The 56,637-nt window shown below is 46.0% G+C and carries 62 protein-coding genes and 1 other annotated feature (2 of these 63 only partly in view); of the genes, 24 read left to right on the forward strand and 38 right to left on the reverse strand.

Features of this window, described 5'->3' with window-relative positions:
• From AC58QC_RS18215 to AC58QC_RS18225, 3 genes are all read right to left on the reverse strand, one after another.
• A protein-coding gene (locus AC58QC_RS18215) for a replication initiation and membrane attachment family protein (protein WP_497416542.1) crosses the window boundary here: on the reverse strand, window positions 1-1,360 show its 5' portion. Its footprint begins 134 nt before the window's first position; only the first 1,360 of its 1,494 coding nucleotides appear in the window; it begins with the start codon at window positions 1,358-1,360; its stop codon lies off the left edge, out of view.
• A 215-nt stretch (window positions 1,361-1,575) separates the two neighbouring features.
• The gene (locus AC58QC_RS18220; protein WP_497416543.1) at window positions 1,576-2,466 is read right to left on the reverse strand and encodes an alpha/beta fold hydrolase; all 891 of its coding nucleotides are present in this window, start codon (window positions 2,464-2,466) and stop codon (window positions 1,576-1,578) included.
• Between the two features lie 77 nt (window positions 2,467-2,543).
• Window positions 2,544-2,828 carry a YuiB family protein gene (locus AC58QC_RS18225; RefSeq protein ID WP_497269905.1) on the reverse strand — a complete coding sequence of 95 codons (285 nt, stop codon included), beginning with the start codon at window positions 2,826-2,828 and terminating at the stop codon, window positions 2,544-2,546.
• 208 nt (window positions 2,829-3,036) lie between these two features.
• Between AC58QC_RS18225 and hemQ the strand changes: the two genes are divergently transcribed.
• Window positions 3,037-3,783: a hydrogen peroxide-dependent heme synthase gene (hemQ, locus tag AC58QC_RS18230; protein ID WP_497416544.1), complete on the forward strand. Its 747-nt coding sequence runs from the start codon at window positions 3,037-3,039 to the stop codon at window positions 3,781-3,783.
• A 100-nt stretch (window positions 3,784-3,883) separates the two neighbouring features.
• On the opposite strand, the gene AC58QC_RS18235 is transcribed toward hemQ, so the two are convergent.
• Complete coding sequence (locus AC58QC_RS18235; protein WP_497269901.1) at window positions 3,884-4,165, reverse strand: hypothetical protein; 282 nt, start codon at window positions 4,163-4,165, stop codon at window positions 3,884-3,886.
• 27 nt (window positions 4,166-4,192) lie between these two features.
• Window positions 4,193-5,383 (reverse strand): NAD(P)/FAD-dependent oxidoreductase, encoded by a 1,191-nt coding sequence (locus tag AC58QC_RS18240; protein WP_497416545.1) that lies wholly within the window; start codon window positions 5,381-5,383, stop codon window positions 4,193-4,195.
• Window positions 5,384-5,800: 417 nt separating this feature from the next.
• On the opposite strand from AC58QC_RS18240, the gene AC58QC_RS18245 reads away from it, so the two are divergent.
• Window positions 5,801-6,802, forward strand: a complete 1,002-nt coding sequence (locus AC58QC_RS18245) for an NAD(P)/FAD-dependent oxidoreductase (protein WP_497416546.1) — start codon at window positions 5,801-5,803, stop codon at window positions 6,800-6,802.
• 59 nt (window positions 6,803-6,861) lie between these two features.
• A complete protein-coding gene (locus tag AC58QC_RS18250; RefSeq protein ID WP_497416547.1) occupies window positions 6,862-7,110 on the forward strand; it encodes a hypothetical protein in 249 nt (82 codons plus the stop codon).
• Here AC58QC_RS18250 and sda read toward each other — a convergent pair.
• Entirely contained in the window at window positions 7,107-7,271 is a 165-nt protein-coding gene (gene sda / locus AC58QC_RS18255; RefSeq protein ID WP_497416548.1) for a sporulation histidine kinase inhibitor Sda, read from the reverse strand. The genes AC58QC_RS18250 and sda overlap by 4 nt on opposite strands.
• Window positions 7,272-7,605: 334 nt before the next feature.
• Here sda and AC58QC_RS18260 point away from each other — a divergent pair, with 334 nt between their 5' ends.
• Window positions 7,606-7,767, forward strand: a complete 162-nt coding sequence (locus AC58QC_RS18260) for a mechanosensitive ion channel protein MscL (protein WP_497416549.1) — start codon at window positions 7,606-7,608, stop codon at window positions 7,765-7,767.
• A 41-nt stretch (window positions 7,768-7,808) separates the two neighbouring features.
• On the opposite strand, the gene AC58QC_RS18265 is transcribed toward AC58QC_RS18260, so the two are convergent.
• The 3 genes from AC58QC_RS18265 to AC58QC_RS18275 form a co-directional block, all read right to left on the reverse strand.
• Window positions 7,809-8,489, reverse strand: a complete 681-nt coding sequence (locus AC58QC_RS18265; protein WP_497416550.1) for a glycoside hydrolase family 73 protein — start codon at window positions 8,487-8,489, stop codon at window positions 7,809-7,811.
• Window positions 8,490-8,852: 363 nt separating this feature from the next.
• Entirely contained in the window at window positions 8,853-9,224 is a 372-nt protein-coding gene (locus AC58QC_RS18270; RefSeq protein WP_497269887.1) for a HesB/IscA family protein, read from the reverse strand.
• A gap of 112 nt (window positions 9,225-9,336) precedes the next feature.
• On the reverse strand, window positions 9,337-9,519 hold the full coding sequence (locus tag AC58QC_RS18275; protein WP_497416551.1) for a Spo0E family sporulation regulatory protein-aspartic acid phosphatase: 183 nt from the start codon (window positions 9,517-9,519) through the stop codon (window positions 9,337-9,339).
• A 340-nt stretch (window positions 9,520-9,859) separates the two neighbouring features.
• Between AC58QC_RS18275 and mqnE the strand changes: the two genes are divergently transcribed.
• Together mqnE and AC58QC_RS18285 are read left to right on the forward strand one after the other, a co-directional pair.
• On the forward strand, window positions 9,860-10,966 hold the full coding sequence (mqnE, locus tag AC58QC_RS18280; protein WP_497416552.1) for an aminofutalosine synthase MqnE: 1,107 nt from the start codon (window positions 9,860-9,862) through the stop codon (window positions 10,964-10,966).
• Between the two features lie 40 nt (window positions 10,967-11,006).
• Entirely contained in the window at window positions 11,007-12,071 is a 1,065-nt protein-coding gene (locus tag AC58QC_RS18285; RefSeq protein ID WP_497416691.1) for an NAD(P)/FAD-dependent oxidoreductase, read from the forward strand.
• 15 nt (window positions 12,072-12,086) lie between these two features.
• Here the strand turns inward: AC58QC_RS18285 and AC58QC_RS18290 are convergent, their stop codons facing one another.
• A complete protein-coding gene (locus AC58QC_RS18290) occupies window positions 12,087-12,341 on the reverse strand; it encodes a YuzB family protein (RefSeq protein ID WP_497416553.1) in 255 nt (84 codons plus the stop codon).
• Between the two features lie 96 nt (window positions 12,342-12,437).
• Between AC58QC_RS18290 and AC58QC_RS18295 the strand changes: the two genes are divergently transcribed.
• Together AC58QC_RS18295 and AC58QC_RS18300 are read left to right on the forward strand one after the other, a co-directional pair.
• Window positions 12,438-12,683: a NifU family protein gene (locus AC58QC_RS18295; RefSeq protein WP_028558591.1), complete on the forward strand. Its 246-nt coding sequence runs from the start codon at window positions 12,438-12,440 to the stop codon at window positions 12,681-12,683.
• Between the two features lie 421 nt (window positions 12,684-13,104).
• Window positions 13,105-14,259 (forward strand): sulfite reductase subunit alpha, encoded by a 1,155-nt coding sequence (locus AC58QC_RS18300; protein WP_497416554.1) that lies wholly within the window; start codon window positions 13,105-13,107, stop codon window positions 14,257-14,259.
• Between the two features lie 154 nt (window positions 14,260-14,413).
• Here AC58QC_RS18300 and AC58QC_RS18305 read toward each other — a convergent pair whose 3' ends face one another.
• The 7 genes from AC58QC_RS18305 to AC58QC_RS18335 all read right to left on the reverse strand — a co-directional run bounded on the left by AC58QC_RS18305 (window position 14,414) and on the right by AC58QC_RS18335 (window position 21,138).
• Window positions 14,414-15,208, reverse strand: coding sequence for an SDR family oxidoreductase (locus AC58QC_RS18305; protein WP_497416555.1), 795 nt, complete (start codon window positions 15,206-15,208; stop codon window positions 14,414-14,416).
• A gap of 6 nt (window positions 15,209-15,214) precedes the next feature.
• Window positions 15,215-15,922, reverse strand: a complete 708-nt coding sequence (locus tag AC58QC_RS18310) for a Cthe_2314 family HEPN domain-containing protein (RefSeq protein ID WP_497416556.1) — start codon at window positions 15,920-15,922, stop codon at window positions 15,215-15,217.
• Between the two features lie 40 nt (window positions 15,923-15,962).
• Window positions 15,963-16,544: a DMT family transporter gene (locus AC58QC_RS18315; RefSeq protein ID WP_497416557.1), complete on the reverse strand. Its 582-nt coding sequence runs from the start codon at window positions 16,542-16,544 to the stop codon at window positions 15,963-15,965.
• Window positions 16,545-16,546: 2 nt separating this feature from the next.
• Window positions 16,547-16,927, reverse strand: coding sequence for an EamA family transporter (locus tag AC58QC_RS18320; RefSeq protein ID WP_497416558.1), 381 nt, complete (start codon window positions 16,925-16,927; stop codon window positions 16,547-16,549).
• Window positions 16,927-18,690: a UbiD family decarboxylase gene (locus AC58QC_RS18325; RefSeq protein ID WP_497416559.1), complete on the reverse strand. Its 1,764-nt coding sequence runs from the start codon at window positions 18,688-18,690 to the stop codon at window positions 16,927-16,929. The genes AC58QC_RS18320 and AC58QC_RS18325 overlap by 1 nt, the downstream gene beginning before the upstream one ends.
• 99 nt (window positions 18,691-18,789) lie before the next feature.
• A complete protein-coding gene (locus AC58QC_RS18330) occupies window positions 18,790-19,689 on the reverse strand; it encodes a COX15/CtaA family protein (protein WP_497416560.1) in 900 nt (299 codons plus the stop codon).
• Between the two features lie 1,104 nt (window positions 19,690-20,793).
• Window positions 20,794-21,138: a thioredoxin family protein gene (locus AC58QC_RS18335; protein WP_497416561.1), complete on the reverse strand. Its 345-nt coding sequence runs from the start codon at window positions 21,136-21,138 to the stop codon at window positions 20,794-20,796.
• Window positions 21,139-21,308: 170 nt separating this feature from the next.
• Here AC58QC_RS18335 and AC58QC_RS18340 point away from each other — a divergent pair, with 170 nt between their 5' ends.
• The 3 genes from AC58QC_RS18340 (at window position 21,309) to AC58QC_RS18350 (ending at window position 23,852) form a co-directional block, all read left to right on the forward strand.
• Window positions 21,309-22,148, forward strand: a complete 840-nt coding sequence (locus tag AC58QC_RS18340; protein WP_497416562.1) for an SPFH domain-containing protein — start codon at window positions 21,309-21,311, stop codon at window positions 22,146-22,148.
• Window positions 22,149-22,160: 12 nt separating this feature from the next.
• Complete coding sequence (locus AC58QC_RS18345; protein ID WP_497416563.1) at window positions 22,161-22,352, forward strand: type II toxin-antitoxin system antitoxin; 192 nt, start codon at window positions 22,161-22,163, stop codon at window positions 22,350-22,352.
• 198 nt (window positions 22,353-22,550) lie between these two features.
• Window positions 22,551-23,852 carry a DUF2515 family protein gene (locus tag AC58QC_RS18350; RefSeq protein ID WP_497416564.1) on the forward strand — a complete coding sequence of 434 codons (1,302 nt, stop codon included), beginning with the start codon at window positions 22,551-22,553 and terminating at the stop codon, window positions 23,850-23,852.
• 12 nt (window positions 23,853-23,864) lie between these two features.
• Here AC58QC_RS18350 and AC58QC_RS18355 read toward each other — a convergent pair whose 3' ends face one another.
• The 9 genes from AC58QC_RS18355 to AC58QC_RS18395 all read right to left on the reverse strand — a co-directional run bounded on the left by AC58QC_RS18355 (window position 23,865) and on the right by AC58QC_RS18395 (window position 34,085).
• Entirely contained in the window at window positions 23,865-25,559 is a 1,695-nt protein-coding gene (locus tag AC58QC_RS18355) for a putative polysaccharide biosynthesis protein (protein WP_497416565.1), read from the reverse strand.
• A gap of 46 nt (window positions 25,560-25,605) precedes the next feature.
• A complete protein-coding gene (locus tag AC58QC_RS18360) occupies window positions 25,606-26,085 on the reverse strand; it encodes a DUF456 domain-containing protein (RefSeq protein ID WP_497416566.1) in 480 nt (159 codons plus the stop codon).
• A gap of 19 nt (window positions 26,086-26,104) precedes the next feature.
• Window positions 26,105-26,842 (reverse strand): Cof-type HAD-IIB family hydrolase, encoded by a 738-nt coding sequence (locus AC58QC_RS18365; protein WP_497416567.1) that lies wholly within the window; start codon window positions 26,840-26,842, stop codon window positions 26,105-26,107.
• 43 nt (window positions 26,843-26,885) lie between these two features.
• On the reverse strand, window positions 26,886-28,760 hold the full coding sequence (asnB, locus tag AC58QC_RS18370; RefSeq protein WP_497416568.1) for an asparagine synthase (glutamine-hydrolyzing): 1,875 nt from the start codon (window positions 28,758-28,760) through the stop codon (window positions 26,886-26,888).
• Window positions 28,761-29,400: 640 nt separating this feature from the next.
• Complete coding sequence (locus AC58QC_RS18375; RefSeq protein WP_497416569.1) at window positions 29,401-31,464, reverse strand: peptidoglycan D,D-transpeptidase FtsI family protein; 2,064 nt, start codon at window positions 31,462-31,464, stop codon at window positions 29,401-29,403.
• Between the two features lie 18 nt (window positions 31,465-31,482).
• Window positions 31,483-32,217 carry an HAD-IA family hydrolase gene (locus AC58QC_RS18380; RefSeq protein ID WP_497416570.1) on the reverse strand — a complete coding sequence of 245 codons (735 nt, stop codon included), beginning with the start codon at window positions 32,215-32,217 and terminating at the stop codon, window positions 31,483-31,485.
• Window positions 32,218-32,256: 39 nt separating this feature from the next.
• Window positions 32,257-33,405 (reverse strand): transglutaminase domain-containing protein, encoded by a 1,149-nt coding sequence (locus AC58QC_RS18385; protein WP_497416571.1) that lies wholly within the window; start codon window positions 33,403-33,405, stop codon window positions 32,257-32,259.
• A gap of 40 nt (window positions 33,406-33,445) precedes the next feature.
• The gene (locus AC58QC_RS18390) at window positions 33,446-33,874 is read right to left on the reverse strand and encodes a hypothetical protein (protein WP_497416572.1); all 429 of its coding nucleotides are present in this window, start codon (window positions 33,872-33,874) and stop codon (window positions 33,446-33,448) included.
• A 55-nt stretch (window positions 33,875-33,929) separates the two neighbouring features.
• Window positions 33,930-34,085, reverse strand: coding sequence for a hypothetical protein (locus AC58QC_RS18395; RefSeq protein WP_497416573.1), 156 nt, complete (start codon window positions 34,083-34,085; stop codon window positions 33,930-33,932).
• 109 nt (window positions 34,086-34,194) lie between these two features.
• On the opposite strand from AC58QC_RS18395, the gene AC58QC_RS18400 reads away from it, so the two are divergent.
• Both AC58QC_RS18400 and AC58QC_RS18405 read left to right on the forward strand, forming a co-directional pair.
• Window positions 34,195-35,373 (forward strand): MFS transporter, encoded by a 1,179-nt coding sequence (locus AC58QC_RS18400; RefSeq protein ID WP_497416574.1) that lies wholly within the window; start codon window positions 34,195-34,197, stop codon window positions 35,371-35,373.
• Window positions 35,374-35,643: 270 nt separating this feature from the next.
• Window positions 35,644-35,997 (forward strand): toprim domain-containing protein, encoded by a 354-nt coding sequence (locus AC58QC_RS18405; protein WP_497416575.1) that lies wholly within the window; start codon window positions 35,644-35,646, stop codon window positions 35,995-35,997.
• Window positions 35,998-36,008: 11 nt separating this feature from the next.
• Here the strand turns inward: AC58QC_RS18405 and AC58QC_RS18410 are convergent, their stop codons facing one another.
• From AC58QC_RS18410 to AC58QC_RS18445, 8 genes are all read right to left on the reverse strand, one after another.
• Complete coding sequence (locus tag AC58QC_RS18410; RefSeq protein ID WP_497416576.1) at window positions 36,009-36,641, reverse strand: SCO family protein; 633 nt, start codon at window positions 36,639-36,641, stop codon at window positions 36,009-36,011.
• Between the two features lie 21 nt (window positions 36,642-36,662).
• Window positions 36,663-37,640, reverse strand: coding sequence for a heme o synthase (gene cyoE / locus AC58QC_RS18415; protein WP_497416577.1), 978 nt, complete (start codon window positions 37,638-37,640; stop codon window positions 36,663-36,665).
• A gap of 377 nt (window positions 37,641-38,017) precedes the next feature.
• Entirely contained in the window at window positions 38,018-38,872 is an 855-nt protein-coding gene (locus AC58QC_RS18420) for an urease accessory protein UreD (protein WP_497416578.1), read from the reverse strand.
• Window positions 38,865-39,524 (reverse strand): urease accessory protein UreG, encoded by a 660-nt coding sequence (gene ureG, locus AC58QC_RS18425; RefSeq protein ID WP_497416579.1) that lies wholly within the window; start codon window positions 39,522-39,524, stop codon window positions 38,865-38,867. The genes AC58QC_RS18420 and ureG overlap by 8 nt, the downstream gene beginning before the upstream one ends.
• A 39-nt stretch (window positions 39,525-39,563) precedes the next feature.
• Window positions 39,564-40,268 (reverse strand): urease accessory protein UreF, encoded by a 705-nt coding sequence (locus AC58QC_RS18430; RefSeq protein WP_497416580.1) that lies wholly within the window; start codon window positions 40,266-40,268, stop codon window positions 39,564-39,566.
• Between the two features lie 36 nt (window positions 40,269-40,304).
• Window positions 40,305-42,020 carry an urease subunit alpha gene (gene ureC, locus AC58QC_RS18435; RefSeq protein WP_497416581.1) on the reverse strand — a complete coding sequence of 572 codons (1,716 nt, stop codon included), beginning with the start codon at window positions 42,018-42,020 and terminating at the stop codon, window positions 40,305-40,307.
• A complete protein-coding gene (gene ureB, locus AC58QC_RS18440) occupies window positions 42,001-42,384 on the reverse strand; it encodes an urease subunit beta (protein WP_497416582.1) in 384 nt (127 codons plus the stop codon). Before ureB ends, ureC begins: the two co-directional genes overlap by 20 nt.
• A 23-nt stretch (window positions 42,385-42,407) precedes the next feature.
• Entirely contained in the window at window positions 42,408-42,710 is a 303-nt protein-coding gene (locus tag AC58QC_RS18445) for an urease subunit gamma (RefSeq protein ID WP_056613424.1), read from the reverse strand.
• A gap of 282 nt (window positions 42,711-42,992) precedes the next feature.
• Here AC58QC_RS18445 and urtA point away from each other — a divergent pair, with 282 nt between their 5' ends.
• The 8 genes from urtA (at window position 42,993) to gerQ (ending at window position 49,948) form a co-directional block, all read left to right on the forward strand.
• Window positions 42,993-44,243 (forward strand): urea ABC transporter substrate-binding protein, encoded by a 1,251-nt coding sequence (urtA, locus tag AC58QC_RS18450; protein ID WP_497416583.1) that lies wholly within the window; start codon window positions 42,993-42,995, stop codon window positions 44,241-44,243.
• 162 nt (window positions 44,244-44,405) lie between these two features.
• A complete protein-coding gene (gene urtB / locus AC58QC_RS18455; protein ID WP_497416584.1) occupies window positions 44,406-45,311 on the forward strand; it encodes an urea ABC transporter permease subunit UrtB in 906 nt (301 codons plus the stop codon).
• 21 nt (window positions 45,312-45,332) lie between these two features.
• Window positions 45,333-46,415, forward strand: coding sequence for an urea ABC transporter permease subunit UrtC (urtC, locus tag AC58QC_RS18460; protein ID WP_497416585.1), 1,083 nt, complete (start codon window positions 45,333-45,335; stop codon window positions 46,413-46,415).
• Window positions 46,416-46,451: 36 nt separating this feature from the next.
• Complete coding sequence (urtD, locus tag AC58QC_RS18465; RefSeq protein WP_497416586.1) at window positions 46,452-47,243, forward strand: urea ABC transporter ATP-binding protein UrtD; 792 nt, start codon at window positions 46,452-46,454, stop codon at window positions 47,241-47,243.
• 34 nt (window positions 47,244-47,277) lie between these two features.
• Window positions 47,278-47,931 carry an urea ABC transporter ATP-binding subunit UrtE gene (urtE, locus tag AC58QC_RS18470; protein ID WP_497416692.1) on the forward strand — a complete coding sequence of 218 codons (654 nt, stop codon included), beginning with the start codon at window positions 47,278-47,280 and terminating at the stop codon, window positions 47,929-47,931.
• A 219-nt stretch (window positions 47,932-48,150) separates the two neighbouring features.
• Window positions 48,151-48,843, forward strand: a complete 693-nt coding sequence (locus AC58QC_RS18475) for a response regulator transcription factor (protein ID WP_497416587.1) — start codon at window positions 48,151-48,153, stop codon at window positions 48,841-48,843.
• A gap of 130 nt (window positions 48,844-48,973) precedes the next feature.
• A complete protein-coding gene (locus tag AC58QC_RS18480) occupies window positions 48,974-49,405 on the forward strand; it encodes a cell wall hydrolase (protein WP_497416588.1) in 432 nt (143 codons plus the stop codon).
• A gap of 93 nt (window positions 49,406-49,498) precedes the next feature.
• Window positions 49,499-49,948 carry a spore coat protein GerQ gene (gene gerQ / locus AC58QC_RS18485; protein WP_497416589.1) on the forward strand — a complete coding sequence of 150 codons (450 nt, stop codon included), beginning with the start codon at window positions 49,499-49,501 and terminating at the stop codon, window positions 49,946-49,948.
• Window positions 49,949-49,997: 49 nt separating this feature from the next.
• Here gerQ and AC58QC_RS18490 read toward each other — a convergent pair whose 3' ends face one another.
• Window positions 49,998-50,300 (reverse strand): hypothetical protein, encoded by a 303-nt coding sequence (locus tag AC58QC_RS18490; RefSeq protein ID WP_497416590.1) that lies wholly within the window; start codon window positions 50,298-50,300, stop codon window positions 49,998-50,000.
• Between the two features lie 124 nt (window positions 50,301-50,424).
• Between AC58QC_RS18490 and AC58QC_RS18495 the strand changes: the two genes are divergently transcribed.
• Window positions 50,425-51,408, forward strand: a complete 984-nt coding sequence (locus AC58QC_RS18495; RefSeq protein WP_497416591.1) for a metal-dependent hydrolase — start codon at window positions 50,425-50,427, stop codon at window positions 51,406-51,408.
• A gap of 162 nt (window positions 51,409-51,570) precedes the next feature.
• Here AC58QC_RS18495 and AC58QC_RS18500 read toward each other — a convergent pair whose 3' ends face one another.
• A complete protein-coding gene (locus AC58QC_RS18500) occupies window positions 51,571-51,801 on the reverse strand; it encodes an alpha/beta-type small acid-soluble spore protein (RefSeq protein WP_497258137.1) in 231 nt (76 codons plus the stop codon).
• 168 nt (window positions 51,802-51,969) lie between these two features.
• On the opposite strand from AC58QC_RS18500, the gene AC58QC_RS18505 reads away from it, so the two are divergent.
• A complete protein-coding gene (locus tag AC58QC_RS18505) occupies window positions 51,970-52,155 on the forward strand; it encodes a DUF5325 family protein (RefSeq protein ID WP_497416592.1) in 186 nt (61 codons plus the stop codon).
• Window positions 52,156-52,216: 61 nt separating this feature from the next.
• Here the strand turns inward: AC58QC_RS18505 and trpS are convergent, their stop codons facing one another.
• The gene (trpS, locus tag AC58QC_RS18510; RefSeq protein ID WP_497416593.1) at window positions 52,217-53,200 is read right to left on the reverse strand and encodes a tryptophan--tRNA ligase; all 984 of its coding nucleotides are present in this window, start codon (window positions 53,198-53,200) and stop codon (window positions 52,217-52,219) included.
• Between the two features lie 74 nt (window positions 53,201-53,274).
• Window positions 53,275-53,547, reverse strand: a binding site (T-box leader).
• A 226-nt stretch (window positions 53,548-53,773) separates the two neighbouring features.
• Between trpS and AC58QC_RS18515 the strand changes: the two genes are divergently transcribed.
• On the forward strand, window positions 53,774-54,772 hold the full coding sequence (locus AC58QC_RS18515; protein ID WP_497416594.1) for a permease: 999 nt from the start codon (window positions 53,774-53,776) through the stop codon (window positions 54,770-54,772).
• Between the two features lie 308 nt (window positions 54,773-55,080).
• Here AC58QC_RS18515 and ilvD read toward each other — a convergent pair whose 3' ends face one another.
• Window positions 55,081-56,637, reverse strand: the 3' portion of a protein-coding gene (gene ilvD / locus AC58QC_RS18520; protein WP_497416595.1) for a dihydroxy-acid dehydratase. The gene runs 129 nt beyond the window's last position; only the last 1,557 of its 1,686 coding nucleotides appear in the window; its start codon lies off the right edge, out of view; the stop codon is at window positions 55,081-55,083.

Genomic DNA, 56,637 nt, shown 5'->3' on the forward strand with positions numbered 1-56,637 from the left:
TCTTACCCTGACGTCCACGCGTAGCAGAGCCGCCACCCGCTTTCGCAGACTCGACTTTAGAAGCAGCCTTCTGTTTATAATTGATTTTCTCACGCACATATTCAACAGCTTGTTCGTACGTATTAATTTGCTTGCCTAGCATATCAGAAGCCACAGCCTCGATTGAGGATTTGGCCCAAGAGCGACGATCAATATGCAGGAAGTGAATCAGAACATTGATAACTTCCTCTTTTAATTTATAGTTCAAATCGATTTTCTCGAAAATATTAAGTACGCCATCAGGTATCGAGCCCTGTGTGAAAAACATTTTCAGCACGGCCGTGTATGGCTCATTGCGCATAATGTAATTGTACTGATGATCCGTGCATTCGCCGCGCAGCTGTTGAGGAACTTCTAAATAAAACGCCATCTCAACAGACTGTTCCTCCGTCGTTTCAACGCCATCTTCGGATTTCGTTGTCGTCCGTTCCCGCTCCTCATCCCGCTTCTTACTCTGTCTGTAGAACAGGTTCGCATTATACTGCATGAGATCCATGACAAGCTCACCTTCTTCCGTGAACACGCCATCTTCATCTAGCAAGCGGCACGTTTCTTGAAGGGAGAGGTTGTATTTCTTCGCCACAATATTAATAGCTACCATGTGCTCAGGCTTATGCTTCAGCGCTTCAACGAACATGCGGTTACTCGCACCACGCGGGAACCTCATAATAATATCCGCGTACTTGAAGCCCTTGGTCGTCACATCCATCCGAGCGTCCCCTTGCTTGCTTGCAGAGGCCTCATAGAGCGCTTGTTCCAGCTCATAATCCACGACTTGTGTATTCAAGCGGAATAGCTCATAGAAAGGAACTGACAAGTTCTCCTCAGTCGCCTCACGACACTCCTCTGGTTCTGGTGAAAGAAGATCTTCTCGCAGCGACAAGAGCATGAATTTGCCCACCTTGTCGCGCAGAAGCAGCGTTAAATGCTGATTTCTGAAAAACTCATTCGGCCCTAGCGGCGCGAATAGCGTATAGACGAAAACATAATCCTCTTCTTCTGGTATAAACTTGCGCGTTGTCTGAAGGAGACCAATCGCTTCCAGCTTGGAGGATTGCTCAATTAAGTACTTGCGGCCGCGCTCGCCATGCTCAAGATCCAGCAGCAGGAACAGTTTGCGTTGCTGCTCCATCGGCGAATAGCCTACCTTCTCTGCACTCATCTGCTGATAGAGCGCTTGATAGAGACTAACCGCCAAACCACCGATCATCGGCTGATACATCATCGCCAACATTTTATAGTCTAAACTGCTCAAAGAAAACTCACGGTTCACACAAAACCTGTGATTCTCGGTGAAATGCAGCATATTCGTCATTCTCATCCCGTTACAGCACCATCCTGCCTCAGCTCAACTGAGTCACAGCTACTAATCTAGCTGCTCCATGCCTCAGTCTCTCTCTATTAGTCTACCACAAAAATCGACAATCTTGGTATCTACAAGAGAAAAGATAATTTTACCTTTTGGGCAAGAAAAAGATTCCATCGCAACTTCTCACTAGCAATGGAATCTCAGTTTAGTCTCAATTTTTCTGAAGTCTACAACATGTTTTCTCGTGCAAGATCATCACTTACGTCGGTTCCATACATCTCAGGATGCAGCTTCTGTGCAATGGCAAGATCTAACTTCCATCGATCTGTCTGCTCTTGCTCTTCAAGGCTATCCACCCATAAATGAATAAGATCATTCATGCGCGTTGCGCTTTGGATCGGTACAGGATGCTTAGCATCTTTGATGAAAAAAAGTGAGCTATGTGGCAGCCTCTTATGAAGAATTTCGGCGTATGGATGGAATCCTTTGTCCTTTTGACCATAGATCAATAAAACAGGCTGCTGAATTCTAGGAAGGCGACTTGTGCAGGTGTAGCATAGTGATTGTTTGAAATACGATTTTACATTGTCTGCTGTATCGTGTATAGCATGCTTGTTCAACTCATGATAGGTTGTCGATTTATCCGCATTGCCATACGTAATCGCTCCGATCAATAGTTTCATAATCCGACTAGGATTAGCCATCCGAACTGCAAGCCAAGCTCTGAACCTATTGTAGGTATCCGTCAATTCAGACATCCCGCTAACGATGATTCCCCCCACAAACCGATTGGGGTACGAAAGCAGGGCATCCAGTGCAACGGTCCCTCCTGTTGAATAGCCGCACAGAAAGGCTTGCTCGATACCTAAGTAATCAAGAAGCCTTATCATGTCTTCGGAAATAAGTTCATAACTTAGCGTACGCTCCGAGCAGGCACTAGCACCATGTCCCCTAATATCAAAGGTAATCACTCGGAAATGTTCGCTTAATTGTTCTTTCTGGTACTTAAAAGCTTCTAGTGTAAGCAACGGAGGGTGAATAAACATAATGGGTGTACCCATTTCCGGCCCCGTTAACTCATAGTGCAATGTTGTTCCATTCACATTCGCCCAAGGCACTGGTCGTGTCTCCCCCGTAAGTGAAGTTTAGGTAACTCCCTCTTAGCTTGACCCGATTGGCCTTTCAATATGACGAACTAGAACATTTTGAAGCCTCGAATGCGCAGCGCTTTGATCGCAGAGCCACTCAAAATCGCGCCAACTAAGCCACCAATCGCAGGAATGATGTCAACAATGGTAAAACTCTCATCACTGGATAGAAAGGATGAAGATCCCGTGTAACCATAGATGATAATCCCAATCACCAAGGCGATGAATGCGTATAACGGGAACCACGTTGTTTTCATAAGCATATTCAAAATAAATCCGATCCCAAAGAATAACACCATCATTAAGACAGTGGCTATAACCATTTGCAGCACGGTATTTCCCCCTTAATCATATAAGAAGCACTTCAAATCTTTGGCTCCTGTAGCTCTTATTATTGTAATCTACGAAAAGGTACAGGTAAAGTGTACACAAATTGAACAATTGAATCATTTCCTATACTTCACCCCTCCATGCATTTGCCCTTTCTCCATGAATTGGATACAATGTAGGGGATATTAGCCCTTGAATGGAGGAAAAACAATGAGTGAAGCTGTACAAACGCTGGAAGGCTGGTATGCGCTCCATGATTTCCGTCTGATGGATTGGAATGCATGGCATGCCGCAACCCCGCAAGAACGTAAGCATGCAGCGGACGAGCTGCAAACATTCTTGTCCCAGTGGCAGCAAGTTGAGAACGATAAACTAGGCAGTACTGCCGTTTATAGCATCGTAGGTCAAAAAGCTGATTTCGTTTTCATGCAAATGCGTGAAACACTTGAAGAATTGAATGAGCTTGAAACTGCTTTTAACAAGTCTAGCTTTGCTGCTTTTACCATTCCCGTTTACTCCTATGTCTCGATCGTAGAATTGAGCAGCTACCTTGCGAAGCCAGGTGTTGATCCTGCACAGGATCCTGAGCTGCAAGCACGCTTGAAGCCTATTCTTCCAAAATCCAAGCATATTTGCTTCTATCCGATGAACAAGCGTCGTGATGGCAATGACAACTGGTACATGCTGCCTGCGGAAGATCGTAAAACGATGATGCGCAGCCATGGTATGATCGGTCGTACGTATGCTGGTAAAGTAAAACAAATCATTACAGGCTCCGTTGGATTAGATGATTGGGAATGGGGCGTTACATTATTCTCCGATGATCCGCTTCATTTCAAAAAGCTCGTGTACGAAATGCGCTTTGATGAAGTCAGCGCACGCTTTGGCGAGTTCGGAGATTTCTACGTTGGCAACGTCATGCTTCCTGAGAAATTCGCTTCATTCATTCAAATATGAGATAGCTTAAGAGCAAAGGACCCGGTCCTTTGCTCTTTTTGCGACTTCCAATATAAAAAGAAGCACTGCCCTTATACAGAGCAATGCTTCTTTGGATCATTTATTCATCGTCTTCGTCGTCTCGCAAAGCAGCTTCCAATTCAGCTTCCATCTGTGCTTTACGTGCCAGATACGCTTCCGTATCGCGGTCACGCTGACGACCTTTTTCCTTCAGACGCTCAATCGCAGGAAGAATGAGAATGTCAATTTCCTTTTGCACAACAGCGACATGATCGTAACGTTTCTCAGTCTCTAAGAAGTGACCAACCTCGATCAAGGCATTGTAACGATCCAGTTCATCCCGGGTAAGAAGTCCTCGTACTTGGACACTGCAGTGCCGCATGGCAATTCCCCCGTAAGCGAGATTTGACTAGAAACGCCCTTTACGTATAACTAATGGAATTCCGCCAATAATGTAAAGGTATCTCATATCAACCACTTTTTTCATCATAGCAGCTACATTACCTTTCAATTTACGGGAACCAACGATACCAATTGCTTGACCTTTACCAAGGGAAGCTACTGTACCTTTGTTCGAGTATTTGAAAGTTTTCATTTGTGATCCACGGATCGATGCGATCAAGTTGTGTGCAACAGCTTCACCTTGCTGCATAGCAATTTGTGCTGTCGGCGGGTATGGTCTGCCTTCATCGTTCATAACGATTGAACAGTCGCCCACTACATAGATGTTATCGAATCCAGGTGCATGAAGGTGCTCATTTACTTTGATTCTGCCGCGCATCGTCTCGAAGCCAGCTTCGTCTAGCATATGATTACCGCGGATACCGCCAGTCCATACTACAGTCGCTGCTTTGATAAACTCATCGCCAGCAATCAATACACCTTCTGGTGTACACTCTTTAATCGCCGTACCAATTTTGAATGTGATACCTTTATCAGTAAGTACTTTCATCGCATACTCAACAAGCTCAGGATCAAAACCAGGCAATGCTGTTGGAGCAGCTTCAATATTATAAATCTTCACAAGGGAAGGATCCACATCGAACTCTTTGCATAGCAATGGAATACGATCAGCAAGCTCACCTATGAACTCAATACCGGTAAAACCAGCGCCACCGATAACGAATGTCAGGTAATCTTTGCGATCTGGTTCACGCTTGTACTTCGCAAATTGGTACTCAATATGCTCACGAATGAATCGTACGCTGTTGATACTGCGAATGTTCAAAGCATTTTCTTTAAGGCCAGGAATACCGAAAGTTTCCGCTTCGCCGCCAAGTCCGATAACCAAGTAGTCATAGGAAAGCGTTCCGTCTTCCAAAATAACCTTTTTCTCATGCGGACGAATTTGTGTTACTGTCGATTTCACGAAATCAACTTTAAATTCATCAATCAATTTCAAAATGTTCACGCGTGCATTTTCAGGATTATCTGTCCCTGCAGCAGGCATGTGAAGATGTGTTGTGATGTAGTGATAGTCATGCTTGTTTACAAGCGTGACATCGGCTTCGTTGTAGTTCAATTCCTTCTGCAAACGAATTGCAGCAAGAATTCCGCCGTAACCGGCTCCTAATATAACGATTCTTGGTATTCTACTCATGTCTCTCTCACTTCCATATCCGTATTTTTTCCCATGGTCTCTCTATCTTGTGAAAAATTACACAAACAGCTTCAAAAGTAGTATACTGCTACTAGTTTGCACGTCTTCGCAGTGAATTATGATGAAACGGGCTGAAATTCGTCACAACATGCGTAAACCGATTCTCATGATATGATATAATTTTCATAAGTAAATATCAAGTGCTATTTTGCTTTAAAATCAGGCAAAAACGCCATTCTAGCCAGTCCAGGTAATGTAAGCATTACTTATCATATCTATAAGCGAAATATATAAGCTAAATGTATGAAGAATTTGAATTTTTCTGTTTCCTTCAATAAAAGAGACGTTTATAATGATATTGATTATCGATTTATTCAGAATACTTACACATATCCGGACCAAATCGGAGGTTCTATTATGAACGTGAGAGAAATAAATCAAGAAATCGTTGACATTATTGTAATCGGCGGTGGTCCCGCTGGCATGTTCGCTTCCTTCTATGCGGGAATGCGTCAAGCATCTGTGAAAATTATTGAAAGTATGCCGCAGCTAGGCGGCCAACTTGCCGCGTTATATCCTGAAAAATATATTTATGACGTCGCTGGCTTTCCAAAAGTAACTGCGCAAGAGCTAGTAAATAATCTGTCTGCACAGATGAAACACTTCCCTATCGGCATTTGCTTGGAAGAGAAAGTACATCAGGTTGTGAAGAAAGAAGAACGTCTTTTCGAAATCACGACGGACAAAGGTGTTCATTTGAGCCATGCCGTCATTATTACAGCTGGCGTTGGGGCATTTGAGCCGCGTCGTCTTGAATTACCGGAAGCGGCTCAATTCGAGAAAAAAAACCTTCATTACTTTGTAAGTGACTTGAATGCTTTTGCTGGTCAAAAAGTAGTGATTAGCGGCGGCGGTGATTCCGCGGTTGATTGGGCTTTGATGCTTGAGCCAATTGCTGAGAAAGTAACCTTGATACACCGTAGAGATAAATTCCGTGCTCATGAGCATAGTGTAGAGAACCTCATGAACTCCAAAGTAAATGTTGTAACACCAACGGAAATTACGAAACTTCACGGTACAGACCATATTGAGCAAATCACGCTCAAAAATATTAAATCAGGCGAAGAAAGCATCCATGATGTCGATGCCGTTATCATTAACTTCGGCTTCGTATCTTCTCTTGGACCGATTTCGGAATGGGGCCTTGAAATCGAAAATGGCTCAATCGTGGTTGATTCCCGCATGGAGACGAATATCCCCGGTATCTTCGCTGCTGGTGATATTACAACATACCCAGGCAAATTGAAATTGATTGCTGTTGGCTTCGGTGAAGCACCCACTGCGATTAATAACGCGAAAGTTTACATTGATCCTAGTGCGAAGCTTTCACCAGGACACAGCTCGAACTTGAAATTTTAATTAGCAAAAAATAAATGGGGTATTCTATACCTAATCTACGGATTAGGAGGAATACCCCTTTGTCATCTATATGTCCAGTATGTAATGGCCTGCAAGAATTGCAAACCAACTGTCCTGTATGCTCGCAGCGTATGTGTGACCACGGTAAGCTGAGTGACTTGCTCGGTCCTTATTCGCCTTACGAGATGAACGACATGTCTTCGACAAACGACGATGGCCGTGATCACCAGGATCAATGCTTACATCTCTTGAATTGTCCCGATTGCCATTCCAGCTTTACCCTGCAAATACCTGCTGGTGAGCTTTAATTAAGTGGTGTCTCGTCCCTGACTAGCACAGCTAGCTTTAACTTTCGTCTCTGAATTTCTGCGAGCAAAAGTTCAAGAAAATCGGATTCTAATCTTAAATCTAGTGCTTTGTAATAAGAGTCGATCAATGTCTCATCGCTAATTTGTCTCACTGAAATCACCCATATTCTATAATTTAAACTAATAGTATCATGGGGTTTTTAATAGAACAAGCGTTCCGTTATCCACAGATAACTGTGCATATCCTGTGGGTAAATTGTTAATATGTACCATGGAGGCAGGCATCATATAGGGGGATAATGTGCATAAACTTATGCACATCCAAAACCTTCCAACTACTGATAAAAAAAATTGATCGCTTTTTTAGGCATTTTTCACATTCTCTTAACATAACCTTCATCTTTTTCACAAAATTGAAAAGAAATTTTAATCGTCTCTTAATAAACATCGTTTAAAATGATATTAGAAAGACAATCCAAAAGGAGTTGAATTAGTATGATCGTATACGATATCGTATTAAATGGCGTAGTTAAAGAAACAATTAAACCACGTAAGAACCGATTGAAAGAAATTTATGCTTTTATGCAAGAGCAAACGAAGTTGATGCAAGCCAAATATGGTGAAAACGTACGAATTAAAGGCCGAATGATTTATTAAAACAGCCATTTTCCTCTTCGGCCCCACTTATTCTGCCACAACTAAATAATCCCTTTCCGATGTAAAACGGTTAATAATCGATAGAAATCATAGCTCCCTTTTTCGGGTGTGTCGATGAGTCCCGCCTTTACTGCCGCATCAATGCCTGGTTTTGCCCAAGCCGGTATGACTGTAAGTGCCGACTGCTCTTCAAGTGAATGAACTTTATTCGTTAACTCTGCGATTTGTGCCTGTAGTTTCTCTAACATCCGTATAACCTCCCCATCAAAGAAAGTTAACCCTTCTGTTGCTATGATCGCATTCAATTTATTTGTATAGGCAGGGTCAGTTGCGTAACCACTGTTCTGTAAAGCTGATGTTTGAGCCTGTGGACTACTCGCTGACCGTACTGCCGTATAACGAGCTATTTGGAATAGCAGATCTTGATCACGAAATCCATCCTCGATGGAGGCGTAGGCACGAAAATCCCCAATGACATTAGATACTCGCTCACCCTTGATGAATTCCCAAGTTCTTGCTGACACACGATCTCCCTGCCAGTAAGGCGTCAGCACGCCACTGCCTACTTTATACCCCACTACATTGTTCCACGCATTGATTTGACCACCAGTCTCCAGCAACGCTTGAGCAATTCGGACCGATGGGAAAATCGGTGAACCTTCCAATCGAAGCTTCACAGCAATCGGTGCAACGAGCTCGATGAAATCCTTCCTAGAAGCCATATAACTCCCTCCCCCTCTACCAACTACACGTACTAGCTGTATATCTTATAGTATTCCATAAATTAGTAGATAGAGACGGCTAGTTGATTTTAATCTATTGAAGTAAAATGCAACAACTCATAGAATAGACGAGTCACATGACTTAATAGGACCACCGTGCTAAATGAAAAACTAACCCATACATATTTATTCTTTGTGTTGCTAAGACTGAAAAGCATACCATGCAATAAAACCAGGTGGCGGCGGAGATCACCGCCATTTGTTAAATAAAATGAGAAAAACCGTCCAAACTCGTGTGATTTTGACATCACTTCCAGTCTGGACGGTTTCTTAGTACATTCATTTATTTCAATCTTATTGCAATTAAGCCTCAACCTTATCATCACAAGGTTCAGGTGTTCCTTCATAATCCGCTGGTTTGAAGGAAGATCCACAACCACACGATGCTACTGCATTCGGGTTATTGATGGTGAAACCGCCACCCATACCTTTGTCTTCAAAGTCGATTTGGACGCCATATAAATACTTGGCGCTTTCCTCGTCTACAACGACCTTCAAGCCGTGAATGGTAAATTCTTTATCGTCAGACTTTTGATCATCATCAAAGCCCATTCCATAAGAAAAGCCGCTACAACCACCAGCTTTTACGCCAAGACGCAAGAATAGCTTAGTTGATTCTTCAGAAGCCAAAAGCTCTTTAATTTTATCACTTGCTGATTCACTTATGTTAATCATAATGGAAATCCCTCCTTGGTTTTTCCCTACATATGAAGGAAACCTGGCATTGGTATACGAAGTGCTTGCTTTAAGTATACTCCTAATCCATTCGATGCTCAAGGGCAGCTGTTCACTTTTTAGGACGTCTTATGGCATAATACTGCAATAGCAGCTGGTCTAGATCTCGACTGCACTTCTGCACGTCAGGATGTAGGAAACCATAAGAGGTTCCCAAACTAACCATTTTACCTCGAAGCTGTTCAATTTTGATATGAAGTCGTTCCTGCGGTTCGGTCACGAATAATGGTAGCACGATTATTATCACCTTTTACCCTTACGTAATCACATTGCAATAGTATACAGGAATTTGTTAATATTGGGAATATCATTTTGCCAATTTCATTGAAAAAAAATAAGGTATAAATCAGATTGTCGATTTATCTTCAACGTTCGGATGTTGCCCCTCCCATGTAGGAGGTTTATAATAAAAAGGATGGATAGCTTGTCTCGTTATACAACTAGGTGTGAATTCCTTAACCGAACTGGCTGACAGGTACGCGAGCAACTCACACCACCTAACGCACCTGGTTTTAGCTTCTGGCTGCGTCGTTTCATTATGCGGTTTATTATATTTTCATAGGAGGCATGGGAACATGAGTATTACGACTACGGACCCGGTCAAACGGATGGCTGAGATTGCTGACAAGGTTGAGAATGGCGAACGTCTGACCATGGAAGATGGCCTATTCTTGTATGAATCCGACGACCTTCTAACCATTGGTCAATTAGCGAATAAAGTGAATACGCGATTAAACGGAAACAAGGTGTATTTTGTACAAAATATGAGCTTGTATTTCACGAATGTATGTGAGGAACATTGCTCTTTTTGCCATTTCCGCCGAGATGAAGGTGAAGAAGGTTCTTATACCCTAACACCTGATCAAATGTTGGACTATATTGCTGAGAATTTTAACCCGGAAATTAAAGAGTTCCATATCTCACAAGGGCATAACCCTCATCTACCTTTCGAGTATTATGTCGATTGCATTCGTCAATTGAAGGCGGCCTATCCTGACGTTACGATTAAAGCTCATACGGCTGCTGAAATCGAATTTTTCTCCCGTATTAGCGGCTTAAGTTACCGTGATGTGCTCAAAACGCTGATGGATGCTGGACTTTCCACGCTTCCTGGCGGTGGAGCGGAAATTCTGACAGAACGTTACCGTGCCAAAATGAAGGTTGAAAAAGCGTCCACGGAAGAGTGGCTGGATGTTCATCGCCAAGCACATTTGCTTGGTATGAAAACACATGCAACTATGCTCTACGGTTCCATTGAAACGAAGGAAGAACGGATTCGCCATATGATGCTCCTTCGTGAGCTGCAAGACGAAACTGGCGGTTTCCTTGTATTCATTCCGAATTCTGTACAGCCCGCAAGTAAGAATGCAGGTCTCAAACGACGCGTTCCTGCATGGGACGAGCTCAAAACCATTGCGATCAGCCGCTTAATGCTGGATAACTTTCCACATATTAAGGCTTATTTTATTAATATCGGAACCAAACTTACACAGCTATCCTTTACCTTCGGTGCATCCGATGCACACGGTACGATCGTGAAAGAGAAAATTTCACATGCAGCTGGCGCACTTTCACCTGAAGGTCTTACGCGAGACGAGCTTGTATGGCTCATTCAAGGTGCCGGCCGCGTCGCGGTTGAACGCGACACCTTTTATAATGAAATCAAAGTGTATGAGAGATAATAGAGAATAGATCATCGTTCAGAAGGGATATTGGTTGGCTATGAAAAAGTTTGTCATTCTCGGAGGAGGCTATGGCGGTCTGACCATAGCTTTAAATTTGCTCGAAAAGGATCTACCAGACGACACAGAACTTATTATGATTGATCGCAGTCCATTTCAAGGCCTGAAAACCGAATATTATGCACTCGCTTCTGGTACCATTGCTGAAACGCATATTCGTGTTGCCTATCCCGATGATTCACGCCTTCAGTTGGTGTACGGAGAGGTATCTGGCGTTGACCTTGGGACGAAACAAATCAACTTCCACGACAAAGAACCAATTTCCTACGACTGGCTAGTCATTGGACTTGGTTGTGTAGACAGTTATCATGGCATTGTCGGTGCTCCGGAGTTTTCCTCCAGTATCCAATCGCTGGCTCAAACCCGTGCAACTTATCAGAAAATTAACAATATCGCCCCATATGGGCAAGTGTCCATTATTGGCGGAGGGCTTAGCGGTGTTGAAATGGCTTCAGAGCTTCGCGAAAGCCGCCCTGACCTGAATATCCGATTAATTGATCGTGGTCCAAGCCTACTCTCTGCTTTCCCAACAAATCTACAGCAGTACGTACGTGAATGGATGATTGAGCATCATATCGAGCTGCGAACACAAGTAACCTTAGTTCGGCTGGATGGCGGCGATCTGTACAATCAGGAAGAAATTATTCGCACGGATGCTACGATCTGGACGGCTGGGATTCAGCCTACACCAATTGTCGAAGCTTTGAATGTACCAAAGGATCGTCAGGGACGTATTCTGTTAAATGAATACCATCAAATTCCTGACTTCGAAGAAGTATTCGTTGTGGGCGACTGTGCGTCATTGCCTTTCTCACCAAGCGCTCAAGCCGCACAAGCGCAAGGCAAGCAAATTGCAGAAGCGATTCAAGCAATTTGGAAAGGCGACACACCGCGGCTTGGCAAAATCAAACTGAGAGGCACGCTCGGTTCACTTGGTAAAAAGAGCGGCTTCGGCATTATGGGTAAACGTACATTAATGACAGGGAAAATTGCGCGTATGTTGAAAAGCGGTGTGCTTTGGAAATCCAAACGCCACTTCGGATAGGATCCCGTTATCTGCTTATTCACTAAGCAAGTCGTACATGTCTTCAATCTCTTTAATTTTCTCTAAAATGCGAATATGGAGGCTCTCAGCGCTTTCCGCGGCAATGATTTCACCGTTGACTAGCGCGTAAGGTTCCATGTAGCACTGGCCGCAGTTGCCGAGACAGCCGTATTCCATGACGTCAAATTCCGGATTTTGTTCTAGGTCTTTCATCACTTTATCAGTGCCTGTGTGCATATTGCTGGCACAAAATTCAATAATTGGTCTCATGTATTAATTCCACCCCATGCTGATAGTTTCAGGTTGAAAACCATTTTCATTTAATGCGTATTGTACTATAATAGATAAAGAAAGGAGATGAATCAAATGACAGAAAAAACCAAAGAAGCGATTTACGATGAAGTTCTTGAGGTTTTAGATAAACTTCGTCCTTTCCTACAACGCGATGGCGGTGACGTCGATCTAGTTGATGTGGAAGACGGAATCGTAAAGCTGAAACTTATGGGTGCCTGCGGTAGCTGCCCGAGCTCAACCATCACATTGAAAGCTGGTATTGAGCGCGCATTGGTTGAAGAGGTAGAGGGCATAACAGAAGTCGTACAGGTATTCTAATTACGACTATAACATGAGATAAACTTTTATCGAAGTCTTTCGAGGATGATCGACCGCGTTTAGAAGTTGTTAATATCGAGCTAAGCGCTTATAAGCCGCTTAGCTCTTTGTCATTCAACGATAGAATCTGTCTCGATGCCTAGTACTCTTTGCCGATCTAGCGCTCCCTAGTGATTTCCAGATAATTCTCCGTGTTTCAATATCGAGCAGTATTAAGTGAATAGTAAAATAAAAATGAGGGGCTCCATTGCTGGAGCTCCTTTAATATTGCTTTTAAATGACAATAGGCCTCTAAATTAAGACAAATTGTTTAATTTTTTCGAATAAGTTAAAAATTCATAATACGGTCAATTAAAAAACATTTCTAAGTTGAGTAGCATGTGCTATTCTAAATAAAAAATAATTTCTGGAGTGAAGAGAAATGCAAGTTACTGATGTCGAAAAAGTACCGTCCTTGTTTTCCAGAACCAATCCGTTTCAAGCGAAAGTATTGAAAAATATCAATTTAAACGGGGAAGGCTCCAGCAAAGAAACACGCCATATTGAACTTTTGCTCGAAGGCTCTGGCCTGTCCTATGTGCCTGGCGATTGCTTAGGCGTAGTTCCTGACAACGATCCTGAGTTGGTCGCTTCTATCCTTGAGGTTATGAAGTGGGATGCAGACACGGCGGTTGTCATTAATAAACAGAACGAAACGCTCCCGTTGAAAGAAGCGCTTTTGAAGCATTTTGAGCTTACTCTGTTGTCCAAGAAGATCGTTCAGCAAGCAGTTGAATTTTCCGAAAATGAAGCGTTGAAGCAGCTTGTGGCGGATGCGGAGCATCTGAAGGCTTATACTGACGGCCGCGATGTGCTTGACTTACTAAGTGAATTTGGACCTTGGAAAGCTTCTGCGCACGAAATCGTCACTTTACTAAGAAAAATGCCGCCACGCTTATATTCCATTGCAAGCAGCTTTGCAGCCAATCCGGGAGAAGTTCACCTTACGATCGGCGCTGTTCGCTACATGGCGCACGGCCGCGAACGTAAAGGCGTATGTTCCGTGATGTGCTCAGAGCGCCTGAACGAAGGAGATACCGTTCCAGTCTTTGTTCAAGTAAACAAACATTTTAACCTGCCGGAGTCCTCGGAGCAGGATATCATCATGGTAGGTCCTGGTACAGGTATTGCGCCATTCCGTTCCTTTATTCAAGAGCGTGCGGTGAGCAAAGCGACAGGCAAAGCATGGCTATTCTTTGGCGACCAGCGTTCCGCGACAGATTACCTGTATCAGGACGAGCTGGAGCAATATCAACAGGCGGGCGCACTGACCAAAATCGACGTAGCCTTCTCCCGCGATACGGCGCAGAAAGTGTATGTGCAGAATAAAATGCAAGAGAATAGCCAGGAGCTATTCGCATGGTTAGAGCGCGGAGCTTACTTTTACGTATGCGGCGATAAACAAAACATGGCGAAGGATGTTCACAACACCCTGATTGACATTATTGAAAAAGAAGGCAAATTGAGCCGCGAAAATGCTGAAGCGTATTTGAATGGCTTGCAAGAGCAAGGACGTTACCAACGCGACGTTTATTAATTGGAATTAGGTAAGAGGGTGTACCAAAAGTCATGAAAATGACTGTGGGGCACCCTCTTCTGTTTTTGCAAACAAAAAGAAACTGATCTTTGTTAAAATGGAAGTACCACCCAATAATAGCCACTTATGAGACAGCCTTTTGCTGTGCGGCGATCTAGTCTGACTTCCGTTGATTGAGAACTGGCAAAGGCTGAATTGGATCTAGCGCACCGGAGATATCCATAATATTGCCTGTTATAAAATCTGAGTTTGGCGAGCAGAGGAAATCAATGACACGCGCCACATCCTCCCCTGTTCCCGATCTTCCCACCGGCGTTTCCCCATCCGCTTCTAATCGCGCTTCTTCCATGGTACGTTCTTTGTTCTTCCCGCGAATATCACCTGGACAGATCATATTTACCGTGATGCCATGCGCGGCTTCTTCCTCGGCTAATGTTTTGGTAAAGGAGACTAATCCTACCTTCGCGGCCGCGTAAGCAGCACGATGCGTCCAACCTCTCGCTTCAGCAGCTTTGCCGAAGCCGAAATGAATAATGCGACCCCATCGATTCGCCCTCATCATAGGCAGTACGAGATGATCAAGCTCCATCACACCTAGCAGATTTCCCCGCATTAAGTAGTCAATTTCATCCATGCTATAGTCAGCGAAAAAGCGACGTTCACGTACAAATGGCCCTGCATTGTTCACAAGTATATCTATCGTTCCCAGCTTTGAGACGGTTTCTTCAACCATACGGAGTATATCCTCGCGTTTAGCTACATCACCTTGAACGGCGATACTGCGAACACCCATTTCAGTTAATTGATGAACGAGTTCTTCAGCTTCCTTCACACTAGTTACATAATTAATAGCGACCTGGCAGCCCTTCTTGGCTAAGGTCAATGCCGTCATTTTGCCCAAACCCTTGGCACTGCCTGTAACAAGCACTGTTCGACCTCTTAATGGCATGGTCCCCTACCCCTTTGTCACATATGCCGTAATGTAAGTAAATGCTATTGTTAAGGTTCGGCAAACCATGTCAAATCCCTGCTGCAAATCGGACAAATTCAGCTTCACATTCTCAATATGAATGCGTTCTCCAAGCAGCGGTTCTTTCTGCAAAAGATCATCCAGCATTTCCGCATTAATATAATGAATTTCCATGTTACGTAAGTTACGAAGTCGATCAAGCGGCGCTTTATACTCCATTTTGAGCGTATACAATTGCAGCTCTAACGAGCCATGAATATGCTTCTCATGCATATATCGGAGCACCGTGAAATACGAGAATCGCGATTTCAATGTTTCTGTTTTCAACCCGAAGAGATCATTCATGAAGGTTCCTAGTTTATCTAAAATGGAAAATAACCGGATGAACGCATTTTTATAGAAATAAACAAATCGTTGATAAGCCTCTGTTTCTTGCGAATTCATTTCCTCCAAAAAAGCTTTAACAATACGCTCGCCATATCGCTCACAGCAATATTTGCTCTGTTCGAGCTCATCTAACGCATCAATAAAGCCCTTACTCCAAATCGCTTGACGATGGAAGATCGAATATTTCGTGGAGAGGTAACTCTGCTCGGTTTCGATGTGTTTCATATAGGCTCTTACCGCGTCACCTGCTTCTAGCAGGAGCCCGCTGTCGATTCGTTTCGGCTCATTAAATAACACACGCAGCATAAGATCACCTCCCTTATTAGCTCATACTCTGATCACCTTGTTATTTCGTTAACGTTTTGGCCATTGTCGCAGGCAGTGCTGATCTCTTGACCCCAGATGTTCGATCACGCTGCACGAAATACATCGCAGCCAATACACCAGCGCCTCCCAAATACTGACTTAACGAGATCGATTCACCGAGGAGAAAAAAGCCTCCTAGCGCAGCTGTAACCGGGAGTAAGTAGCCGTATGCGGATGATTTGAAAGGTCCTAGCTTGGCCAAGCTCCAGTTGTGTAATGAGAAACCAACCGCTGTTGCCAGCAATGAAGTATAAATTAAGCTCATCCACCCCGTCTGAGAGATGGCAGCGAAATAGGCACCATCCGCTCGCAATAACACAAACGGAAGTAAGGATAGGGCACCTGCTGTCATTTCAAATGAGATTAGGATCGGAAGTGGATATTTCATCACTAATCGATTCATCCCAATAAGATAAATGGCTCCCATGAAACTGCGCATAAGCAGCAGGATATCGCCTCGAAATGTTTCACTGCCCAAGTGAAAGCCTTCTGATCCCCCTGAGACAATGAGAATCACACTGCCAAGCGCTAAAGGAATCCCGATTAAGATTCGCCATGACACCCTCACCTGGCCTCAATGACGGCAATGAGCACCGTAATAACTGGCATAAAGCCTCGCCCCAGCACGGCACCATTAGCAGCGTTGGAAAACTGTAAAGCATACTGCAGCAGAGCTTCCATCCCTACGGCATTGAGGATCCCTAACCCACAGATGAGCAGCAGATCTCGACCCGCAATTTGGAAGCGAAGCGACCGTGAACGATAATAAAAGTAAGTATAGACCCACAGGATTGGAATCATACTCGCGAAGCGTAGACCATTGAAGACTAGACTGTCCCATTCTCTGCCCCCAATTTTGAGAGAGGCTAAATTAATCCCCCACAGCAGGTACACAAGAACAAATCCCAAATGCGGATAGAGGGCTCTTAATCGTCCCGCGCTCATCACGCGAAGTATTCCTTCCATCTGCGGTCAACGAGTTGGGCAATATCTTCCCTTGGGAACAGCTCATCTGGGTAGCCTGGCTTCATACGAGCGTCGATCACAATCGGAACTTCATAAGCAATATGATGACGGTTCACACTTGACTGCGCGTACATATCACTTGCAGGGTTAAAGCGCGTGAACACCGTCCATAGGAATTTCGTTTGGTCATTCGCAATGCCGCTTGCATCATCTACTAAGATGACCATTGGCCATTGTTTCAGTCGGCTAGCCGTATTGGCAAGCAATCGCTGTGGCAGTTCTGGCTCCGCTGCATAGGATGCACCAGAGACGAGCAGACAGCCGCCACAGTACACAGCGATATCCTGGATCTCAGGCAGCTCGCCTTCGGTGTATGCCCTTGGCAGCTCGCGTACAGGGTCGCCTGTGCCGAGCAGTACGGCTTTCGAACCATGGTTGAGCTGACCGCCGGTATAATCCAACGTATCATGCGATGTTTTATTAAAAATAAACAGATCCCGAGCCGGATCGAAACGTTCCAGTACGGTTTCTAATAGCTGTGAGAAGTTCGCTAAGGTCGTCGGACGGTCCGTCACGATCAAGAATTTCGTGAGGGACAGCTGTCCCTCACCGAGGATGCGGAACGCCGTGCCGAGCGCTTCACGGCTGTAGCTTTCGCGGACGACAGCAGCTGCGAGCGGGTGGAACCCGGTCTCAGCATACGTCCACAGGTCTTTCACCCCTGGCATCGCCATCGGGAACGCGGGCTCCAGCAGTCTTTGCAAGAACTCGCCAAGGAAGTAATCCTCTTGGCGGGGTTTGCCAACGATCGTCGCCGGATAGATCGCGTCTTTGCGGTGCCACACATGATTCACGTTGAACACGGGGAAATCATGGGTGAGTGAGTAATACCCGAAGTGGTCGCCGAACGGCCCTTCGGGGCGTCTCAGATGCGGCGGAACGGAGCCGCATATCGCGAACTCCGCCTCGGCCACGAGGCGGTGCCCCCCATGGGGATTCTCCACCATGGGCAGCTTCTGCCCGAGGATGAGCGATGCGAGCATCAGCTCGGGCAGGTGCTCGGGCACCGGCGCAATCGCCGAGGCGATGAGCGCGGGCGGGCCGCCCAGGAACACGGTGACGGCTAGCGCTTGGTTGCGCTTCTCGGCTTCATGGTAGTGGAAGCCGCCGCCTTTGTGGATCTGCCAGTGCATCCCGGTTGTGAAGTCATCATACACCTGCATGCGATACATGCCCAGGTTATGATGACCACCGTCGGGATGCTCGGTGTACACGAGCGGCAGCGTGACGAACGGGCCGCCGTCTTCTTGCCAGCTCGTCAGGACAGGCAGTCCTGCGAGCGGGTTGTCCTGCTTCAAGCCGCCGAGAATCGGCGCTTGATTCGGTTGAATCTTCTTCGTCCCGACCTTCATCAGGTCAAGGATGAGTCCCCTTTCACCCCACAGTGCTTTGGGCGTGGGGGGCAACAATGTGCTTGTTGCGTTGATAACCGCTTTCATGAATTGCTCCGGCTTTGGACCGAAAGCTAGATCAACTCTTCTAGTTGTACCGAACAGATTCGTCACAACAGGGAAGCTGCTGCCTTTTACATTCGTGAAAAGTAAAGCTGGCCCTTGCTCCTCGATTACACGACGATGTATTTCTGCAAGCTCAAGATTCGGGTCCACGGGAGCGGATATTTCAATTAATTCATTTTCGCTGCGCAAAATCTCTAGAAACGCTCGTAAATTTGTTGGTACCACAGGAACTTCCACCTTTAACTGAAAGATATTTAGTCATTCATGAGGTTGAAAAAGGAAATGGCCTTCCGTCAGAAGGCCTTCTTGTGCCGCAGTCAGCTGCTAGGCTTTGCGGTCATATAGGGTAAGCACACACAAATAACATAGGAATCCAAACATACAAGCCACAATCATGGCATGAATCATAGCTGTAAATAAATAAGCGACTTCATTTCCTAATGACGCGGTTACCACAGCGCCGCTAATGACTTGAAGTGAAACGAGAATAAGGGCCCATTTGCTCCCAAACCAAAGCTTGTCTGTACTCTGATAATGGCGTCGCGCCTGAAGATACAGAAATAAAATACAGATAAACAGCAGCAAGGCGGCAATCCGATGGGTAAAAACAATCCCCGTTGCACCGCTGAGCTCTGGAATCACTTCTCCATTGCATAAAGGCCAACCCGAGCAACCACCTGAGGAAACGGTATGTCGCACGAATGCTCCTAGATAAACAACTACATAGCTGTAAATGGCGGTAAACCAGACGATCACTTTAAAGGTTTTGTGAATCGGTGTCGTCCGCACAAATTGTCCCCATGGTGTAAACACGAGGGCAAGCAGCAAGGAAAAAGCAAAAGCAAGTAAGGATAAACCGAAATGAAGTGCCAACACAAGGGAAGATTGCGGCCAAACAACGGCCAGAGCACCCATGGCTGCTTGAATGAGCGTCATCACCACGGTTGCAGTGATAAAGAATTTAGCATCTTTACGTTTCACATAGCGAAAAACTAAGAAGAATGTTGCTACAAGAATAAGCGTTACAACACCTACAACTAAGCGATGACTGTACTCAATAAAAGAAGAAATGGTATGCGCCGGAATGAATTTACCATGACACAACGGCCATTCATCTCCACAGCCTCGACCTGCGTCAGCTTTGGTTACTAAGGCACCCATAGCAAGAATTAGAAACATGCCGATGGCGGATAAATTAGCTAATCTTTGGATCCATTTTTGCACGATTGCACCTACTTTATGTCATATCTACTGAGGATCTGTCGAATACTGTTGTTCCGCTTTCAATTATAGCTGTAATATGAAGGCATTTCCATTCGCAAATGTTACAAAGCTCCGAAACCACAGGGAATCTGCTATTCGCTGACTGCATAGGCTCCCCAACACATGGAAAAAACATTATAGTGTGTGCAGTTCGGAAGCATTTATTCGGGAAATACGTTGCGAAGCAAAAAAGGCACGGTTTCCGTGCCTTTTTTGCTTCGCGTAAGAGTTACTCGATTTTTTCGACTAACCCCACTCATTGCGCCTCTGTTTCGCACGAGTTACTCAATTTTTCGACTAACTCCATTCATTGCGCCTCTGCTTCAAACGAGTTACTCGATTTTCTCGACTAACTCCACTCATTTCGTCTATGTCTCACACGAGTTACTCGATTTTTTCGACTAACTCCACTCATTTCGTCTATGTCTCATACGAGTTACTCGATTTTTTCGACTAACTCCACTCATTTCGTCTCTGTTTCATACGAGTTACTCGATTTTTTCGACTAACTCCATTCATTGCGCCTCTGTCTCGCACCAGTTACTCGATTTTTTCGACTAACTCCATTCATTGCGCCTCTGTCTCGCACGAGTTACTCGATTTTTTCGACTAACTCCATTCATTGCGCCTCTGTTTCGCACGAGTTACTCGATTTTTTCGACTAACTCTATTCATTACGCCTCTGCCTAAACAACTCGCACGTAAGGAAAATGGGTAGATAATTCGGCAGAATCGGACTATTTGTCTATTTTAGAAAGGAATCCACGTTTTAATTCGGAAATATCGGAATATCGCAGATTTCGGCAGGGGCTAAAGTGAGCAGCAGTGATGTAGTGATGATAAGAAGCTAGTGTAGTCTCTTTCAGTTCAGTCTCCAGCTTCTGCTTCTTCTTCTTCTTCTGCTTCTGCTCCTGCTCCTGCTCCAGCTTCTTCTTCTTCTTCTGCTTCTGCTTCTGCTCCTACTCCAGCTCCAGCTTCTGCTTTTGCTTCTGCTCCTGCTTCTGCTCCTAGCTAACAAAAACACCGCCTTCAGATTTCATCCGACGACGGTGTCCATAGGCCATTCTAAGGCGCTAACGCATTTGATACTTCAATCGCACGATCAAGGAACTGCTCAATTTCTTCGCGTGTTTTACGCAGCTTGCTGACGAAACGAACAAGCTCTTGGCCGCCGCGGAAAGCAATGAAACTCGGGATGCCTAAGATGTTCAATTGCTCACAAAGGTCTGGGAATTCATCGCGATCCAGTTCAATGAACGTGAGACGACCTTCGTAGGCTTGTTCAACTGCAGGCATAAAAGGATCAATATAATGGCAATCCTTACACCATGTCGCCTTGAAAATGGCAATCGTCACGCCTTCTTGTGAAATTTGTTCTTGAAATTGTTGTTCGGTTGAAACTTTACGCATGAAGACACCTCTTACTTCTGGAATTTACTCTCTTATAGCATGTGTGAAAATGAGTGTCAAGCGTTGTACCATTTTCTGTATTCCTGATCATTTCATTTTACAATTAAAGTAAAAAGTGATATCATATAAATATCAAAATAATATTCAAAACCCGGGGAGGTATTACATCTATGAAAGAAACTAACGTATGGTCATTCAATGGCTTTATTGGCTTACTCTTATTTTTCGCCGCTCTCGGGCTAGGCATTTACAGTTTCACTCAAGAGAGCATTTTGATTGGTTTTATTTTGATCATAATTGGCATCATTTCCCTGTCGACAATTACTGTCGTTCAGCCGAATCAAGCCGCGGTCATTACATTTTTCGGGAGCTATCTAGGCACGATTCGCAAGAGTGGATTTTGGCTCGTGGTTCCCTTTTCTTCACGCAAGAAGATTTCGCTGCGGGTTCGCAATTTTAACAGTGTTAAATTAAAAGTTAATGATATCGATGGGAATCCGATTGAAATTGCTGCTGTGATCGTGTTTAAAGTCGTTGATACGTACAAGGCCTTGTTCGATGTAGATAGTTATGAGAAATTCGTTGAAATTCAAAGTGAGACAGCACTACGTCATGTGGCTAGCAAGTATCCTTATGATCGTTACGAAACAGAAGGCTATTCGTTAAGAGGAAATGCCGATGAGGTTGCGGCTGAACTCAGCACAGAGCTTCAGCATCGTCTTTCCGTTGCAGGTGTTGAGGTGATTGAGTCCCGTCTGACTCACCTGGCCTACTCCACCGAAATTGCCAGCGCCATGCTGCAGCGTCAACAAGCATCAGCGATTTTATCAGCACGCTCCATTATTGTAGAAGGCGCCGTTGGCATGGTTCAAATGGCTGTCGAACAATTGGAAGCCAAGGGTCTGCAGCTTGACGAGGAGCGTAAAGCTGCCATGATCAACAATCTCCTAGTTGCGATTGTATCTGATCGTTCAGCAACTCCGGTCATTAATACCGGATCGTTGTACTAACGGAGCCATGTTATGGCTGCCAAGAAAAATTTCCCGCTTCGACTAGATCCGAAGCTGCACCAAGCTTTAGAGCAGTGGGCTGAGGATGAGTTCCGAAGTGTTAACGGACACATTGAATATTTACTCCGAGAAGCGCTCCTCCGTTCGGGAAGGCTCCCCAAATCTAGTGCCGCGCAGCAAGCGAATGAAAATTTGGATAACTAACGAAAAACATCTTACATGGCATTCGCCTGTAAGATGTTTTTACATTTTCATAAGTTGTAATCGTAATCATTGGTGCAGAAATGGTCTGTGGTACAGTAAATTCCGCTCACTACACATTTATTCCCTCCTTTTGACATACCCCTAAGCTAACATGCAAATAATAGAAAGATGGATTTCGCTCTAGTAAGGAGGCCCATGATGAGAGTAAATCTTCCACCCGAAAACGAGGACGATAAGGGATTTTATTACAAAATCAGAGGACTCCCGGGCGCTATTGTCCAGCTTGTTAAACAGCAAGCCGCTAAGTTAACAAGCTCTTCTGATCAAATTCACGGATTGCCATTGCGAATCGATATCTCCCCCACCGCGATTGCAAGAATAGAAAAGGGGTTAGATCAGCAGCTAGCTTTGCAGCAAGGAGGCGTCGATGCCCCCTCACCCACCGTTGTTGAACAACATATTCTTCAACAGATCATCGCCAAAACGCAGACAGATAATCGCAATAATGTGACACGTACACAAGCGTATTGGGCGTGCTATCGCGACTTTCCAGAGCTTCACTGGGCATTGTTAGCTCACATGGTATCACGCAATGGGGGGTGGTGTATGACGGATTTACGCGGGGAACTGCTGCCTCACTTGATGAGCAATAAAGCCACAGATCACTTATTTTCCTTTCTGGAACGCGCGAATGCCCTAATCTTCCAAGATGCCTACCCGCAAATGCTGCTATATGCCGAAAGTAAACGGAGAAAGGTTAGTTTATTTCATCTTCTCCCTCATTTGCATATATCAGCTTGGATGCTTCCGATCTGGCGGGATTTCTGGCATTTCCAAGATACCGCCCTTCTTACCCTAGGGCTAATTGTCAATGAGCAGAGTTACGTTGAAGAACGTATTGTTCACAATCCTATATACCGACAAACCGTATTAGACACGCCTCTATTCAAAACACAAGCTTGGCTGCAGCTTAATCAAGTTGGATTCCCCTTTCGATCCACCATGGCGGATGCACCACTACCTCAGCCACATCTTGCTGGTCTTATTCTTGAGAATTTCAAGAATCTCACTGAACGCATTGAATTCGGCAAAACCTTGTATGCGATCCTCTTCGGAGTGCCAAGCGTGCTGCATGGCGTCCTTGCTTTTGCTTCTTCAACTCCCCATACGGGGTCACGCTCAGACTACTGGCCGCATCTGTTCGCGCCCATACGAAAAACCCCTCCTGATCTTAAGTATCAGGAGAGGCTCGATGGCTACAGCCTTAAGAAAGGAGCAGCGCCGTTCTATAGTCCACCTCTTCGCTCAGCGTGGCCTGATAGGCCGCTAGCGCCGGTAGAACGAGGAGATTGGTTTACCAGTGTGGAGGAACCGCTTAAGCATCTGCGATCCATTTCTGTTCCGGAAGCTTACGACTTGACACAAGATATGTGCCTTGGTCTGAGCAAGATTGAATTAGCTGTCGTTGGCGCTCAAACGATTAAGAAATTCATCCCCTGAGGCCGTTATAACCTAAGAACGTTTCAACACACGACTCGCTTTCGCAATGAGCTTCTGAACAGGTGAAGGAAAGCTTTTCACATCATCCTTCGTCACCACACGGGTTACCATGAGCATGATCGGATACAAAGCCACTGTAAATCCGCAAATCAGCACCGCTTGGATACCTTGATTCAAGCGGAACCAAGGAGATGGCAGCACATACGTGTGCGTCAGCCCTTCCGCTGCAAAGCCAAGTCCGCTGATGACAAGGATCGTTACGATAAGCCCGACGAAGCGACGTCCTAGAATGGTGAACGATATCTCCTTACGAAGGGAACGAAGGTTCAGCCACGACATTGCGATGAAGCATAGCCCCGTTGAGATTATGATGCCATAGATACCGAACAACTGCCCCAGCACGAAGCTGCCAAGCAGTTTGATAGCGATGCCGACAGCCACATGGACCATCAAGGGCTTCATCCGCCCCATACCCATGAGAACCGCTCCTGAGGTCTGCATCACGATTTGGAACATTGCACCAGCCGTCAGCAAAGAAATCATGGCAGGTCCATGCGCAATTCCGTAGGCGGAATCCTCAAGGCCAAATAAGAAGAAGTCGAGCGGTCTAGCTGCAATGCTGATCATGAGTACGGCAGGAAGACCTGAAAGAATAGCAAGCTGAAGCACACGTGTCGTCTGTTGTCCGACCTGCTTCAAATCCTTGCGCGAATAAGCAGCCGAAATAATAGGTACAACAGATTGACTCAACGCGATGGCCAAAATAATAGGAATCCCCGCAAGCGATTGTGCACGCCCACCGATTATCCCCACTAAGCCTAAGGCTTCAATGGCTCCAATAGAATCTTCAAGCAATGGGATAATCATCGAGGTATCGATGGCGTACACGAGCGTAACCGTGACTGAGAAAACGACGATCGGGATCGAAAGCTTCAGCAAGCTTCGATAAATATCCCGGTATCTGAACATTTCCGCAGGTAGATCTCCTACCCGTGTCGCCCCGATCTGCTCTGCCGCGGCTTGCGAAGCGGCTGAGATTGGTTGACTCGTCAAGGCATCATTTCGCTTGAGCTTCATCGCATAATACAACATCACTGCAAGTGCGGCTATGCCCCCAGCAACACCTCCAAAGGAAGCGCCCGCTACACCCCATCCCAGTGAGATATTGAGCAAGAAATACGCCAGAGCAATCGATGTGATCAATCGGAATATTTGTTCCACAACTTGCGAAATACCGTTCGGCATCATATGTTGTCTGCCTTGAAAGTAGCCCCGCATGATGGCGATAAGCGGGAAGAACAGCATCGCCGGTGCGATCGCTCTCGTAGCTAACGTAGCATCGGGTCCACCATGCGAAATTTTTTCCGCATAAATGGGTGCGAAGACATACAACAGTACTGTCATTCCGACCCCAGCAATGACAGCGAACCAAATCGCAGCCCGATAAATCCTTTGCGCTTCATGCGGTCGACCGATGGCGTTCTTCTCGGCAACCATTTTACTTAATGCACTCGGAATACCCGCGGTTGCGATAACAAGCAGGATCGAATATAGATTAAAAGCAATGGAATAACTGCCCATTCCTTTCTCGTGAAGCAGATGCACCAGCGGTATACGCTGGAAAACGCCGAGAAACCGCGCTACAAGCGCGGCCACGGTGAGAATGAGCGTCCCTTTTACAAGGGAATCTTTGGTTACCTTCGTCAAGTCCGTTCCTTCTCTCTCTTACAGTTTTCGTACGACCTTCTATGCCTCAAAAGACCCAGAGGAAGAAAATGATAATCATGCCAAGCTGCAGTACGATTTTTACCACAGAGCTGGCAAAAAAACCGAGCACAGACCCAATTCCTGTGCGTACTGCATTTTGCCAAGATGATCCGGCAATTAATTCACCCACTACGGCACCAATGAATGGGCCCAAGATGATCCCGAAAGCTGGAATCACGAAAGGACCAATAATCAGTCCAATCGCGCTGCCCCAGACTGCCGCTTTGGAGCCGCCGAACTTTTTGACACCTAACGCACTAACCGCATAATCCGCCACGATAATAATGATGACGATCAGGGTTTGAATCAACCAGAACCAAAAGCCGAAGGGCTCCCAGCTGATCAGCCAGCCGTAAATGAAAAAAGCAGCATAAATGGCTAGTACACCTGGGAGTATCGGATACACGCTACCTACCATGCCAACGACAAATAAAAGAATAACGACAATCCAACCTAAGGTAATCATGCTCAGTTACTTCCTCCATTCAAGCGAGCATATAGGTGCGAATGACATGAGCGACAGCATGCTCATTGTTGGTCACGGTCGTGATATCAGCGATTCGCTTTACTTCATCCTGCGCATTCCCCATGGCTACTCCAAGTCCTGCTTCGCGTATCATGGCGATATCGTTTTCGCTGTCCCCCATAGCTATAACCTCAGACATCGAGATGCCCAGAAGGTCACACACCGCTTCAACACCCGTTGCTTTACTAATGCCTAGCGGATTCATCTCCAGGTTAGACGGATGCGAATTGGTGATTTCAAGTGTCCCCCAGCTCGACACCACCTCACGAATTCTTTGCAATTTCTCTGCATTGTCTGTGAAGTAGCCGAATTTAAGCCATTCATGCTTGTCTATATCTAATCCTTCACTTTCACGGTTAAACACACCTTGTACCGAATAAGCCCACCACCAGCAGTCATTCTTCACTGCTAGCTTATGCAATTCGCGTATCGTTTCAATGGGTACTAGGGTTCGTTTCAGCAAAGTATCCGGCGACGCCCACACTTCACTGCCGTTTACCACAACAAGGGGCGTTGAAAGCCCCAACTCTTTAATGAAAGGCATGGCACTAATGGCACCGCGACCAGTGGACATGATAACGACTTTCCCCTGTGAAGTGGCTTCTCGAATCGCTGCTTGATTCTCGGCAGATATTTTTTTGTCCTCGTTCAACAAGGTCCCATCCATGTCGAGCGCAATTAATTTATAGTTTCCCAAACTCATCAACTCCTGTCTCTATGCCGTCATTTGTTCTGTCGACCTAGTAAGCAGTGAGTACTTTCTTAGGCAGCTCTTCCATAAATGTTTTGTGCCAAAGCGCAAAGATATAGAGGGTCCATAAGCGTCTTGCGTAATCACCTTGACCAATACGATGCTTATGCAGCATTTTCTCAACTGCCGCAATATCAATATAATCTTCGATGCCGCTGGATTTGATTTGCTCCATGACCATATCGCCCATGGCACCTTTCATCCAATCACGTAGTGGTACTGGGAAGCCCAGCTTCGGACGGTTCAGAATTGGATCTGGAATAATCCCTTCCATCGCTTTACGGAAAATGTACTTCGTTGTGCCGTTCGCAATGCGATATTTTGCTGGAATGCGGCGAGCCACTTCAAACAACTCTTTATCTAAGAAAGGAACACGCAGCTCTAGCGAGTGCGCCATCGTCATTTTGTCGGCTTTCATCAAAATGTCGCCTGGCATCCACAAATTCATGTCGATGTATTGCATCCGGCTTACCGGATCCAGATGCTTCGTTTTGTTATAGTAATCGCCGGCAATTTGCACGGGATTCTTGTAGGCGCGCAGCATCTCGCTATCGAGACGGAGTACTTCCGCCTTCATATCCTCGGAGAAGATTTTGGCATTCCCGAGGAAGCGTTGCTCTAGCGGAGTCGTCCCCCGCAACACATAGTTGCGGCCCTTCACTCCGCTTGGCAGTATGCGTGCGAAGCGGTTCAGCATGCGCTTTACCGATGACGGCAGCTGATCCAGCGGTTTGAGCGACTGCGGCTCGCGATAGATGCGATAGCCGCCGAACAGCTCGTCCGCGCCTTCGCCGGACAGCACAACCGTTACGTGCTCGCGCGCAAGCTGCGCCACGTGGTAGAGGGCAATTGCCGAAGGATCGGCGACAGGCTCGTCCTGGTGCCAGATCGCCTTCGGCAAGGTCGCGAAGAAATCATCCTGCGTGATGATTTTGTCGTAGTGATCTGTCCCGAGCGTCGCAGCGGTCTGAGCGGCAATCGGCGTCTCGTTGTTGGCGCCTTCGAAGCCAACTGAGAACGTGCGGATCGGTTCAATATTCCGCATATGCGTTGCAATTGCCGTCGAGTCGATACCGCTCGACAAGAAGCATCCGCGTTCCACGTCACTGACCATATGGAGCTTGACGGACTCTTTTAACCCCTCACGGATTTGCTCCACATAATAATCGAAGGGTTTCTCTTCCGGTTCGAACATGGGATCCCAATACTTATGTAGGGTCATTTTGCCGTCGAAAGTGATTGTAACCGAATGCGCAGGTGGCAGCTTATAGATGCCTTGGAACATGGTATTCGGCTCTGGCACATATTGAAAGGTCAAATAATTCAGCAAGCTGTCCGTATGGATCAACCGATTCATGCCTTCCGCCGCCAACAAGCTCTTAATTTCTGAGCCGAACAAAAATTGACGGTCACTCACATGATAGTAAAATGGCTTAATGCCAAAGTGGTCTCTCGCGCCGAACAGCTGCTTTTTCTTGCGATCCCAAATGACAAAACCGAACATCCCGCGCATGTGCTTCACGCAATCCTCGCCGAATTCCTCGTACAAATGGACGATGACCTCTGTGTCACTCTGGGTGCGGAAAATATGACCGCGCTCCTTCAACATCGTGCGCAATTCTTTGTAGTTATAAATTTCACCGTTGAATATAATCCAAACGGTTTCATCTTCATTCGTTAATGGCTGATGGCCTTCTTGAATATCAATAATGGACAATCGTCTAAAGCCCAAACCAATCCGATTCTCTGTCCAGAAGCCGACATCATTTGGCCCCCGGTGCACAATCAAATCTGTCATTTGCTGAAGCATCGCCTCAGTTGGTTCTCTATCTTCAAAATACATTACACCCGCAATACCACACATGGTGAGACTCACTCCTCCGTACTCTCATCATTCTTTCTCTTTGACAACCGATATATTAGTATACCATATCAGCCCGTCATTCTGGAAATACCATGAGTGTACGAGAATAACGGTATTCTATAGAAAAATGATGGAAATGAGAAGTCGCTTTAAAGAAGCAGATAACCGGCTTTTTTTCATGAGGTTCGACCACCTTTCCTTCGCGCACAAAAGTTGACTTAAGGCAACATTTAGGGTGAAGCAAGTTCTTCCCCTTAAAATAAGGTATGCTGCCATTGTGTAACTGGTGCTTACAGCTTAAAAAGCTGCTAGAAGCGACCAGATTCTTCTTTCGTTGTCAAGGGAGTTGCTTTAGGGCGCTAGGATGTGCTGTTGGTGCTGTTGGTGCTTACCGATGGCTGCTATTGCTGCAGATGCAGGGCTTTTGGGCTTTCCACGTTATCGCTGGGGTTCTGATTGCAGTAGTCCTGAATTCTCTGCCTCTGCTACAGTAGCTGCTGTCCATCTAATTGCTCCCCTTTCCATTCTCCACACACCCATCCCCCAGTCGAGGCCATTCAAGGATTAGCAGCCTCGCTTATGAAGCGAGTTCTAACCACGCAAAAAAAAAGAGCCTGCCGCAGCAAGCTCTTCTCCTTAATTACCACGGCCTCTTCCCGCCGCCAAGCTTCGTTAAAATACCATCATTCGCCGCGTCATACGCTTGGAAAATTTTCGCTGCAATCGGGGATGCCCCGTAGCGTCCGAACCCACCTTCTGGGACAACGACCGCAACAGCCAGCTTCGGATTCTCGACGGGAGCGAAGGCGATAAGCACCGCATTCTCTACAGATCCGCCAGCGACTACCTGTGTCGAAGTACCTGTCTTACGAGCGACATTAAACGGCAGCTCTTCGATGCCTTCGGCGCCACTTTTCATGCCATGAATAATGGTATTCCAATCGGCTTGAGCGAATTCCTTTGAGAAATCCTCAATAACCTCTGGCTCAACCTTTTTCACTAATTCACCTTGAAAATCTCTGATTTCATCGACAAACAATGGCTTCATACGTTTACCACGACTGGCAAGTGTTGCTGTATATTGCGCAAGCTGTAACGTTGTCGTTTTCTCATTCTGACCCCAAGATGCGTAAACCATCGCCGATTGATAACTGTCTTTCTCGGCATTTTTAATAAAGTCATTAGATCCTGCGAATTCGCCTGGCAACCCGCTTCCTGTTTTCACACCCATGCCGAATTTGGCCAGATACTCTGCCCATTTGGCGGTTACTTTCGCGTTCTCTCTTCCGTACTTGCTCCAGAAAGGGATTCCAACCATCGCAGACATATACGTATTCGAGGAATGCTCGATCGCTCCCGCTGCATTTAAGGCGCCGTAAGCGGTTTTGCCTGAGTTCGAGATGGTACTATTACCATCCTTACCGAAGCTGAATGAACCAGAATCATAGTACGTCTGACCCGCTGTAAAGAACTTTTCCTTCAATCCAATTAACACCGATAGTGGCTTAATCGTAGAACCCATGAAAACGATGGAGGAAGGATGCTTCGCATTTTCTTTCTCATCCGGAAACTTCGATTTTGCAGTCATAATCGTACCATTGGAAATAAAGGTACTGATGTCCTTATAAATACTCGGCGAAATACCACCCGTCCACACATTGGCATCATAGTCCGGATAGTTAGCCATTGTGACGATACGACCTGTATCCACTTCCATGGCAACCGCAAAGCCAGAAGAAGCCTTCATTCCCGTTTTCATATAGAGATCATTGGCATGAGAAGGATCACGTAAATATTGAATATGATCCTGGATGAATTTCTCCGTCGCCTTCTGAATGTCCTTGTTGATTGACAGGTACAGATTATTCCCCTTAATAGGGGCTGTGACTTCTGCTCTCCCAATGATTTTCATTGCGGCATTTACCGGATATTTCTTACTGCCGTTCCTGCCGCGCAGCTCATCCTGATACATCCGCTCGATGCCATCGAACCCGACATTCTCGTTGCTTAAATATTCTTCACTATTCGGATTATCCTTATAGATTTCTTTCGCTGTTTGGGTTGAAAAAGCATTCGTATAACCGACCAATTGCGTGGCAATTGTCGTCTTGTTGTCATCGTCCATTTCATAGGTACGGATACTTTCTTCCGTCACTTCCAACCACTTGAATTCATCGCGATGCTCGAGTAAATAAGCAATTTCACCATTAGATAAATCCGCTTTTATACGGCGTGGCACATAGTAGTAGCTCGGATCCTTCACTTTATTCTTATTAATGTCGTAGCCTAGATCCATCGCAAGGACGATCTCTTCAGGGGTCGGACTGACTGTATTCGGTTTGGCAAATTTGTCAAAAACATCGGTTTTGAGGCGATGAGCTAAATTAATGATGGCATCTTTATCCTGCTGGCCTGGTTCAATACGGAAAAATAAGGACTGTACGGGAATCGTATACGCCAGCGGGGATTTCGTTGAATCATAAATATTGCCGCGAATCGGGGCGATCTTGTTGGTTTGATTCGTATTGGTATTCTCTGCAGCCTTCAGATCCTTGGCTTGAACAAATTGAAGAATCGCTAACCTGACAATTAGCACGGAAAACAGTAAAAAGGTAACGAAGAAAAATATATTGATCCGAAACGAAAAGTGCCGTTTTTTTGTGATTTCTTTTTTCTTCGGATCATCCATAATGGATGATTTCATGCGGGTTCATATCCTTTCTCACTTAGGTCGTACATCGTCGGCAGGCGCCTGAATCAGTTCGAGCAGTGAACGAATCCCATCTCCCGAGTGATAAGGGTACCGAATTATACGAACAGCATCTATTCCTACTTGATTAGGGGCCCAAATATCATTCGTCTCATGATCCCCGACATACAGCACATCCTCTGCCTCTACGCCCGCCATCTGTAAAGCGAGCTGAAAAATAGCAGGGTCAGGCTTCTCCAAGCCAACTTCTGTGGATACGAGTACCGGGTCAAAATAATGTAATACCCCTTTGTCCGCCAGAATGGCTTTCAGCGTGGGAGCAAAATTAGAAATAATACCGATTCTAAAGCCTCGTGCTCGCAGTTCTTCCAGAAATGGCTTCACATCATCAAATAAATCATAATACTCAGGTGCTGTGTAAATGTCATATAGCTCGTGACAGCAGTTGAAAATCTCTTCCTCTGTCCATTCCTCATGAATGCCTAGTTTATTCAGCACATAGTGATATAGGTTAACCCAGAATTCACGATCTGACTCTGGACTGCACACCACGAAGTTATCTTTTTTCTCAACATAATAAAATAGACGAAATGCCTCTGTAAAAAGTTCATGAATATGAGCTTCATCTCGGTCAACGGAGCGCAATTGCAAATACTGCTTTAGAATCGTTTGTGCTGCAGGAATGGTTACTAAAGTATCACCCGCATCTAAGTATATCATCTTGTATGACGTTAAATCTTTTTGCATATCGTCTCCTGCATAATAAATTTGATGAAGCTGATTATTCTAAACGTCCCTCACGTGTGTTTGATCAAAATTCGGCGGATTGAACCAATTCGCTCCGCTTGCTACCCAAGTAGAATCCAGAGGCACCCACTTATTGGTTTCCTTGAGATACACTTCGTTCCAAGCGTGAGGACCATATCCACCTTGTCCATCATACCCTAGACCCGTGACAACCTTGACATCAAGTCCAATGGATCTCGCCATTTGTGCATATAACCTAGAATAATCAATACAAACGCCCTCTTTGGTATTGAATGTATCCTCCGGTGTTTGCTCCTTCCAAATCCGCTGCTCTTCGTATAATTTCACTTTGTCCCAATCATACTGGACTCGGGTTCCCACCCAGCTGTACAGCAACTTGGCCTTCTCTTCATCCGACTTCGCATTCGCCGTAATTTCTTTGGCGGCATCTGAAATATTGCCTGGGATTTTCGCATCGAGCACTTCATATTTCCGTTGTAAAATATTCGTGAATTCCTGCTCAACCGCACGGGTGAAAACAGGTGCCTTCTCCGCAATAAAATCACCCGTAAATGGTGAAATGACTTCTTTAGCACCTTTTTGATACATTTGTGAGGATTCAATATAAGGAGTGACCATCGAGTGCGGGAACAGGGAGACATAGATGAATAAAATAGCGATTAGCATGAGCGCTCTGACAAATCCTGCTATGGATCCAATCGCTCCGCCCGAAACGGAGCTCAATATGGAATGACTCCGATTATCCGTGGCATATCGTTCTGCCAGCCAACGCCCAAGCAAAACATCAACCAAGTGATTCATAATTTGTTTGATAATGACATAACCAAGGATAAATAAAACTCCGAAACGGAGCAATGGAAAGTCTCTCAGGCTAGTAATGACGGTATAGTAAGCTTGTTTAAGCGCGCTTATTTCGACCGGCGGAATTTGCAAATCCTGTCCCTTCAACCACGTTTGAATCCAGGGTGATACCAGTTGCACACCTTTCCACGCAATAAACATGGATATGATGGCGAGCACGGCTTCCACCAGCATAGCAACGAAATGCCTTGCGGAACCGGAGCCGCCACGGAAGAAGCCTTGCAGCACCGAAGCTGCAATCGTGAGCACAATCAAGATGGATATGAGATTAATTGAAGAGGTTGAAAACCACGAGTTATCCGTCATGCGTGCTCACCTTCCTTTGTTAGGCTAAACCAGCTACTGGCTAAGTATTTTTCTTTGCTTGCTCAATAAAAGCATTCACGGCGGAATTCGCATTCATTTTGAATGTCTTTCCGAGAAAGGTGACCTGAACCTCGTCCGATCCTGTCTTCCCTTCCACTTTCAAGCTTTTCGTTGTTATCAAAAAGGAACCATCTGCATTGGCCTTAAATTTGGCTTCTTTGGCCTCAGATGTCAACGCACTAACCGCTTTATCCTTGATCTCATCGCTGACTTGGGAAACAACACTTGCCCCAATATCCTTTATTTTATCCTTATAGTTAGCTCCATAAACAATAAGTGCCCCTACAATGGCAAGGACTAATACCCATTTTATTACGGTTTTGACAATCCCAATCACGATAAAAAGAACAATAATAGCCCCTACAATTAAATACCAACGATCCTGTGCAAACGAAATCCACTGATCCATCTTTAACCCCTCCTCATTATCCAAAAGTCCCTTCCTATCATACTACATGGACTCCTTAATCTTCATCTCTTTTTTTCCTTAACTCTGCAAGCTTCTTCTCAATTTCTTTGGTTTTATCGATGCTTTTCCCTGTTCTACGAAAGGATTGTCTTAAACGAAAAATAAGGAAAATGCCGACTGCTGCCAAAAGTATAAAAACAATAGGGTCCATGCTTCCTCCTGCCTAAGAAATTGTGTCATTTGCCCCGAAAGGTCATATCCGTGGGACGAGCGGCGTAAAACTTAAGAAGACAAGACTAAATGATCGAGGTGGTGAGACCGTGCGAACAGCCATATGGTTGTATTTATTTATGTTTGTTGCTTTCTTTGATTTACACGCGCAATATCCCATTCTATCCCCTTTTGCCTTATCACTGGGAGCTGCTCCCTCATTCATAGGGCTCATCATGGGCGTATACTCGCTTACGCATCTACCTGGCAATCTGATCGCAGGGTACGGTGTAGACAAATACGGCAGCAAGATGTTCATCGTCTTTAGTTTAATTGTAGCAGGGATCATCTTATTATTTCAATCGAACGTCAAAGATCCCTGGCATCTGCTTTACATTCGTTCCATCAGTGGTTTTGTACTTGCCTTCTTATCGCCAGCTTGTCTAACCTTACTTGCTCGCATAGCGCGCGATCGCATCCATCAAAGTAAACTCATGGCAGGCAATGGCCTCGTTCACACTCTTGCATCTGTTGTCTCTCCTGCGGCAGGGGCCATTCTAGTGGCCAAAATCGGCTTTACCACCGCCTTTTCCGTGTTGGGCTGGATCCTTATTATTACAGGAGTTCTTGCGATCTTCGGCGTCAAGGAGAGGGAACTACTAGCTAACCAAGGGAAGCAGGCGGGTTCAACAGCTATCTTAGACCCGCATGGTCACCATGTATCACAGGATATCAATGATAGTTCGAATGGTGTCTCTATCCCCTGGCTTTTCTTCCTCATCCCCATGGCACTTTCATGCTCGCAAGGGATTTTGTTCTTTGAGCTTCCTCTGATGAAGTCAGCACGAGAGTCCATCCTTACATCTGGCGTTTTTTTCACGTTGGTCAGCTTAGGTGCGCTGCTAAGTATCTCTTTCTGGTTTTTGAATAAAATATCTCCTTTTCTTCGGACCATAGGCGGAAGCATCGGGCTTGCAGCCATTTTCTTTGGTTTAGCCATCCAGTGGCCGGTTCCGCTCTCGGTTTCCCTCTTCTTAATCGGTATGGCAAAAGGTGTCATTTACCCTGCTCTAGCAGCTTTACTTGCCAGTATAACAAGTAGTTCTCGATACGGTCGCGTGTTTTCCTTGCTATCCATTTCATACTCCGTTGGCGCCTTTATCGGCCCAATGATGGCCGGACAGCTTCGAGATCATATTTCCTCGTACTTCATCGCGTTCTTCATTCTCATGTTAGCTCTTTCGCTATTGCCGCTTCGCACGTTCAAATCTCCTGTCATTACTTCATGAGAAACCTCTATCGTGGCCATTCAAAGATGAGCGACCGCGTTTAGATGTAGGTTTTATCGCCAATTAGAAAGATGTTTTCGGGAACCGAAAACTTATACTTTCTAATGTGGTAATAAGGCTTCACGAAAAGGCTTGATGTCGTCAGGCCTTTTCCCATGTGTCATACGCTGTAAATCCTTGTCATTTCCCAGGAAATAACGCTGTTTCGAGACACTTGGATCACTGCTCCAAACGGGGTATACTACTCTAAAAAGGAGTGAAGGTGAGCCCATGTCCATTGCCATTATTGTTGAGGGGAAAAATGATAAAAGTCGCTTAAAACGCGTGGTTGACGATACCGTCAGCATCCATTGCACGTTTGGAACTCCCAGTTCCATCACCCTGGATGCATTGCGAAAAAAAGTGGGTGATCTGCCCGTTTATATATTCACCGATAATGATGCATCCGGCAAAAAAATCCGTTATTTGCTGCGTGATACGTTTCCAGACGCTGAACAGCTCTACACACGTAAGGGCTATGCTGGCGTAGAAGGTACACCTGAAGAATATATCATCCAACAATTAGAAAAAGCAGGACTGGACGCGTATATTATCTACCCTGCGCCCAACCCTGCTTATGAATAACGAATTGCGAATTATTTCCCTTTTGAAAGAGTCACGACATCCTTGACGATATGATCCGCATCCAGCTCTGGATTGCTTGCATCATAGTAATTTCGCAGCTGACCTTTCGGATCCACTAGCAAAATCGCATTGGAATGCGAGAAATTTCCGTCCTTCTCTTTGATCACCATGATACCGAAGTCCTCAGCAAGCTTATGAACCTTCGGTTCTTCTCCCCGAAGGAACGTCCATCCGCCTGGAATCGGCTTCGATTCGAAGCGATTTCCGAATGCTTTTAAAACCTCAGGCGTATCTCTCGTCGGATCTACGGTAATAGATAAGATCTCAGCTTTGGTACCCAGTAAATTCTTTTCTTTCAATTCATCCTGTACCCTTGAAAGTATGGCGCTTGTCGGCAGACACACATCCGGGCAGTAGGAGAAGAAGAAATACACAAGTCGCACTTTACCTTCCATATCTTGGGAGGTGACGGTTTTACCATCCAGATCCTGAAGTGTAAACGAAGGCGCTGCCTTCATCGCTGTTAATCTTTCATCAGGCTTACTGCCGTTCGCCCACAATTTATATGCAAAGGAAGCAATCATCGCAATTAATATCGCGCCTAGTGCTAGCTTAAACCAGTTTTTCTCGAAAAACGTCCCCATCGTTTTTGTCCCCCAGACTAACTAGATTTTCGCTGTTGTATCAATGACCATCAAGATCGATAACAGCGTTAAATAGAGAAGGGAGAACAAGAACATACGCTTAGCCCATACAATTTCCGCTTCCCCATTTGCTTTGAACCCTTTGACGCTCATGAATACCCACGTTAACCCTAGAATCGTAGATACGATCAAGAAGATAGTTCCTACATAACCATAAGCCGTTAGCATAACAGTAACAGGTACTAATAGAACCACATAGCGCACCATACTAATTTTCGTTACGAACGTCCCTTTGACTACTGGCAGAAGTGGAAAGCCCGCTGCACGGTACTCTTCCATACGACGAATGCCAAGCGCCCAGAAATGCGGCGGCTGCCACAGAAATAGGAATAGGAAGATCAGAATCGCTCCTAAATCTACCGTCCCGCTAACTGCACAATATCCAATAACAGGTGGTGTCGCACCTGAAAACGCGCCAACGAACGTGCTCCAGACAGAAGTCCTTTTGAACCAAGCCGTATAGAGCCAAACATATAAAAACAATCCAAGTAAACCGATCAATGTTGCTAAAGGTGACTGGGCTCCAAAGTATAGAACTCCTAAACCGATTGTGCCTAAAATAATACCGTACCAGAGCACGAAATTAGCGCTTAGTCTTCCGCTTGGAAGTGCTCTATTCTGCGTACGCTCCATCTTCGCATCCATCTCACGGTCCAGATAGTTGTTCAGCACCGTACCTCCAGCCATCACCAATGCCGTACCCAGCATCGTCATAATGAGATGAATCCAGTCCACATCCCACTGAGCCGCTACCCAATAACCAGCAAAAGCCGTCATGAGATTCGAATAAATAATACCTGGCTTCACCAGGCGGTAAAATTCTTTCAGGGTCACAGGTTCTGCCGCACCTTGGATAAGGCTAGCTTGTATAGAATCGTTTCCAACGGACTCTTGGGACGAGCCTTTCGAAACGGTTTCGTAAGTGACTTGATTTTCCATGTATATTGACCTCCTCTATGTTGAATTTCCGATCCTACATCTTAATGAACATTCCCATCATACCAACCCCTACATCATTTGACAATGAAGCGCAGGCAGTTGTCATCATATTGTCGATTCTCCCTTCCAGTATGCGTGAAAAATGAACTTACCATTCGATTCCAGTTGGGGAATACGTGAAAAAGTTGCGGAGAGCTCTAATTGACGCTCTCATAAAGGTACCTATCACCACTATCCCCTTCGCTCAGTTAAGCAAGATTCCATCCATATTCTGAGCCAATGGGATAGTGCCCACAATCTTAGACATTAAACATGTTCCCCCGCCCGGTGCCACATAAATAGGAAGAGGAGGCAGGTTATATCCCTGCCTCCTCTTCCTATTTATTCACCAACAAAGGCGTTAACTCGAATAAGCTGCGGCGAATTTGATGCCATGCCTTCGTCAGGACATCTTGCAGCTCCCAAGCGTGCCTTCCCATGACATTCACAACGAGTCCGTGCTTATACGTAAGACTCGCTCCCATGCGAACCTTGCCGCCTTCCAGTTGGCTCAGTTTCTCCACAATCGCCTCTAGATGTCGATGCTTGAGGCGATCAGAGAAAACAAACAAATTCCCCATGTGCGTCTCTTCTTCCCAACAACCCGGGGAAGTAAGCAGCATGGTGGCGGGCTCAATTCGCTGATTCTGATAGAAAATCAGCTCCCCCTCATACCATACCTTCATCCGATTCACATACCGCGAATACTGAAATATTTCCCCCCGCTGTGTTCGTCCAGGACAAATGACATCGGAGAAAATCAAAGCTGATCCCTTTGATAGATGCGCCTCCGTTTCCGCGAACATTTCGGCATCCTTATACAGCATCAAAGGCTCGGGGATATACTCCAACAGCGCGTCTGCCGCCAATCGAAGCGTCTGATGTTGTGTACTTCCTTGCCCCCCTACGGAAGGATGAACCTTCGTGAACGATTGGTTCGTTAGATAAACACGTGCGCCCTCTTCAAGGCGCACGTCAATTGCGTAATGATCGCCGGACATGAGTCCAGGTGAGCAATCCATCATATAGACGCCCAGTTGATCCATGGGGGCGGCATCATCCATGAACGTTTCGTTCTCATAACGGAACGTTTTGGCGATTTTGAGCGGGGAGGCGTGATATTTGTGAACGAGCCGCGTAAAACAACTGCGCACAGCAAATTGTGCGGATATCTCCCCCGTCAGTTTAGGCATGGCTAAACTCCGTCTCCACCCAGCTCACAATGTCATCCAGTCCTGTACCGCCCATCAGATTAGAGAATATATACGGGCGTTCGCCGCGCATCTTTTTCGTATCGGAATCCATCACTTCTAAGCTAGCGCCTACATAAGGGGCGAGATCGATTTTGTTAATGATCAGCATATCTGAACGCATGATGCCAGGCCCGCCTTTACGCGGGATTTTCTCCCCTTGCGCCACATCTATAATATAGATGAAGCGATCCACAAGCTCCGGGCTGAATGCAGCCGCCAAATTATCTCCGCCACTCTCAATGAAAATGATATCGAGATTCTCAAACCGCTTCTCCAGCTCTTCAATCGCTTCAAAATTCATCGAAGCATCCTCACGGATCGCTGTATGCGGGCAGCCGCCTGTCTCTACTCCGATGATTCGCTCCTCTGGCAGCGCTTCAGAGCTAATCAGAATACGTGCATCTTCCTTCGTATAGATGTCATTGGTGATAACCGCTATGCTGTAGCGGCTATTCAGCCTCCGTGCCAAGCGTTCAACAAGCGCTGTTTTACCTGAACCTACAGGACCTCCAATGCCAATTCGCATCGGGCGATTGCGATCTGCTGATGGTTTCTCCCACTCGTGATGATGATGACCATTACCTTGGCACATTGTCATTCCTCCTCAGATCTATGATTGAGCTTCTTCCTATTAAGACATGAATAAACGAGAGTATAAGGTTTCATGCTGCATCATAGCTAAATCCGCCGCTGGTGAATTTGTGTATGCCTCCATCGGATCCATGTGCGAAACTCGCTGCCATTCGCTTCCAGTCAAAGGAACCAGCTTTGCTAGCAGCATCTGACCTTGCGTTTGTCCAATGGACATCAGCCTCAGCGCGCTATTAATGCTAGTCATGATGCATGTGTATAAATAGCCTTCTACTGCCTGATCCAGAGGAACTCCCAAATGGTAGCTCACCCAACCGTGAACAACAGGATGGTTGGAACTGCATCTCCCAGCGCTCACAGCATCATCGAAAGGCTGCCAATTCAGCTCTGGATATAGCGAACGTGATAATTGTAGCAGTCTCCGTCCTATTTTCTGAACACCGATCCGCGTCTCACTCCCTACCCGCTGCACATGCAGCATATGGTCGAGATCCCAAAGCGGCCCTAGCTCCCCGCCAGGAATGTGCATATAAGCTGCCTTTATGACCATGGCATCCGAAGATGCCCAACTGCCCGCTAACATAGATCGAATGTAAGCTTCTAACTCAGAGATCGATGCTAATCTCCCTTGCTGAACGAGTGTTTCTAAACCAAATGAGTGCGAAAACCCGCCAATCGGAAGCGCCGAATCCAACAGTTGCTGATAGGCTAACCAATGGAACGGTGGATGTTCTGCTGCTTTCATTGTTGTCACCTCAATCGCGACTGTCTTCCATTCTTTTTAAAATAAGAAATACAACTGAGCCATCGGCAGCTCTGTCGCCGGTTCGCAGGTCACAGCCTCGCCATCAACCTTCACCTCGTAAGTTTCAGGATTCACTTCTATAGAAGGTGTTCCATCGTTATGGATCATATCTTTCTTGGAAATGCTGCGACAGCCCTTCACCGGCTCAACCCGCTTTTGCAAACTGAATCGTTCTGCGATTCCACTGTCATACGCAGCCTGAGAGACGAACGTAATCGAGCTTTGCGTCAACGCTTTCCCAAATGCAGCGAACATCGGTCTACCGAAGACAGGCTGCGGAGTTGGGATGGATGCATTCGGATCCCCCATTTGCGCATATGCGATGCTGCCTCCTTTGAGAACCAGATCTGGCTTGACGCCGAAAAACATCGGACTCCAAACGACCAAATCTGCAAATTTGCCTGGTTCAATCGACCCGACAAGATGCGATATGCCATGTGTTATGGCTGGGTTGATTGTATATTTCGCCATGTAGCGTTTAATGCGGAAATTATCGTTATCTTCGGTATCGGGAGCTAGTGGTCCGCGCTGTTTTTTCATTTTATCCGCCGTTTGCCACGTACGAATAATGACCTCCCCGACTCTCCCCATCGCTTGGGAATCGGAGCTCAGCATACTGAACACGCCTAGATCATGGAGAATATCTTCCGCTGCAATTGTTTCGGGGCGTATCCTAGAATCAGCGAAGGCGACGTCCTCCGGAATCCGACTATCCAAGTGATGACATACCATCAGCATATCCAAGTGCTCTTCAATGGTATTAATCGTGTACGGACGTGTCGGATTTGTTGAGGAAGGTAGGACATTCAGCTCAGCGGCCGCTCGGATAATATCCGGTGCGTGACCGCCCCCTGCGCCCTCGGTATGATACGTATGAATGGTGCGTCCTTTGATCGCAGCAAGCGTATCTTCAAGAAATCCCGCTTCATTTAATGTGTCCGTATGAATCGCGACTTGCACATCATAACGATCAGCCGCTTCCAAACACATGTCGATAGCTGCCGGCGTTGTTCCCCAATCTTCATGAAGCTTCAAACCGATGGCGCCCGCTTCAATTTGTTCAGTCAGCGGCTCCAGGAAGGACGAATTCCCTTTGCCGGTAAAGCCCAGATTCATTGGAAACGCTTCGGCTGCCTCCAGCATCCGCTGCATGTGCCAAGCTCCAGGTGTACAGGTTGTCGCGTTCGTCCCTGTGGCAGGCCCCGTTCCACCGCCGATCATCGTCGTCACGCCAGAGGAAAGCGCAGTTTCGATTTGCTGCGGGCAAATGAAATGGATATGCGCGTCGATACCGCCAGCTGTTACGATTTTACCCTCACCCGCAATGACCTCTGTGCTTGCACCTACGATCATATTCGGATGCACACCATCCATAATATCCGGGTTGCCTGATTTTCCAATGCCAACAATATGACCATCACGAATACCGATATCGCCTTTGACAATCCCCCAGTGATCAATAATGACAGCATTCGTAATTAAGGTATCTAATACACCCTGTGCACGGGTCGCACCGCTAGATTGTCCCATGCCGTCACGGATTACCTTCCCGCCGCCGAACTTGCATTCATCCCCGTATACGGTGTAATCATGCTCGATTTGCGCCCAAAGCTCTGTGTCTGCCAACCGAATGGCATCGCCTGTTGTAGGGCCAAACATCAGTGCATAGTTCTTACGATCTATTCGACTCACCAAGCATCCCCTCCCAGGCCTGCCATCTTTCTCTCGTTTCGATCGACATTTTGTTTTTTTTCGCCAAGCCTTGACTCAAATTATTAAGCCCATAAGACAGCATCGCTCCGCCTAATTCGACAAGCTGAACTGGCTTTTGCTCACCAGGCTCGAAACGGACAGCTGTTCCGGCTGGAATGTCTAGGCGCATGCCAAAGGCCGACTCTCTCGGAAAATCCAAACCTCTATTTACTTCAAAAAAGTGAAAATGCGACCCAACTTGAACCGGTCGATCTCCTGTATTCGTTACAATGATTTCAATCGTCTGTCTGCCAACGTTCATTTCAATAAAGCCTTTGGCTGTTCGATATTCACCGGGAACCATGTTCTCGCCCCTTTCTTGAGTCATTATGTAATTGGTTCATGTACGGTAACTAATTTGGTCCCATCGGGAAACGTAGCTTCCACCTGCACTTCATGAATCATTTGAGGGACACCTTCCATAACCTGATCTGCCTTGAGAATAGTCGTACCGAACGCCATGAGCTGCGCGACCGTCAAGCCATCCCTAGCTCCTTCCATGATTTCGGAAGTCAACAGTGCAATGCTCTCTGGATAATTCAGCTTTAATCCTCTAGCTAATCTTCGTCTAGCTAAGTCAGCAGCTACGGTTATGAGTAACTTCTCTTTTTCCCTTTCCGTTAAATGCACACGCTCACCTCTTCAAAAACCGAATAATAGCAATCCTTTACACTCATTATATTCGTGTATTTAACGATTGTAAATCTTAAATGTCATATAAGTTGACATAAATAACTTGATTTTTAAATAAATATTTCAATTTTATGTGATTTTCACAAGGTTCCTGATCACATTTGTGCATTTTAAACAAAAAACATTCCATCAGTGTCATGTATATTGACATAAACTTGTGTTGCCATTTATCATAAGCCATGTAATCCAAATCTTGTAGGGCAAGGGAGTGGGACGTGAATGAGAGAGATAAGAAACAAGGGTAAGCTTACAGTTGCACTAAGTATGGCTTTGATGTTAGTTGCGGCCGGCTGTGCGAAGACAGAAACTACCTCCTCTACGACGACTGCACCTGTGGCTGGGGCAACATCTGGCGACACAGTACCAGTGGGAATTCTTCACTCACTAACAGGTACGATGTCCATCAGTGAGGTATCTGTTAGAGATGCTGAACTCATGGCGATTGACGAAATTAATGCAGCTGGGGGACTATTGGGCAAAAAGATCAAACCCGTGATCGAGGATGGGGCATCGGATTGGCCAACTTTTGCAGAGAAGACAAAGAAGCTCCTGCAAAAAGACAGCGTAGTAACGATTTTCGGTTGCTGGACATCTGCTAGCCGTAAAGCAGTACTTCCAGTCGTCGAGCAAAACAAAGGATTACTGTGGTACCCGGTTCAGTATGAAGGCGTTGAATCCTCACCTAACATCTTCTACATAGGTGCAACAACGAATCAACAAATCATCCCCGCAGTCACTTGGCTCCTGCAAAACAAAGGCAAGAAATTCTTCCTCCTCGGTTCCGATTACGTATTCCCAAGAACAGCCAACAAAATTATTAAAGAGCAGTTGAAAGCAGATGGCGGAACACTGGTTGCTGAAGAATATACACCGCTTGGACACACGGACTACAATACAATCATTAGTAAGATTAAAAAGGAAAAACCAGACGTTGTCTTCAACACATTGAACGGCGATAGTAACGTTGCCTTCTTCAAGCAGCTTCAAGATGCTGGCATTACGTCTAAAGATTTAACAACAATGTCCGTTAGTATCGCCGAAGAAGAAGTGCGCGGTATCGGTGCTTCTGTTCTCGATGGTCACTACACAGCATGGAACTACTATCAAACAACGAATACAACTGAAAACAAGAAATTCGTTGAGGCTTATAAAGCCAAATACGGCAAGGACCGCGTAACGGATGATCCGATTGAAGCTGGCTACACAGCTGTTTATCTGTGGGCTGAAGCTGTGAAGAAAGCTGGCTCCTTTGACGTAGAGAAAGTAAAAGCAGCAGCCAAAGGGATTGAGTGGAACTCACCTGAAGGTAAAGTCACCATTGATGGTGAGAATCAACATATCTTCAAAACTGCTCGTATCGGCCAAATTACGACTGATGGCCAAATTAAAGAAATTTGGAATTCTGGCAAAGCACTCAAACCGGATCCATTCCTCAAAACATATCCTTGGGGCGCAGAAGTAACGAAATGATCCAAGGTCTTCGTACTCAGAAACCAGGACTGCCTAACCGCAGTCCTGGATTTCATCATTTTAATCCGGTTTCAGAGCCTATGCTTCCGATGCGAGTTTTGAGGTTTCAATATCCCGCTTCGCTTGCATGAACAACTCAAAACTTTTAAAGGAGAGATTGTCATGAGTTTGCTGCTGCTTCAATTATTTAACGGACTCAGCTTAAGCTCCATTCTGCTCTTAATCGCAATCGGTCTCGCCATTACCTTCGGTCTCATGAATGTGATGAATATGGCACATGGCGAATTTATTATGATCGGTGCTTATATGGCTTATCTCGTACAGAAAGGCTTCCAATCCTATATGCCCGCTTCTGCCTTCGGATGGTACTTCGTCGTTTCACTCGGCGTTGCTTTTGTCGTCGCTTTCGCCATTGGCTGGCTTCTCGAAGTTGTACTCATCCGCTTCATGTACGGCAGACCGTTGGATAGCTTATTGGCTACCTGGGGAGTCTCTCTCGCTTTACAACAAATTGCACGATCCATCTTTGGCGCTCCCAATGTCGCTGTTAGAGCTCCGCAGTGGTTGGAAGGCGGATGGCATGTAACGGCAGACTTAATTCTTCCATATAAGCGACTCTTTATCATTGGGCTTGTCGCACTTTGCATCTTCATCATCTACCTGTATCTCTATCACTCTGCTGGCGGTAGAAGAATGAGAGCGGTTATGCAAAATCGTGAAATGGCTTCTTGCTTGGGTATATCTACTCGCAGAGTCGATGCTCAATCCTTCGCGTTTGGTTCTGCCATGGCTGGTATCGCAGGCTGTGCTCTTTCCCTACTAGGACCGATTGGACCCACGATTGGCACCTATTATATTGTTGATGCCTTTATGGTCGTCGTGCTCGGCGGGATCGGCAAACTGATCGGCACCGTAGCTGGCGCATTAGGGATCGGAGTATTCAATACCGCCTTGGAATATACGACCAGCGCTACACTTGGTAAAGTACTTGTCTTTACACTGATCATCGCCTTCTTACAATGGAAGCCAGTGGGACTTGTAACGATGCGTTCGCGATCCTTAGATTGAAGAAAGGAAGTGACCTCTTCTATGCTCTTTGCCAGACAATCTAAGCTCAAGCTATCCATCTATGGTATTGGTTTACTACTCATCGCGCTTGCCCCCCTATTTTTGTCTGACTTTCGTTTATCCTTACTCGGCAAATTCCTGGCTTATGCCATTATCGCGATCGGAATTGACTTAATCTGGGGATATACCGGCATTTTAAGTCTTGGCCATGGCGTTTATTTCGGACTCGGAGCTTATTGTATGGCCATGCATTTGAAGCTTGCTTCCACGCCTAATCAATTACCTGATTTCATGTCCTGGAGTGGTGTCAAAAGCTTGCCATGGTTCTGGTTACCGTTCCATAGTGCCACAGCCGCGTTCCTGTTAGCGCTCATTTTACCGATGATTGTCGCCTTTATCCTCGGATATTTCACTTTCCGTAATCGGATCAAAGGCGCATTCTTCTCCATTTTATCCCAAGCCTTAGTCATCATTACGGTGACCCTCTTCGTCGGACAGCAAGGCTATACAGGCGGGACGAATGGATTAACGAACTTTACAACCTTTCTCGGTCTGAATCTGCAACTACAATCGACGAAACTGCTGTTTTTCTATCTCACCCTAGCCGTCGTGCTCGTTGTTCTAATCCTTAGCACCCTGCTCGTGACCAGTCGTCTTGGCAACATTCTTACTGCCATTCGGGATGGTGAAAACAGAGTACGCTTCATTGGCTATAATCCCGTCACGTATAAAGTTTTCATTTACTGCGTCTCCGCAGGTTTAGCCGGACTTGCAGGCGTGCTCTTCGTACTTCAAGAAGGGATCATATCACCTGCGCAAATGGGTATCGTACCATCGATTGAGATGGTTCTATGGGTAGCTATTGGCGGTCGTTCAACCATTGGGGGCGCTATTCTTGGGGCATTAGTAACGAATGCAGCCAAAACAACCTTCAGTGAAGCTTATCCCGCTTGGTGGCCAATCATGCTAGGAGCTATGTTCATCATCGTCGTTTTATTACTGCCAAAAGGTATTGTCGGCACACTTACACACTATTTCACCAATTGGAAAAGAAACAATCTTCCAAAGCATATCTCGTCATCGCAAGAAGTAATAGAAACATGAACTCCGCTTATGTAAACCGGAAAGGGGAACATTTCAATGCTAGGACAATTAGCGAAACAACAACCGACAACCGACGAGACAATCCTGAGCGTCAAGGGACTTGAGGTGAACTTCGACGGTTTCAAAGCCTTGCGGAATCTAGATTTTTCGTTAAAATACGGTGAGCTCCGTTTCCTTATCGGCCCCAATGGCGCTGGTAAAACGACGCTGCTTGATGTGATCTGCGGCAAAGTAAAGCCTTCCCACGGTCACGTCTTTTTCAAAGATTCCATTGATCTCACCAAGCACCAAGAGCACCAAATTGCCCAGCTTGGCATCGGGCGAAAATTCCAAGCGCCTACGGTTTTCTCCACCTTAACCGTCTTTGAAAATCTGGCACTTTCGATGAAGCAGCAGCGCGGACTCCTCAGTGCGCTGTGGGCCAAAACTACAAGTGAACAAAGAGATCGACTCTACCTTCGGCTTGATATGATCGGTCTTCAGAGTAAAGCCAAAGAGCGTGCCGGCTCCCTCTCCCACGGGGAGAAGCAATGGCTCGAAATCGGTATGCTGCTTATGCAGGAGCCTGATCTCCTGTTGCTCGACGAGCCCGCCGCTGGTATGACCGACAGTGAGACAGAGAAAACCGGCGAGCTGCTCCATGAAATTGCAGCGAATCAAACCATTATCGTTGTTGAGCACGACATGGCTTTCGTGCGCCAGTTCGCTAGAACAGTAACTGTTCTTCACGAAGGCACTGTCCTGCGAGAAGGCACGATGCAAGACATTCAGAATGATGACAAAGTTGCGGAAGTATACCTCGGAAGGAGAGTTGAACGCGGTGCTTAAACTACAGGGCATTGAAGCCGGTTATGGCGAAAGTATGGTCGTCCGTGGCGTGAACCTCGAGGTAAAGCCTGGTCAGATCGTTTGTTTAATGGGACGCAATGGGGTTGGGAAATCCACCCTCATGAAAAGTATCATGGGACTCATTAAGCCCAGATCAGGCAATATCCACTACATGGAGGCAGACATCACTTCGTCTTCTCCAGATCGCCGCGCCAAGTTTGGTATCGGCTACGTGCCGCAGGGCAGGGAAATATTCCCCCAACTTACCGTCGAGGAAAATCTTTTATTAGGCTTAGAGGCCGCATCAGATCGCAGAAAGAAATTGCCAGAGTCTCTCTTCGATACGTTTCCCGTTCTTCGTCAAATGCTTCATCGCAAAGGAGGAGACCTCAGCGGCGGTCAGCAGCAGCAGCTAGCCATCGCACGGGCATTAGCTCCTGGACCTCAGTTATTGCTTCTGGATGAACCCATGGAGGGGATACAGCCATCTATCGTCATGGAGATCGAGGCGATCATCGAAACCATTAAGCGAAATCGCCAAATTGCAGTGCTTCTAGTCGAGCAAAGCTTAGAATTTGCCACAAGCATTGCTGATTATTACTATGTACTCGACCGCGGCACAATAGCTGCCGAAGGAAAAGCGGAGCATTTAAGCGAAGATCTCGTTCGAAAGCATTTAACCGTATGATCGTGATCTTAACTTCACACCTTACCACCAAAGAAGCTGACCAACTTGACCTATGGATTTAGGATTCAAGTAGCGTAAAGCTTCTTTTTTTGAGTTTGAAAATAAGTTAAAACTGGACGTCACAAAATGGATAGGATAACATGTCATATAGATAGGATCGATTAATGCGCACGGCATATCGAGCACCTAGCCTTTTAAAGGAAAAGGAGGGGAACCTGTATGTCAAAAATATTAATCATCGAAGACGATATAAGTATCGGTGAAATGATGTCCATTTACTTATACGAAGATGGCTATGAAGTGAAGCGCGCGGAGAACGGGCGGCAAGGCGAGGCCTTATTTCGAGAATTCCAGCCTGATATGATCATTCTTGATCTCATGCTGCCTGATATGGATGGGATTCATCTATGCACAACGATTCGTAATACCTCGTCCATTCCGATCTTAATGGTATCCGCCAAGAACGACGTTTCAGATCGTGTGAAGGGCCTTCAGACAGGCGCTGATGACTATTTATGTAAACCATTCTCGATGAGAGAGCTTTCAGCAAGAATACAAGCCCTGTTTCGGCGTTCCAACGCATTTCCTACACAGGCTCCCTCACCATCAGACGTGCCCAATCAAATGGGGATTTACTTGGATCTAGAGAAGCGCTGTCTATTTGTTGGCGGCAAAAATATAGAAACAACCTTCTCTGAGTACGAAATCATGAAGCTTTTCTGGCAAAATCAAGGCAGGGTTTACAGCCGAGAAGAGCTGTTGAATCGTGTTCGCGGCTTTGATTCCCAAGTAACCGAACGTGCAATCGACGTACATATCGCAAACCTGCGCAAAAAAATTGAAGATGACCCCAAAGAGCCCAAGCACATCAAGACGGTGTGGGGTGTCGGTTATAAATTTCTACTTATGTAAAGCTCCCTCGGGAGCTTTTTTTGTTTGCGAAATGCACTGAAATTCGTCACCAAATAGGCATCAGCACAATATGATGATTATGGAAAATGACCTTTACGAACTCAGTCACCGGAAAGGAGTGACCTTCTAAATGGCCGTTATAAAATCCAATGCAAATGAACGACAATTATTAGCACGTTTACTCCGAGCTGAAGCTGAAGGCGAAGGGGAAATGGGTATGCTGATGGTCGGAAATGTCGGTGTAAATCGGGTTAAAGCGGACTGTCTAGACTTCAAAAAAATCCGAAGCATCAACGACATGGTTTATCAAAGCCCAGGTGGATTTGAGGCCACTCAGAAAGGCTATTTTTATCAAAAAGCCCGTGATGCTGAGGTTCGTCTGGCGAAAAGAGTCATTGACGGAGAACGATTTCATCCAGCAACGAACTCCCTTTGGTATTTCAGACCAGAAGGAGCCTGCCCTAGCTCTTGGTATAACCAAAAGCAAACAGGGCGGTTCAAAAAGCACTGCTTCTTCGCTCCTACGGTGAAAGATTGCCCTGGCGCGTTCAGCACCTTTTGATAAGTAACATTGTGCGCCGCCAAATTTATTGTTTTACAACCACATTTATGAAGAAAGCTTTCGAATTGAAAGCTCAAGGAGGAAATTATCATCATGTTAAATAACCCTTACAAAATAGGTAATCAAGCAATGCCGCAAGTACAGTATGGCAATCCGTATCCTGCGTACCCTGTCCCAACGAACATTACGAATAAAGTCGTTCCCCAAACACCAGCCGGATCAGTACTCACGCCCCCTGGCGGCTTACAAACAGGTGTAAATGTACCGGGGCTTCCTGCTTTTGAAGAATCGTATATCGAGAATATCCTTCGTTTGAATCTGGGTAAAATGGCAACCCTCTACATGACATATGAAAACAACTCCCAATGGAACGCCAAAATTTTCAAAGGCAGACTAGAGGCGGCAGGACGTGATCATATCATTATCAGCGATCCTGTGACAGGTATGCGTTTCCTATTACTTATGGTGAACTTGGATTACATTACTTTTGATGAAGAACTCAATTACGCCTACCCCTTCAGAGGCGGAGCCCAGTCCAGATAACAGCTAAATAGCATGCGAAAACCGTTGCTCTGTAATAGAGCAGCGGTTTTTATATTTGGGCATACTTAACTGATGAGAAGTGCCACATATGCAGCTTCTTAATACCTCCTTGAATCCATTGCTCCCAATCGCCGTGCTGGCCATCGCCAAGCCCCTCTTTCAAGCGCTCCTGCTTCATGCTCAGGTATTCCTCGTACGTAACTTCATGCCAAATTTCTACATAAAGTCCCTCTTGATCTGTTCCTTCCAATAGCTCCAAACGCCCTTCCCGCCGCTGAAGTCCTTGCATATAGATGAGAAATGAAGCTCGAAATTCAGGTTTTATGGCATACTCTACAAAAACTTTAGACATTTTTAGATCTCCTTCTGATTTATTTTTTACTCTATAATGGTAAACTAAGAGCAAGATGTTAATTGAGCCTTCACCCCAGATACAGAACAAACCATGTGTACAGAACACTTAGGAGGATAACCAGTTGGATACAGGCACTCATCTCGTCATTGGCTTAGGATTAGCAGGACTTTCGCAAATCGATCCGAGCATTTCTGCAAATACGGCAGCAACGACTGCTGTTTTTATTGGAACTGTCGTTGGTTCTCAGATTCCTGATATCGATGGACTCCTCCGTTTCAAAGGAAATGCTGTGTATATTCGCAATCACCGCGGTCGCTCACATTCCTTGCCTGCCTTGCCCTTATGGACGCTGTTGATCACTGGGGCACTTGCGCCATTCTTCCATGGCATCTCCTTCTTGCATCTTGCTATGTGGATCGGTATCGCCGTGTGCGTTCATGTATTCACTGACTGTTTTAACACCTATGGCACTCAAGCCATTCGACCCTTTTCTGAAAAGTGGGTATCGTGGAACATCATTCACATCTTCGATCCCTTTATATTCACAAGTCACATTGCCGCGATCTTCATGTGGTCCTTCGATCTAGCGAAGCCACAGCACATTTTCCCCACCTTGTATGGCTTACTCGCGCTTTATTACATTTGGCGAACACTGGACCATGCCATTATTGAAAAAGGGCTATATCGCAAAGATGCCACCTATCAGCCCGGTGATAAATATACCCTTATTGTAACATTCAACCTCTATGTCTGGAATGTCGTGAAGGAGTGCGCCGATGGAACCTATCAGTTAGGCGAACTCAAGAACGGCAAACTGAAGTGGTTGGACACCATTACTTGTACTGACCACCCTGCTATCGAGATTTCCAAGCACCACGAGGACATTCAATCGCTGCTCTATTTCTCCTCCTTCACCTCTGCTGAAGTCAAAGAGCATCGGTGGGGTTATGAAGTGAGATGGGCAGATGTGCGCTACCGCCATCGCAAGCAATTTCCATTCGTCGGCGTCATCCTGATGGATCACAATTTCCAAACCCTCGATTCTTACGTCGGATGGGTGAACGATACGAAGCTCGGCAAGAAGCTGAAAGTTGATTTGTACTGAGAAGCTCAAACAGCAACCGACAGGCCCATGCGCAAAATGCATGGGCCTTTATCATTTCCATACAGCTCGCACCAGGCGCACCAAAAGCCCAGAAGCTATTTAGGCTCCTGGGCTTTATTATTACATAGTTCGGGAATGCTATTACGGAGACAAATGATCTAATTAACGGTAATTAGATCCAGATTGCCCCGCGAGCGTTTGCTCGGCGATTTGTACCAACCGGCGAGTAATGGCACCACCAATAGATCCAGTATCACGAGTTGCCATGTTACCATAGTAACCGTCTTGAGGAATTTGAATGCCCAGCTCCTGAGCTACCTCATATTTCAATTGGTCTAAAGCTTGATTGGCTTGCGGAACTACTAGTGTGTTGCTGCTACGAGATTGTGCCATCAGGATCGTACTCCTTTCAGTCAGCTATAATCTTTGATGTATTTGCAAGCTTGCAAAGATAGTATGTGGAGGAAATGAATTTATATGCACAGCGCTCAAAAAAGTTTAGAATAAGAAATGCTAGGATAACATCTTGAACAATCTTCTAGAAAGTAGGTCGTCACCAGTATGAGTAAACCACTTGCTCTCCTATTCGCAGTTGTTGGTACGCTGCTGCTCGCTTGTATTTCCCTATTCATCGCCCTACGAGAGCCATGGATGGTTCTCGTTTGCTCCATCATTTCGTTAGGATTTATCGGATATGGTTTCGCAGTAAAAGCCAAGATGCGTCGTAAAAATACGCCCTCCAAGTGAACAAAAAAGCTCAAATTCCCGATCAAAGGAATTTGAGCTTTTTTACTTGTAAATGTTGAACTTAGCGGACAATGAAGCCCATCCGTTTCTTTACCTCGAGCAGCGTTTGATTGGCCACTTCGGCAGCTTCGTCAGCGCCTTTTTTCAAAATATCAAAGATTTCTCCTGAACTGCGAATCTCCCGATAGCGCTGCTGAATAGGCTCAAGAACAGCAACAATATGTTCAGCCAGCTCCTTTTTGAAAGGACCATACCCTTGCCCCTCGTATTTCGCCTCTATCTCCACTAGACTCATTTCTGCAAAGTGCGAGTAAATCGACATCAAATTGCTTACCTCAGGTTTGTTCTGAGGATCATATTTCACTTCTCGTCCAGAGTCGGTAACAGCACGACTAAGCTTCTTACGAATCACATCCGGCTCATCGAGCATCGCGATATAACTTCCGGCATTCGGACTGCTTTTACTCATTTTCTTAGAGGCATCATCAAGTGACATAATTCTGGCACCCACTTCAGGCATATATGGCTGCGGCATCACAAACATATCTCCGAAACGGTTATTAAAACGGTTCGCCAAATCACGCGTCAGCTCCAAATGCTGCTTCTGATCGTCGCCAACGGGAATAAGATCCGCGTTATAGAGCAAAATATCTGCTGCCATCAGAGACGGATATGTGAATAGCCCTGCGCCAACAGATTCTTTACCTTCGGATTTATCTTTAAATTGTGTCATGCGTTCCAGCTCGCCCATATGCGTCAACGTCGTCATAATCCAGCCAAGCTCTGCATGTGCATGTACATGGGACTGTAGGAAGACAGAAGCCTTATTCGGGTCTAGACCCGAAGCAATGTATAGCGAAGCGATAGACTCTGTTTGTTCCCGGAGCGCCGCTGGATCTTGCGGCACTGTGATGGCATGCATATCAACCACCATGAAATAGCAGCGATGCAGCTCCTGCAGTTTCACAAAGTTACGAAGTGCCCCAATGTAATTACCAATTGTCAGCTGACCGCTGGATTGCATACCGGATAGTACTCTTTTCATTCAAATAACCTCCTCGAAATTGTCAGTACATGAATTGCGTATAGGTAAAAAAGACAACAAAAAAGCCTCCCTCCGCAAGGGACGAGAGACCGTGGTACCACCCTAATTTGTCTACCAACATAACCGGAAGTTATGGCATGTAAACCTTCAGGCTCTGATAACGGAGAGCTACCGTTTAGCATAATTGACTGTGCACGATTCCTCCGGCCTAGGTTCCAGAAAATCTTCACAGTGTTCAGCTTCAAGCTCAAGGATCCATTCGGTCTGCTTGTTTCACCGGTTCGCACCAACCACCGGCTCTCTGAGAAACGGGAGACAAACGTACTTGTTCCTATCATCGCAATTGATTTTCTATAATTATACACCCTTAAAGATCAATGTCAATCGAGGACATTGTCCTAGATAGCCCTGCATGTACATAGGATAGATACATACCAATCCTTCCTGCAAAGGGGTGTTAATGCATTGTCCTCAACTCTATACCGATGGAGCCTTCCCGTCTCCACGGTGATTTGCGCGCTTCTCTTAATTCTGATCGTCACGACAAGACAACTCCCCCCCATGGGGATGATCATGGAACCAATCAGCCATGTGTTCATGGCGTTTATGGACATCTTTTTAGATGCCCTTCCTTTCATGATTCTCGGCGTTCTGCTCTCTACCATCGTAGAAAACTTCATTCCCGAAGGTGTTATTCAGCGAATGACACCCAAGCATCCACTAGGCGGGGTATTGTTTGCCTGTGTACTTGGCATTATGTTTCCCTTATGTGAATGTGGCATGATCCCTTTCGTGCGCCGCCTGATGCGCAAAGGGATGCCTGTCTACATCGCCGTCATTTTCATTCTAGTAGGGCCAATCCTTAACCCTATCGTTTTTGCCTCTACATGGATGGCTTTCCGCGGCAACCCTGCAATGGCCTATTCACGCATGGGACTCACCTTCGTTATTGCTCTCGTGATCGGCTTCTTGCTCACGCGGTTTCTCAAGAGCAATCCATTGCGGCATCCGATTGAGCCTGTTGCAAGCATGACACATCACCACACACACGATCAAGGAACCCAACACAAGCATGTCCATGCCCAGCACATGGATCAACATGATCATCACGATCACGATCACGATCATGGTCACAATCACAACCACAACCACGCCCATGGGGATAGTCGTATTCTAACGATGATCAGCCACGGCTCCTCCGAGCTGTTCGAGATGAGTAAATACTTAATGCTGGGCGCGCTACTGACTGCGCTGATTCAGACATTCGTGGCGCAAGACAGCTTGAGTGCAATCGGACAAGGCGCCTTCATCTCCCATGTGTTCATGATGGGCTTCGCCTATTTGCTCTCATTATGCTCAACGACAGATGCCTTCGTAGCTGTTTCCTTTGCCAAATCCTTCTCACCTGGCTCCCTTCTGGCCTTCCTAGTATTCGGCCCCATGATCGACGTAAAGAGCACCTTAATGATGCTTTCGATCTTTAAGGCGCGTTTCGTTTTGACGCTATCGATTGTCGTCGCGATAACCGTATTGAGCGGCTCCCTATTGTTCATGCATTTCTTTCTGTCCTGATGGAAATGGATGACTACTCTTATTGAAGGAGTTGCGGAACGTGGTTCCTCTATTTCCCTAATAACTTATTAAATTAAAAAGTTACGGAACGTGGTTCCGCTATTCGGGTCTAAACGGGTCCAATTCGCCCATCTTAATTAAAATAACGCCCTCTCGTTCCGTAACTAGTAGAAATCACTCTCAACAACCTGAATAACGGAAACACGTTCCGTATCTCGGTTGTTGAGGGGCAGCGTAGAATAAGTAAAAAGCCTTGTTAGTTATCCCGTATGCATGCACACGGTAACTAACAAGGCTTTTCTTATCAATTAGATTTTCAAAATAGCGCCAGCACTTGCGTTCGTCACCATTTTGGTATAACGCGCCAAGTAACCAGAAGTGATCTTCGGTTGGAAACCTGCCCACGTTTCGCGACGTTTCGCAAACTCTTCATCGCTAATTTGCAATTCGATTTTACGTCCGTCCATATCAACATCGATGATGTCGCCATCATGTACAAAAGCAAGAGGTCCACCCTCAGCTGCTTCTGGTGACATATGACCCAATGAGATGCCGCGGGATGCGCCTGAGAAGCGTCCGTCTGTAATCAAGGCTACTTTCGCGCCTAGACCCATACCTACGATTTGAGATGTTGGTGCCAACATTTCTGGCATACCAGGTCCACCCTTTGGTCCTTCGTAACGAATGACAACAACGTGTCCTTCTTTTACTTTGCCGTTTGCGATACCGTACAATGCTTCGTCTTGGGAATCGAAGCAGATCGCTGGACCAACGTGACGTCCACCAACGGACTTATCAACAGCACCAACTTTTACGATACTGCCTTCAGGAGCTAAGTTACCGAACAGAACTGCCAATCCACCGCGCTCACTATGCGGGTTCGTAAGTGGACGAATAACGTCAAAGTTCTGAATCTCACGACCAGCCACGTTCTCGCGAAGTGTTTGTGCCGTAACGGATAGACAGTCACCGTTGAAAGCACCTGGCTTTTTGAGCAGCTCATTGATTACCGCACTCACACCGCCTGCCAAATGCACATCTTCAATGTGGTAATCGGAAGCTGGGGCGATTTTGGCAAGGTGAGGAACGCGTTCAGCCACTTCGTTAATACGAGCAATCGGATACTCGATACCTGCTTCTGCCGCGATAGCCAATGTATGAAGAACTGTATTCGTGGAACCACCCATCGCCATATCCAAAGCAAATGCGTTATCAATCGCATCAATCGTCACGATATCACGAGGTTTAATGTCTTTCTCAATAAGAACCATTAGCTGTTTCGCACAATCTTTAACGAATTGCTTACGCTCTTCAGCAACGGCAAGAATCGTACCGTTACCTGGCATTGCCAATCCTAGACCTTCAGCAAGACAGTTCATGGAGTTCGCTGTGAACATACCGGAGCATGATCCACATGTCGGACAGCCGTATTGTTCTAGCTCTTCCAGACCCGCTTCATCCAATTTACCCGCCTGGAAAGCACCAACGCCTTCGAATACGGAAGAAAGGGAAATGGATTTACCGTTTTTATCTTTACCAGCTTTCATCGGTCCACCGCTGACTAACATCGTTGGGATGTTAACGCGAAGGGCACCCATGATCATACCCGGTGTAATTTTATCACAGTTCGGAATACAGACCATACCATCAAACCAGTGTGCATTAACAACCGTTTCCAATGAATCCGCAATAATCTCACGGCTTGGCAAGGAATAACGCATCCCGATATGACCCATCGCAATACCATCGTCAACCCCGATTGTGTTGAACTCGAAAGGAACCCCGCCCGCTTCACGAATGGCTTCTTTGACAAGCTTACCGAATTCTTGCAAATGAACATGTCCAGGAATAATGTCTATATAAGA

The organism is Paenibacillus sp. J22P51, assembly GCF_059692215.1.

What these genes read in the sequence shown, in the direction of transcription:
- AC58QC_RS18260 (WP_497416549.1), top strand. Translation starts at nt 7,606, where the DNA reads ATGATCGTATACGATATCGTATTAAATGGCGTAGTTAAAGAAACAATT.
- AC58QC_RS18380 (WP_497416570.1), bottom strand. Translation starts at nt 32,217, where the DNA reads ATGCAAAAAGATTTAACGTCATACAAGATGATATACTTAGATGCGGGT.
- AC58QC_RS18410 (WP_497416576.1), bottom strand. Translation starts at nt 36,641, where the DNA reads ATGGGGACGTTTTTCGAGAAAAACTGGTTTAAGCTAGCACTAGGCGCG.
- AC58QC_RS18290 (WP_497416553.1), bottom strand. Translation starts at nt 12,341, where the DNA reads ATGAGACCAATTATTGAATTTTGTGCCAGCAATATGCACACAGGCACT.
- AC58QC_RS18320 (WP_497416558.1), bottom strand. Translation starts at nt 16,927, where the DNA reads ATGAGCGCGGGACGATTAAGAGCCCTCTATCCGCATTTGGGATTTGTT.
- AC58QC_RS18405 (WP_497416575.1), top strand. Translation starts at nt 35,644, where the DNA reads ATGTCCATTGCCATTATTGTTGAGGGGAAAAATGATAAAAGTCGCTTA.
- urtD (WP_497416586.1), top strand. Translation starts at nt 46,452, where the DNA reads ATGCTAGGACAATTAGCGAAACAACAACCGACAACCGACGAGACAATC.
- AC58QC_RS18240 (WP_497416545.1), bottom strand. Translation starts at nt 5,383, where the DNA reads ATGAGTAGAATACCAAGAATCGTTATATTAGGAGCCGGTTACGGCGGA.
- mqnE (WP_497416552.1), top strand. Translation starts at nt 9,860, where the DNA reads ATGAGTATTACGACTACGGACCCGGTCAAACGGATGGCTGAGATTGCT.
- AC58QC_RS18375 (WP_497416569.1), bottom strand. Translation starts at nt 31,464, where the DNA reads ATGAAATCATCCATTATGGATGATCCGAAGAAAAAAGAAATCACAAAA.
- asnB (WP_497416568.1), bottom strand. Translation starts at nt 28,760, where the DNA reads ATGTGTGGTATTGCGGGTGTAATGTATTTTGAAGATAGAGAACCAACT.
- AC58QC_RS18295 (WP_028558591.1), top strand. Translation starts at nt 12,438, where the DNA reads ATGACAGAAAAAACCAAAGAAGCGATTTACGATGAAGTTCTTGAGGTT.
- AC58QC_RS18500 (WP_497258137.1), bottom strand. Translation starts at nt 51,801, where the DNA reads ATGGCACAATCTCGTAGCAGCAACACACTAGTAGTTCCGCAAGCCAAT.
- cyoE (WP_497416577.1), bottom strand. Translation starts at nt 37,640, where the DNA reads ATGGAAAATCAAGTCACTTACGAAACCGTTTCGAAAGGCTCGTCCCAA.
- AC58QC_RS18505 (WP_497416592.1), top strand. Translation starts at nt 51,970, where the DNA reads ATGAGTAAACCACTTGCTCTCCTATTCGCAGTTGTTGGTACGCTGCTG.
- AC58QC_RS18490 (WP_497416590.1), bottom strand. Translation starts at nt 50,300, where the DNA reads ATGTCTAAAGTTTTTGTAGAGTATGCCATAAAACCTGAATTTCGAGCT.
- AC58QC_RS18390 (WP_497416572.1), bottom strand. Translation starts at nt 33,874, where the DNA reads ATGGATCAGTGGATTTCGTTTGCACAGGATCGTTGGTATTTAATTGTA.
- AC58QC_RS18475 (WP_497416587.1), top strand. Translation starts at nt 48,151, where the DNA reads ATGTCAAAAATATTAATCATCGAAGACGATATAAGTATCGGTGAAATG.
- AC58QC_RS18340 (WP_497416562.1), top strand. Translation starts at nt 21,309, where the DNA reads ATGAAAGAAACTAACGTATGGTCATTCAATGGCTTTATTGGCTTACTC.
- AC58QC_RS18285 (WP_497416691.1), top strand. Translation starts at nt 11,007, where the DNA reads ATGAAAAAGTTTGTCATTCTCGGAGGAGGCTATGGCGGTCTGACCATA.
- hemQ (WP_497416544.1), top strand. Translation starts at nt 3,037, where the DNA reads ATGAGTGAAGCTGTACAAACGCTGGAAGGCTGGTATGCGCTCCATGAT.
- ureG (WP_497416579.1), bottom strand. Translation starts at nt 39,524, where the DNA reads ATGTGCCAAGGTAATGGTCATCATCATCACGAGTGGGAGAAACCATCA.
- urtC (WP_497416585.1), top strand. Translation starts at nt 45,333, where the DNA reads ATGCTCTTTGCCAGACAATCTAAGCTCAAGCTATCCATCTATGGTATT.
- AC58QC_RS18420 (WP_497416578.1), bottom strand. Translation starts at nt 38,872, where the DNA reads ATGCCTAAACTGACGGGGGAGATATCCGCACAATTTGCTGTGCGCAGT.
- AC58QC_RS18385 (WP_497416571.1), bottom strand. Translation starts at nt 33,405, where the DNA reads ATGACGGATAACTCGTGGTTTTCAACCTCTTCAATTAATCTCATATCC.
- AC58QC_RS18350 (WP_497416564.1), top strand. Translation starts at nt 22,551, where the DNA reads ATGAGAGTAAATCTTCCACCCGAAAACGAGGACGATAAGGGATTTTAT.
- trpS (WP_497416593.1), bottom strand. Translation starts at nt 53,200, where the DNA reads ATGAAAAGAGTACTATCCGGTATGCAATCCAGCGGTCAGCTGACAATT.
- AC58QC_RS18360 (WP_497416566.1), bottom strand. Translation starts at nt 26,085, where the DNA reads ATGATTACCTTAGGTTGGATTGTCGTTATTCTTTTATTTGTCGTTGGC.
- AC58QC_RS18270 (WP_497269887.1), bottom strand. Translation starts at nt 9,224, where the DNA reads ATGATTAACATAAGTGAATCAGCAAGTGATAAAATTAAAGAGCTTTTG.
- AC58QC_RS18515 (WP_497416594.1), top strand. Translation starts at nt 53,774, where the DNA reads ATGGAACCAATCAGCCATGTGTTCATGGCGTTTATGGACATCTTTTTA.
- AC58QC_RS18335 (WP_497416561.1), bottom strand. Translation starts at nt 21,138, where the DNA reads ATGCGTAAAGTTTCAACCGAACAACAATTTCAAGAACAAATTTCACAA.
- AC58QC_RS18480 (WP_497416588.1), top strand. Translation starts at nt 48,974, where the DNA reads ATGGCCGTTATAAAATCCAATGCAAATGAACGACAATTATTAGCACGT.
- ureB (WP_497416582.1), bottom strand. Translation starts at nt 42,384, where the DNA reads ATGGTTCCCGGTGAATATCGAACAGCCAAAGGCTTTATTGAAATGAAC.
- AC58QC_RS18245 (WP_497416546.1), top strand. Translation starts at nt 5,801, where the DNA reads ATGAACGTGAGAGAAATAAATCAAGAAATCGTTGACATTATTGTAATC.
- AC58QC_RS18235 (WP_497269901.1), bottom strand. Translation starts at nt 4,165, where the DNA reads ATGCGGCACTGCAGTGTCCAAGTACGAGGACTTCTTACCCGGGATGAA.
- AC58QC_RS18300 (WP_497416554.1), top strand. Translation starts at nt 13,105, where the DNA reads ATGCAAGTTACTGATGTCGAAAAAGTACCGTCCTTGTTTTCCAGAACC.
- AC58QC_RS18265 (WP_497416550.1), bottom strand. Translation starts at nt 8,489, where the DNA reads ATGGCTTCTAGGAAGGATTTCATCGAGCTCGTTGCACCGATTGCTGTG.
- AC58QC_RS18345 (WP_497416563.1), top strand. Translation starts at nt 22,161, where the DNA reads ATGGCTGCCAAGAAAAATTTCCCGCTTCGACTAGATCCGAAGCTGCAC.
- AC58QC_RS18395 (WP_497416573.1), bottom strand. Translation starts at nt 34,085, where the DNA reads ATGGACCCTATTGTTTTTATACTTTTGGCAGCAGTCGGCATTTTCCTT.
- urtA (WP_497416583.1), top strand. Translation starts at nt 42,993, where the DNA reads ATGAGAGAGATAAGAAACAAGGGTAAGCTTACAGTTGCACTAAGTATG.
- urtE (WP_497416692.1), top strand. Translation starts at nt 47,278, where the DNA reads ATGGTCGTCCGTGGCGTGAACCTCGAGGTAAAGCCTGGTCAGATCGTT.
- AC58QC_RS18310 (WP_497416556.1), bottom strand. Translation starts at nt 15,922, where the DNA reads ATGCTGCGTGTGTTATTTAATGAGCCGAAACGAATCGACAGCGGGCTC.
- AC58QC_RS18430 (WP_497416580.1), bottom strand. Translation starts at nt 40,268, where the DNA reads ATGAAAGCAGCAGAACATCCACCGTTCCATTGGTTAGCCTATCAGCAA.
- urtB (WP_497416584.1), top strand. Translation starts at nt 44,406, where the DNA reads ATGAGTTTGCTGCTGCTTCAATTATTTAACGGACTCAGCTTAAGCTCC.
- AC58QC_RS18305 (WP_497416555.1), bottom strand. Translation starts at nt 15,208, where the DNA reads ATGCCATTAAGAGGTCGAACAGTGCTTGTTACAGGCAGTGCCAAGGGT.
- gerQ (WP_497416589.1), top strand. Translation starts at nt 49,499, where the DNA reads ATGTTAAATAACCCTTACAAAATAGGTAATCAAGCAATGCCGCAAGTA.